Annotated in this window: 55 protein-coding genes (1 of these 55 only partly in view); 26 read left to right on the plus strand and 29 right to left on the minus strand. The window is 58.0% G+C overall.

The window, feature by feature from the left end; all coding sequences use genetic code 11:
- The first annotated feature begins 132 nt into the window (after nt 1–132).
- The gene (locus DW58_RS11120; RefSeq protein WP_029592915.1) at nt 133–477 is read left to right on the plus strand and encodes a FlxA-like family protein; all 345 of its coding nucleotides are present in this window, start codon (nt 133–135) and stop codon (nt 475–477) included.
- On the opposite strand, the gene DW58_RS11125 is transcribed toward DW58_RS11120, so the two are convergent.
- The 3 genes from DW58_RS11125 to zipA form a co-directional block, all read right to left on the minus strand.
- The gene (locus DW58_RS11125; protein WP_024549699.1) at nt 478–693 is read right to left on the minus strand and encodes a DUF3820 family protein; all 216 of its coding nucleotides are present in this window, start codon (nt 691–693) and stop codon (nt 478–480) included.
- Nucleotides 686–2,713 carry an NAD-dependent DNA ligase LigA gene (ligA, locus tag DW58_RS11130; RefSeq protein ID WP_029592918.1) on the minus strand — a complete coding sequence of 676 codons (2,028 nt, stop codon included), beginning with the start codon at nt 2,711–2,713 and terminating at the stop codon, nt 686–688. The genes DW58_RS11125 and ligA overlap by 8 nt, the downstream gene beginning before the upstream one ends.
- Nucleotides 2,714–2,783: 70 nt before the next feature.
- On the minus strand, nt 2,784–3,782 hold the full coding sequence (gene zipA, locus DW58_RS11135) for a cell division protein ZipA (protein ID WP_024551079.1): 999 nt from the start codon (nt 3,780–3,782) through the stop codon (nt 2,784–2,786).
- A 336-nt stretch (nt 3,783–4,118) separates the two neighbouring features.
- Between zipA and cysZ the strand changes: the two genes are divergently transcribed.
- The 5 genes from cysZ to crr all read left to right on the plus strand — a co-directional run bounded on the left by cysZ (nt 4,119) and on the right by crr (nt 8,968).
- The gene (gene cysZ / locus DW58_RS11140) at nt 4,119–4,880 is read left to right on the plus strand and encodes a sulfate transporter CysZ (RefSeq protein ID WP_024562364.1); all 762 of its coding nucleotides are present in this window, start codon (nt 4,119–4,121) and stop codon (nt 4,878–4,880) included.
- Between the two features lie 154 nt (nt 4,881–5,034).
- The gene (gene cysK / locus DW58_RS11145) at nt 5,035–6,006 is read left to right on the plus strand and encodes a cysteine synthase A (RefSeq protein ID WP_024549221.1); all 972 of its coding nucleotides are present in this window, start codon (nt 5,035–5,037) and stop codon (nt 6,004–6,006) included.
- A 385-nt stretch (nt 6,007–6,391) separates the two neighbouring features.
- Nucleotides 6,392–6,649: a phosphocarrier protein Hpr gene (ptsH, locus tag DW58_RS11150; protein ID WP_000487600.1), complete on the plus strand. Its 258-nt coding sequence runs from the start codon at nt 6,392–6,394 to the stop codon at nt 6,647–6,649.
- A 42-nt stretch (nt 6,650–6,691) separates the two neighbouring features.
- On the plus strand, nt 6,692–8,419 hold the full coding sequence (ptsI, locus tag DW58_RS11155; RefSeq protein WP_024549220.1) for a phosphoenolpyruvate-protein phosphotransferase PtsI: 1,728 nt from the start codon (nt 6,692–6,694) through the stop codon (nt 8,417–8,419).
- A gap of 45 nt (nt 8,420–8,464) precedes the next feature.
- Nucleotides 8,465–8,968, plus strand: a complete 504-nt coding sequence (crr, locus tag DW58_RS11160) for a PTS glucose transporter subunit IIA (protein ID WP_024549219.1) — start codon at nt 8,465–8,467, stop codon at nt 8,966–8,968.
- Between the two features lie 60 nt (nt 8,969–9,028).
- Here the strand turns inward: crr and cysM are convergent, their stop codons facing one another.
- The 8 genes from cysM to DW58_RS11200 form a co-directional block, all read right to left on the minus strand.
- A complete protein-coding gene (cysM, locus tag DW58_RS11165; protein WP_024549218.1) occupies nt 9,029–9,940 on the minus strand; it encodes a cysteine synthase CysM in 912 nt (303 codons plus the stop codon).
- Between the two features lie 67 nt (nt 9,941–10,007).
- Nucleotides 10,008–11,102 carry a sulfate/thiosulfate ABC transporter ATP-binding protein CysA gene (gene cysA, locus DW58_RS11170; protein WP_024549217.1) on the minus strand — a complete coding sequence of 365 codons (1,095 nt, stop codon included), beginning with the start codon at nt 11,100–11,102 and terminating at the stop codon, nt 10,008–10,010.
- Nucleotides 11,092–11,964, minus strand: coding sequence for a sulfate/thiosulfate ABC transporter permease CysW (cysW, locus tag DW58_RS11175; RefSeq protein ID WP_024549216.1), 873 nt, complete (start codon nt 11,962–11,964; stop codon nt 11,092–11,094). The genes cysA and cysW overlap by 11 nt, the downstream gene beginning before the upstream one ends.
- Nucleotides 11,964–12,797 carry a sulfate/thiosulfate ABC transporter permease CysT gene (cysT, locus tag DW58_RS11180; protein ID WP_024549215.1) on the minus strand — a complete coding sequence of 278 codons (834 nt, stop codon included), beginning with the start codon at nt 12,795–12,797 and terminating at the stop codon, nt 11,964–11,966. Before cysT ends, cysW begins: the two co-directional genes overlap by 1 nt.
- Nucleotides 12,797–13,813 (minus strand): sulfate ABC transporter substrate-binding protein, encoded by a 1,017-nt coding sequence (locus DW58_RS11185; protein WP_024549214.1) that lies wholly within the window; start codon nt 13,811–13,813, stop codon nt 12,797–12,799. Before DW58_RS11185 ends, cysT begins: the two co-directional genes overlap by 1 nt.
- A gap of 162 nt (nt 13,814–13,975) precedes the next feature.
- Nucleotides 13,976–14,875, minus strand: coding sequence for a Dyp-type peroxidase (locus DW58_RS11190; RefSeq protein WP_024549213.1), 900 nt, complete (start codon nt 14,873–14,875; stop codon nt 13,976–13,978).
- A gap of 94 nt (nt 14,876–14,969) precedes the next feature.
- Nucleotides 14,970–15,542, minus strand: a complete 573-nt coding sequence (locus tag DW58_RS11195) for an RpoE-regulated lipoprotein (RefSeq protein ID WP_024549212.1) — start codon at nt 15,540–15,542, stop codon at nt 14,970–14,972.
- 64 nt (nt 15,543–15,606) lie between these two features.
- Entirely contained in the window at nt 15,607–16,044 is a 438-nt protein-coding gene (locus DW58_RS11200; protein ID WP_024549211.1) for a DUF2919 domain-containing protein, read from the minus strand.
- Nucleotides 16,045–16,139: 95 nt separating this feature from the next.
- On the opposite strand from DW58_RS11200, the gene DW58_RS11205 reads away from it, so the two are divergent.
- Nucleotides 16,140–16,532: a YgiW/YdeI family stress tolerance OB fold protein gene (locus DW58_RS11205; protein WP_024549210.1), complete on the plus strand. Its 393-nt coding sequence runs from the start codon at nt 16,140–16,142 to the stop codon at nt 16,530–16,532.
- A gap of 51 nt (nt 16,533–16,583) precedes the next feature.
- Here DW58_RS11205 and DW58_RS11210 read toward each other — a convergent pair whose 3' ends face one another.
- Nucleotides 16,584–17,009, minus strand: a complete 426-nt coding sequence (locus tag DW58_RS11210) for a GNAT family acetyltransferase (protein ID WP_024549209.1) — start codon at nt 17,007–17,009, stop codon at nt 16,584–16,586.
- 212 nt (nt 17,010–17,221) lie between these two features.
- On the opposite strand from DW58_RS11210, the gene amiA reads away from it, so the two are divergent.
- Complete coding sequence (gene amiA / locus DW58_RS11215) at nt 17,222–18,097, plus strand: N-acetylmuramoyl-L-alanine amidase AmiA (protein ID WP_024549208.1); 876 nt, start codon at nt 17,222–17,224, stop codon at nt 18,095–18,097.
- Nucleotides 18,098–18,100: 3 nt separating this feature from the next.
- Nucleotides 18,101–19,000, plus strand: coding sequence for an oxygen-dependent coproporphyrinogen oxidase (hemF, locus tag DW58_RS11220; protein WP_024549207.1), 900 nt, complete (start codon nt 18,101–18,103; stop codon nt 18,998–19,000).
- 24 nt (nt 19,001–19,024) lie between these two features.
- Here the strand turns inward: hemF and DW58_RS11225 are convergent, their stop codons facing one another.
- Both DW58_RS11225 and maeB read right to left on the minus strand, forming a co-directional pair.
- Entirely contained in the window at nt 19,025–19,672 is a 648-nt protein-coding gene (locus tag DW58_RS11225; RefSeq protein WP_024549206.1) for a LuxR C-terminal-related transcriptional regulator, read from the minus strand.
- Nucleotides 19,673–20,213: 541 nt separating this feature from the next.
- On the minus strand, nt 20,214–22,493 hold the full coding sequence (gene maeB, locus DW58_RS11230; RefSeq protein WP_024549205.1) for an NADP-dependent oxaloacetate-decarboxylating malate dehydrogenase: 2,280 nt from the start codon (nt 22,491–22,493) through the stop codon (nt 20,214–20,216).
- Between the two features lie 292 nt (nt 22,494–22,785).
- On the opposite strand from maeB, the gene tal reads away from it, so the two are divergent.
- A complete protein-coding gene (tal, locus tag DW58_RS11235; RefSeq protein ID WP_024549204.1) occupies nt 22,786–23,736 on the plus strand; it encodes a transaldolase in 951 nt (316 codons plus the stop codon).
- Nucleotides 23,737–23,756: 20 nt separating this feature from the next.
- The gene (gene tkt / locus DW58_RS11240; RefSeq protein WP_024549203.1) at nt 23,757–25,748 is read left to right on the plus strand and encodes a transketolase; all 1,992 of its coding nucleotides are present in this window, start codon (nt 23,757–23,759) and stop codon (nt 25,746–25,748) included.
- A gap of 350 nt (nt 25,749–26,098) precedes the next feature.
- Here tkt and DW58_RS20125 read toward each other — a convergent pair whose 3' ends face one another.
- From DW58_RS20125 to nudK, 3 genes are all read right to left on the minus strand, one after another.
- Nucleotides 26,099–26,614: a DUF2778 domain-containing protein gene (locus tag DW58_RS20125; protein ID WP_071789261.1), complete on the minus strand. Its 516-nt coding sequence runs from the start codon at nt 26,612–26,614 to the stop codon at nt 26,099–26,101.
- Nucleotides 26,615–26,855: 241 nt separating this feature from the next.
- Complete coding sequence (locus tag DW58_RS11250) at nt 26,856–27,899, minus strand: DUF1176 domain-containing protein (RefSeq protein WP_024549201.1); 1,044 nt, start codon at nt 27,897–27,899, stop codon at nt 26,856–26,858.
- A 103-nt stretch (nt 27,900–28,002) separates the two neighbouring features.
- Complete coding sequence (gene nudK, locus DW58_RS11255; RefSeq protein ID WP_024549200.1) at nt 28,003–28,590, minus strand: GDP-mannose pyrophosphatase NudK; 588 nt, start codon at nt 28,588–28,590, stop codon at nt 28,003–28,005.
- A gap of 358 nt (nt 28,591–28,948) precedes the next feature.
- On the opposite strand from nudK, the gene acrD reads away from it, so the two are divergent.
- A complete protein-coding gene (gene acrD, locus DW58_RS11260) occupies nt 28,949–32,065 on the plus strand; it encodes a multidrug efflux RND transporter permease AcrD (protein ID WP_029592920.1) in 3,117 nt (1,038 codons plus the stop codon).
- A 102-nt stretch (nt 32,066–32,167) separates the two neighbouring features.
- Here the strand turns inward: acrD and ypfM are convergent, their stop codons facing one another.
- Nucleotides 32,168–32,227 carry a protein YpfM gene (gene ypfM, locus DW58_RS20930; protein WP_106877467.1) on the minus strand — a complete coding sequence of 20 codons (60 nt, stop codon included), beginning with the start codon at nt 32,225–32,227 and terminating at the stop codon, nt 32,168–32,170.
- A gap of 179 nt (nt 32,228–32,406) precedes the next feature.
- On the opposite strand from ypfM, the gene DW58_RS11265 reads away from it, so the two are divergent.
- The 4 genes from DW58_RS11265 to DW58_RS11280 all read left to right on the plus strand — a co-directional run bounded on the left by DW58_RS11265 (nt 32,407) and on the right by DW58_RS11280 (nt 34,657).
- Complete coding sequence (locus DW58_RS11265; protein ID WP_024548642.1) at nt 32,407–32,844, plus strand: GNAT family N-acetyltransferase; 438 nt, start codon at nt 32,407–32,409, stop codon at nt 32,842–32,844.
- A gap of 104 nt (nt 32,845–32,948) precedes the next feature.
- Nucleotides 32,949–33,305 carry an ArsC family reductase gene (locus tag DW58_RS11270; RefSeq protein WP_024548641.1) on the plus strand — a complete coding sequence of 119 codons (357 nt, stop codon included), beginning with the start codon at nt 32,949–32,951 and terminating at the stop codon, nt 33,303–33,305.
- Between the two features lie 4 nt (nt 33,306–33,309).
- The gene (dapE, locus tag DW58_RS11275; protein ID WP_024548640.1) at nt 33,310–34,437 is read left to right on the plus strand and encodes a succinyl-diaminopimelate desuccinylase; all 1,128 of its coding nucleotides are present in this window, start codon (nt 33,310–33,312) and stop codon (nt 34,435–34,437) included.
- Nucleotides 34,438–34,465: 28 nt separating this feature from the next.
- Complete coding sequence (locus tag DW58_RS11280; protein ID WP_024548639.1) at nt 34,466–34,657, plus strand: YpfN family protein; 192 nt, start codon at nt 34,466–34,468, stop codon at nt 34,655–34,657.
- Nucleotides 34,658–34,703: 46 nt separating this feature from the next.
- Here the strand turns inward: DW58_RS11280 and ypfH are convergent, their stop codons facing one another.
- The 6 genes from ypfH to dapA form a co-directional block, all read right to left on the minus strand.
- The gene (ypfH, locus tag DW58_RS11285) at nt 34,704–35,402 is read right to left on the minus strand and encodes an esterase (protein WP_024548638.1); all 699 of its coding nucleotides are present in this window, start codon (nt 35,400–35,402) and stop codon (nt 34,704–34,706) included.
- A 77-nt stretch (nt 35,403–35,479) separates the two neighbouring features.
- Entirely contained in the window at nt 35,480–37,480 is a 2,001-nt protein-coding gene (locus DW58_RS11290; RefSeq protein WP_024548637.1) for a tRNA(Met) cytidine acetyltransferase TmcA, read from the minus strand.
- Between the two features lie 5 nt (nt 37,481–37,485).
- Complete coding sequence (gene ypfJ, locus DW58_RS11295) at nt 37,486–38,358, minus strand: KPN_02809 family neutral zinc metallopeptidase (protein ID WP_024548636.1); 873 nt, start codon at nt 38,356–38,358, stop codon at nt 37,486–37,488.
- Between the two features lie 209 nt (nt 38,359–38,567).
- Nucleotides 38,568–39,281 (minus strand): phosphoribosylaminoimidazolesuccinocarboxamide synthase, encoded by a 714-nt coding sequence (gene purC, locus DW58_RS11300; RefSeq protein WP_024548635.1) that lies wholly within the window; start codon nt 39,279–39,281, stop codon nt 38,568–38,570.
- Between the two features lie 129 nt (nt 39,282–39,410).
- A complete protein-coding gene (gene bamC / locus DW58_RS11305) occupies nt 39,411–40,445 on the minus strand; it encodes an outer membrane protein assembly factor BamC (RefSeq protein ID WP_024548634.1) in 1,035 nt (344 codons plus the stop codon).
- A 16-nt stretch (nt 40,446–40,461) separates the two neighbouring features.
- Nucleotides 40,462–41,340, minus strand: a complete 879-nt coding sequence (gene dapA, locus DW58_RS11310) for a 4-hydroxy-tetrahydrodipicolinate synthase (RefSeq protein WP_024548633.1) — start codon at nt 41,338–41,340, stop codon at nt 40,462–40,464.
- A gap of 159 nt (nt 41,341–41,499) precedes the next feature.
- On the opposite strand from dapA, the gene DW58_RS11315 reads away from it, so the two are divergent.
- Nucleotides 41,500–42,045: a glycine cleavage system transcriptional repressor gene (locus DW58_RS11315; protein WP_029696572.1), complete on the plus strand. Its 546-nt coding sequence runs from the start codon at nt 41,500–41,502 to the stop codon at nt 42,043–42,045.
- Nucleotides 42,046–42,071: 26 nt separating this feature from the next.
- On the plus strand, nt 42,072–42,542 hold the full coding sequence (bcp, locus tag DW58_RS11320) for a thioredoxin-dependent thiol peroxidase (RefSeq protein WP_024548632.1): 471 nt from the start codon (nt 42,072–42,074) through the stop codon (nt 42,540–42,542).
- A 53-nt stretch (nt 42,543–42,595) separates the two neighbouring features.
- Here the strand turns inward: bcp and DW58_RS11325 are convergent, their stop codons facing one another.
- A complete protein-coding gene (locus tag DW58_RS11325; protein WP_024548631.1) occupies nt 42,596–43,660 on the minus strand; it encodes an AI-2E family transporter in 1,065 nt (354 codons plus the stop codon).
- 231 nt (nt 43,661–43,891) lie between these two features.
- Here DW58_RS11325 and bepA point away from each other — a divergent pair, with 231 nt between their 5' ends.
- Both bepA and arsC read left to right on the plus strand, forming a co-directional pair.
- Entirely contained in the window at nt 43,892–45,355 is a 1,464-nt protein-coding gene (gene bepA / locus DW58_RS11330; RefSeq protein WP_024548630.1) for a beta-barrel assembly-enhancing protease, read from the plus strand.
- Between the two features lie 9 nt (nt 45,356–45,364).
- Complete coding sequence (arsC, locus tag DW58_RS11335) at nt 45,365–45,721, plus strand: arsenate reductase (glutaredoxin) (protein ID WP_024548629.1); 357 nt, start codon at nt 45,365–45,367, stop codon at nt 45,719–45,721.
- 34 nt (nt 45,722–45,755) lie between these two features.
- Here arsC and DW58_RS11340 read toward each other — a convergent pair whose 3' ends face one another.
- From DW58_RS11340 to upp, 3 genes are all read right to left on the minus strand, one after another.
- Nucleotides 45,756–46,457: a DnaA inactivator Hda gene (locus DW58_RS11340; RefSeq protein ID WP_071789240.1), complete on the minus strand. Its 702-nt coding sequence runs from the start codon at nt 46,455–46,457 to the stop codon at nt 45,756–45,758.
- A 97-nt stretch (nt 46,458–46,554) separates the two neighbouring features.
- On the minus strand, nt 46,555–47,844 hold the full coding sequence (gene uraA / locus DW58_RS11345; protein WP_024548627.1) for a uracil permease: 1,290 nt from the start codon (nt 47,842–47,844) through the stop codon (nt 46,555–46,557).
- A gap of 111 nt (nt 47,845–47,955) precedes the next feature.
- Nucleotides 47,956–48,582: a uracil phosphoribosyltransferase gene (upp, locus tag DW58_RS11350; protein ID WP_024548626.1), complete on the minus strand. Its 627-nt coding sequence runs from the start codon at nt 48,580–48,582 to the stop codon at nt 47,956–47,958.
- Between the two features lie 266 nt (nt 48,583–48,848).
- On the opposite strand from upp, the gene purM reads away from it, so the two are divergent.
- From purM to ppx, 4 genes are all read left to right on the plus strand, one after another.
- A complete protein-coding gene (purM, locus tag DW58_RS11355) occupies nt 48,849–49,886 on the plus strand; it encodes a phosphoribosylformylglycinamidine cyclo-ligase (RefSeq protein WP_024548625.1) in 1,038 nt (345 codons plus the stop codon).
- Nucleotides 49,887–50,525, plus strand: coding sequence for a phosphoribosylglycinamide formyltransferase (gene purN / locus DW58_RS11360; protein WP_024548624.1), 639 nt, complete (start codon nt 49,887–49,889; stop codon nt 50,523–50,525). It begins immediately after the preceding gene.
- Between the two features lie 228 nt (nt 50,526–50,753).
- Nucleotides 50,754–52,814, plus strand: coding sequence for a polyphosphate kinase 1 (ppk1, locus tag DW58_RS11365; protein WP_024548623.1), 2,061 nt, complete (start codon nt 50,754–50,756; stop codon nt 52,812–52,814).
- Between the two features lie 2 nt (nt 52,815–52,816).
- A complete protein-coding gene (gene ppx, locus DW58_RS11370; protein WP_024548622.1) occupies nt 52,817–54,364 on the plus strand; it encodes an exopolyphosphatase in 1,548 nt (515 codons plus the stop codon).
- Between the two features lie 40 nt (nt 54,365–54,404).
- Here the strand turns inward: ppx and DW58_RS11375 are convergent, their stop codons facing one another.
- Nucleotides 54,405–56,672, minus strand: a complete 2,268-nt coding sequence (locus DW58_RS11375) for a bifunctional diguanylate cyclase/phosphodiesterase (RefSeq protein ID WP_024548621.1) — start codon at nt 56,670–56,672, stop codon at nt 54,405–54,407.
- Between the two features lie 355 nt (nt 56,673–57,027).
- Between DW58_RS11375 and DW58_RS21380 the strand changes: the two genes are divergently transcribed.
- Both DW58_RS21380 and DW58_RS11385 read left to right on the plus strand, forming a co-directional pair.
- Nucleotides 57,028–57,222, plus strand: a complete 195-nt coding sequence (locus tag DW58_RS21380; protein ID WP_029696570.1) for a YfgG family protein — start codon at nt 57,028–57,030, stop codon at nt 57,220–57,222.
- Between the two features lie 266 nt (nt 57,223–57,488).
- Nucleotides 57,489–57,540, plus strand: partial view of a histidine phosphatase family protein gene (locus DW58_RS11385; RefSeq protein ID WP_322785758.1) — the beginning only. Its footprint extends 404 nt past the window's final position; the window shows 52 of its 456 coding nt (coding positions 1–52); the start codon lies at nt 57,489–57,491; its stop codon lies off the right edge, out of view.

Consider the following 57,540-nt stretch of genomic DNA (forward strand, 5'->3'; position numbering starts at 1 on the left):
ATGTAAAAAGGCGCCCTAAAGGCGCCTTTTTGCTGTCTGCGATTCGCCACATCCTCTGCGTGACTCTCTTTACTAATCTTCTGCTCAGGTTTGCCGATAAAAGAACGAGTTATGGCAAGCAAGGAGCAGTAAATGACGACAATCACCAACAGTATCGCCGCCACCGCGCAGTCGGCTCAGGGCAGTTCCAGCGCCTCGTCCGGCAGCGACACCGCCTCGCAGATCGCTCGCGTTACGCAGCAGATTAAAACCCTGACGCAGAAAGCGAAAGATATCGCCAACGGCAGTGGAGAAGCGGAAGAGAAGCTTAAGCAGCAGGAGATGATTCAGGCGCAGATTAAGATGTTGCAGGCACAGCTGGCGCAGCTTCAGCGCAAGCAGGCCGAAGAAGCGCAGCAGAAACAGGCGCAAAACACAGTGAAAGCGGAAGGCGTTAACTCACCGTCCGCCGCGCACCAGGTCGATATTTATATCTGATCAGGGCCGTCTGAGGGGATGAACCAGATGGCTCAGCCCCTCTGTTTTGATAAGCAGCGTAATCGCCATCAGCTCGCCCAGCTGACCGACCGGGAACTGATCCTTACGCGCGAACCACAGCAGATATTCTTCGGGCAGATCAATCAGCCGTCGCCCCTGATACTTACCGAACGGCATGTTGGTATTGGCGATAGCAATCAGCTGTTCCTTATCCATGAGAGGCATCCAGCAGACGCAGCATTTCCGCCTCGTCGATAACCTCGATGCCCAGCTCCTGCGCCTTCGCAAGCTTCGACCCCGCCGCTTCGCCGGCAATCACCAGATCGGTCTTCTTCGACACGCTGCCGCTGACTTTGGCGCCCAACGCCGTCAGACGCGCTTTGGCGTCGTCCCGCGACATCAGGCTCAGCGAGCCGGTCAGCACCACCGTCTTCCCGGCAAACGGGCTGTCGATCTCTTCCGCTTTGATCACCGCCGGGGCCGGCCAGTGAATGCCCACTTCTTCCACCAGCTCGCGGATAACCTCGCGGTTGCTCTCTTCTTCGAAGAAGTTAAACACGTGGGTTGCCACTACGATGCCGACATCCGGCACCTTCTGCAGCTCGTCAATGCTGGCGTGGGTCAGCGCCTCAAGGGTGCCGAAATGCGCCGCCAGACCGGCTGCGGTCGCCTCCCCTACTTCACGGATCCCCAGCGCATACAGGAAGCGCGCAAAGGTGGTTTCTTTGGCATTTTCCAGGGCGTTAACCACGTTTTGCGCCGACTTTGGCCCCATCCGATCCAGCCCGGTCAGCTTCCCGGCGGTCAGGCGGAACAGGTCAGCCGGGGTTTCGACATACTCTTTTTCCACCAGCTGATCGATGATTTTGTCGCCCATGCCGTCGACGTCCATCGCCCGGCGCGAAACGAAGTGCTTGAGCGACTCTTTACGCTGCGCACCGCAAATAAGCCCACCGGTACAGCGGGTCACCGCTTCGCCTTCAACGCGCTCGACGTCGGAGCCGCACACCGGGCAATGTGCCGGAAACTCAACGGGACGGGTATCCTCCGGGCGTTCGGTCAGCACCACGTTAACCACCTGCGGAATGACATCCCCGGCGCGGCGAATCACCACTTTGTCGCCGATGCGCAGCCCCAGGCGCGCAATTTCATCGGCGTTATGCAGCGTGGCGTTGCTCACCAGCACGCCGGCGACCTGCACCGGCTCAAGGCGCGCTACCGGCGTGATCGCCCCGGTACGCCCAACCTGAAACTCCACGTCCCGCACGGTGGTCATCTGCTCAACCGCCGGGAATTTAAACGCCACCGCCCAGCGCGGCGCGCGCGCCACAAAGCCAAGCTGCTCCTGGAGCGCCAGCGAGTCGACTTTGATCACCACGCCGTCGATATCAAACCCGAGATGGGGCCGGTCATTTTCGACCTGATGATAGAATTCGAGCACCTCTTCCGGGGTGTTGCACAGGCGCACCCGATCGCTGACCGGCAAGCCCCAGGCTTTAAACTGCTGCAGACGTCCCATGTGGCTGCGCGGCAGCTCGCCGCCCTCAAGCAGGCCCACGCCGTAGCAGAAGAACGTCAGCGGACGTTTAGCGGTGATGCGCGGATCGAGCTGCCGCAGCGACCCCGCCGCCGCGTTACGCGGGTTGGCGAACACTTTTGCCCCGCTGCGACGCGCGGCTTCATTGATTTTCTCAAAGCCCGCCTGCGGCAGGAACACTTCGCCGCGCACTTCGAGGCGCGCCGGGATATTGTCGCCGTGCAGCTTCAGCGGCACCGCGCGGATGGTGCGCACGTTGACCGTGATATCTTCCCCGGTGGTGCCGTCCCCGCGGGTGGCGGCGCGTACCAGCACACCATTTTCATACAGCAGGCTGACCGCCAGGCCGTCGAGCTTCAGCTCGCAGCACCACACCAGCTCATCGCTATTTTTCAGGCGATCCCGCACGCGCTTGTTGAAAGCCAGAAAGCTGGCCTCGTCAAACACGTTATCGAGGGACAGCATCGGCACTTCGTGGCGCACCTGGCTGAAGGCGGTTAACGGAGCAGCCCCTACGCGCTGGGTAGGTGAATCCGGGGTGATAAGCTCAGGATGCTGCTCTTCCAGGGCTCGCAGCTCACGCAGCAAGCGATCGTACTCCGCATCGGGCACTTCCGGCGCGTCCATAACGTGATAGAGGTATTCATGATGGCGAAGCGTGGTTCGCAGCTGGGTTAGTTGTTCTTCGATTGATTTCATATCACACCATCAATGATAAAAAACCCCCGACGAGCGGGGGCTTGTTAGCAGCGTAAACAGCATGTTGCGTTTAGCCAGTCGCTTCACAGACTTCGCGGATGCGGTCCTGATACTCGCGCAGTTTTTGCGGTGTCATCATGCGGCGCTGATCGTCGAGGACCACGCCACCCACTTCATCCGCAATGTGCTGAGCCGACTGCAGCATCAGTTTGAAATTCTGCTTCTCATCGCCGTAGCACGGCACCTGCATAAAGATGGTGATACCCGGGGTGGTAAAGTCACCCATAGTTTCCGGATCGAACGAACCGGGCTTCACCATGTTGGCCAGGCTGAACAGTACCGGGCCGCTGCCGTCCGGGCTCAGATGGCGATGGAAGATATTCATTTCACCAAACTTGAAGCCGGCCTGCTGAATGCTGTTGAGCAGCACTTCACCGTTAAGCTCCGTGCCGGCATGGGCCGCCACGTTCATGATAATCACGGTTTCCGTGAGGCGCGGTCGTTCCGGCGCAGGTTCAGCAACCGGGGCTGGCGCTTCGTCTGGTGCGTGGTGAGCAGGTTTGCTCCACTGCGGCTCCGGGGCAAACATCGGCTCAGGGCGCGCAGGCTCAGCAGCGTGTTGGTGCGCAGCCGGTGCAGGCTGAACGTGCTGCTGCGGTGCGGCGGCGGGTGCAGGCTGAGCGTGCTGGACCGGCTGAGGCTGATGAACAGGCTGCTCAGGCGCAGCGGGTTCACGCGGCGGCTCCGCCGCTGGGGCTGCCGGGCGAGGCTGTGCGGACGCGTAAGGCGGCTGGTACTGATGCTGCGTGCCAGGACGCTGCGCATCTTCTCCGGCCGGTTCGTGCGCCGGGTTAACCCGACGAACGCGGACCTCACCAACGCCTTCGTCCTCGTCGTCGATATCGTCATCTTCAGCATCGTCATTGCGGCGCGCTTTCATGCGCTTCAATGGCCGATCGCGGAACATGGAGGAACGCTCCTTACGGCTGGTCCACAGACCATGCACCAGTAGGGCTATTATGGCGATCGCGCCAACAATGATTAATATCAGACGCAAATCCTGCATCATTATATTCTCTGTTGTTCTATACCCATTAGACTTACGTTGCGCCGGGCGGCAAAGCCATCGCCTCAGGTGAGTGCCTGGGAAACGAACGCAGCCAACTGAGCTGCACCTTAAAAAACCGGGGAGGATAACCCCCTGCCACCGCGGCAAACATTTCATCACTAAGAGTATTTGCGCATCTGCTTAAGTGCAAGTGCAGGCTTGATTTTCAGCCAAGAAAGATGCCTTTAAAGGCCCTTTTCGCTGTTTTTTCGACCATTTCCGAAGTAGCTATCTGACGCAGGTTGGTTAAGATAGCCGCGCAACAATCCGGCACTCAGAAAGGAGCAGCGCCAGAATATGGTTTTACACACTGCCAATGCACCCCGTAGCGGCTTTCACTATTTTGCTCAGGGCTGGAAACTGGTGACGCTACCAGGTATCCGCCGCTTCGTTATTTTACCGCTTATTCTCAACGTGCTGCTGATGGGCGGCGCCTTCTGGTGGCTCTTTACCCGGCTTGATGCCTGGATACCGGCGGTGATGAGCTATGTGCCATCATGGCTTCAGTGGCTGAGCTATCTGCTCTGGCCGGTGGCAGTGATCAGCATCGTACTGGTGTTTGGCTACTTCTTTTCTACTATTGCCAACTGGATAGCCGCCCCGTTCAACGGTCTGCTGGCCGAACAGCTGGAAGCGAGGCTGACCGGGGCGACGCCGCCGGACACCGGTATTCTGGGCATCATGAAAGATGTGCCGCGCATTATGAAACGCGAATGGCAGAAGCTGGCGTGGTACCTGCCACGTGCTGCCGTGCTGCTGCTGCTCTATTTCATTCCCGGTATTGGGCAGACTCTGGCCCCGGTGCTGTGGTTCCTGTTCAGCGCCTGGATGCTGGCGATCCAGTATTGCGATTATCCCTTCGATAACCACAAAGTGCCGTTTCGCGAGATGCGCCAGGCGCTGCGCACCCGTAAGACGCTGAACATGCAGTTCGGTACCGTGGTGAGCCTGTTCACGATGATCCCCTTCCTGAACCTGTTTATCATGCCCGTCGCGGTGTGCGGCGCCACGGCAATGTGGGTCGATACCTGGCGCGCGCGGCACGCCCAGTGGAAATAGCGTTGAAGAAGAAGTGGCATATGCCGCTTCTTATTCCATACTGATCACCATTATTTCCCTGGAGCATATAGATATGCGAATTACTTACTTCCGCACACAGCGTGAGCAGGTATGCTGGGGCAGCTCTCAAATTTCAACCAGTTAAGGACGGGCCATGAGCAAGATTTATGAAGACAACTCGTTGACTATTGGTCATACGCCGTTGGTACGACTGAACCGTATTGGCAACGGACGCATTCTGGCGAAAGTTGAATCCCGTAACCCGAGCTTTAGCGTGAAGTGCCGTATCGGCGCGAACATGATCTGGGACGCTGAGAAACGCGGCGTGCTGAAGCCGGGCGTCGAACTGGTTGAACCGACCAGCGGTAATACCGGCATTGCGCTGGCCTACGTTGCCGCGGCGCGCGGCTACAAGCTGACGCTGACCATGCCGGAAACCATGAGCATCGAACGTCGCAAACTACTCAAAGCGCTGGGTGCGAACCTGGTGCTGACCGAAGGCGCAAAAGGCATGAAGGGCGCTATTCAGAAAGCTGAAGAGATCGTGGCCAGCGACCCGGCTAAATATCTGCTGCTGCAGCAGTTCAGCAACCCGGCCAACCCGGAAATTCATGAAAAAACCACCGGTCCGGAAATCTGGGAAGACACCGATGGTCAGGTAGACGTGTTTATCTCGGGCGTGGGTACCGGCGGTACGCTGACCGGCGTCAGCCGCTACATCAAAAACACCAAGGGTAAGACCGAGCTGATTACCGTGGCGGTAGAGCCTACCGACTCGCCGGTTATCGCTCAGGCGCTGGCAGGGGAAGAGATCAAACCCGGCCCGCACAAAATTCAGGGCATCGGCGCAGGCTTTATTCCTGGCAACCTGGATCTGAAACTGATTGATAAAGTGGTCGCCATCACTAATGAAGAGGCGATCTCTACCGCGCGTCGTCTGATGGAAGAAGAAGGTATTCTGGCGGGCATCTCGTCCGGTGCGGCCGTCGCGGCGGCGCTCAAGCTCCAGGAAGATGAAGCTTTCGCAAACAAGAATATTGTGGTTATTCTACCCTCTTCCGGCGAGCGCTATCTCAGCACCGCCCTGTTTGCCGATCTGTTCACTGAGAAAGAACTGCAACAGTGATGCCAGATTGTTAAATATGGCGAAAAAAGCACCCGGAAGGGTGCTTTTTTGTGGCATACATCAAACTTTTGTATCCCCTGGCATTGCCTGGCCTCGTCGGGTCTGGTATTTAACCAGCAATTATTTTGATGCGTGAAATTAATCGTTACCGTAAAAGCGGTGGCTGAATCGATTTAAGGGTTTGGTCCCTCTTCTGCTTCGCGGCATAATATTGGGGACGAGCGAAACGCGTACCGCAAGACGCCTTGTTTTGTGTGTTTTGGTTGTTTCTTCATGCATCCTGTGTCGCGTTCTGTTACGTCGGCGCTAACAATACAGGCTAAAGTTGAACCGCCAGGCTAGACTTTAGTTCCACAACACTAAACCAATAAGTTGGGGAAATACAATGTTCCAGCAAGAAGTTACTATTACCGCTCCGAACGGTCTTCATACCCGCCCTGCTGCCCAGTTTGTTAAAGAAGCCAAAGGCTTTACTTCCGAGATCACTGTGACCTCCAACGGCAAAAGCGCCAGCGCCAAGAGCCTGTTCAAGCTGCAAACTCTGGGTCTGACTCAGGGCACCGTTGTTACCATTTCTGCAGAAGGTGAAGACGAGCAGAAAGCGGTTGAGCATCTGGTCAAACTGATGGCTGAACTCGAGTAAGTTCGCGTTCTTTTAACGATCAGTCACAAGTAAGGTAGGGTTATGATTTCAGGCATTTTAGCATCTCCGGGTATCGCATTTGGCAAAGCGCTTCTGCTTAAAGAAGATGAAATTGTCATCGACCGGAAAAAAATTTCCGCCGACAAGGTTTCTCAGGAAGTTGAACGTTTCCTGAGCGGTCGTGCCAAGGCATCCGCTCAGCTGGAAGCGATCAAAACTAAAGCCGGTGAAACGTTCGGTGAGGAAAAAGAAGCTATCTTCGAAGGGCACATCATGCTGCTTGAAGATGAAGAGCTTGAGCAGGAAATCATAGCCCTGATTAAAGATAAGCTGATGACTGCCGACGCGGCAGCCCATGAGGTTATCGAAGGCCAGGCGCACGCGCTCGAAGAGCTGGACGACGAATACCTGAAAGAACGCGCCGCTGACGTGCGTGACATCGGTAAGCGTCTGCTGCGCAACATTCTTGGCCTTGCCATTATCGATCTTAGCGCTATTCAGGATGAAGTCATCCTGGTGGCCGTTGACCTGACCCCGTCGGAAACCGCACAGCTGAACCTGAACAAGGTGCTGGGCTTTATCACCGACCTGGGCGGTCGCACCTCCCACACCTCCATCATGGCGCGCTCCCTTGAGCTGCCGGCAATTGTCGGCACCGGCAGCGTGACCTCGCAGGTGAAAAACGACGACTTCCTGATCCTCGATGCGGTGAATAACAAGGTTTACGTTAACCCAGCCAACGAGGTTATCGACGCGCTGCGCGCTACCCAGGCGCAGGTGGCGGAAGAAAAAGCAGAGCTGGCGAAGCTCAAAGATCTGCCGGCCATCACCCTCGACGGCCATCAGGTTGAAGTGTGTGCCAACATCGGTACCGTGCGTGACGTCGCCGGTGCAGAGCGCAACGGCGCTGAAGGTGTCGGCCTGTATCGTACCGAATTCCTGTTCATGGACCGCGACGCGCTGCCGACTGAAGAAGAGCAGTTCCAGGCTTACAAAGCCGTGGCCGAAGCGTGCGGCGCTCAGGCGGTTATCGTCCGCACCATGGACATCGGCGGCGATAAAGAGCTGCCGTACATGAACTTCCCGAAAGAAGAGAACCCGTTCCTTGGCTGGCGTGCGATTCGCATCTCGATGGATCGTAAAGAAATCCTGCGCGATCAGCTGCGTGCGATCCTGCGTGCCTCCGCATTCGGCAAGCTGCGCATCATGTTCCCGATGATCATCTCGGTTGAAGAAGTTCGCGCGCTGAAAAAAGAGATCGAGGTTTTCAAACAGCAGCTGCGTGACGAAGGTAAAGCCTTCGATGAAAGCATCGAAATTGGCGTGATGGTAGAAACCCCGGCGGCCGCGACTATCGCCCGTCACCTCGCCAAAGAAGTCGATTTCTTCAGTATTGGTACTAACGACCTGACGCAGTATACGCTGGCAGTTGACCGTGGTAATGATATGATTTCCCATCTTTACCAGCCGATGTCACCGTCTGTACTGAATCTTATTAAGCAAGTGATTGATGCATCTCATGCAGAAGGTAAGTGGACCGGAATGTGCGGTGAGCTTGCAGGCGATGAACGTGCTACACTTCTGTTGCTGGGGATGGGTCTGGATGAGTTCAGTATGAGCGCCATTTCTATCCCGCGCATCAAGAAGATTATTCGTAACACGAACTTCGAAGATGCGAAGGTTTTAGCAGAGCAGGCTCTTGCTCAACCGACAACGGACGAGTTAATGACGCTGGTTAACAAGTTCATTGAAGAAAAAACAATCTGCTAATCCACGAGATGCGCGGCCCAAATTACTGCTTAGGAGAGAAGGCTAATGGGGTTATTTAGTAAACTGTTCGGTGACAAAGGCAATAGCGACACCGGAACCATTGAGATCGTTGCTCCACTGTCTGGTGAAATCGTTAATATCGAAGACGTACCGGATGTCGTGTTCGCTGAAAAAATCGTTGGTGATGGCATCGCTATCAAACCGACCGGTAACAAAATGGTTGCACCGGTTGACGGCACCATCGGTAAGATTTTTGAAACCAACCACGCGTTCTCGATCGAATCTGACAGCGGCATCGAGCTGTTCGTCCACTTCGGTATCGACACCGTTGAACTGAAAGGCGAAGGCTTCAAGCGCATCGCTGAAGAAGGTCAGCGCGTGAAGAAAGGCGATCCGGTTATCGAGTTCGACCTGCCGCTGCTGGAAGAGAAAGCCAAGTCTACGCTGACGCCGGTGGTTATCTCCAACATGGACGAAATCAAAGAGCTGATTAAGCTGACCGGTAGCGTGACCGTAGGTGAAACTCCGGTTATCCGCATCAAGAAGTAAGTTCTGTTGATGACATAAAAATGGCGCCCTGAGGCGCCATTTTTTTTGCCGACGACGGGCTTAAATCCCGGCGCCCTGATTGTAGCTCTCTTCGCCAAAGACGCCGGTGGACAGATAGCGATCCCCGCGATCGCAGATAATCGCCACCACCACCGCACCCGGGTTGTCCTGCGCCACGCGCAGCGCCCCTGCTACCGCCCCGCCGGAACTGACGCCGCAAAAAATGCCTTCGCGCATCGCCAGCTCCCGCATCGTGACCTCCGCGTCGCGCTGATGAACATCCAGTACCACATCCACCAGCTCGGCATTGAAGATGCCCGGCATATACGCGGCGGGCCAGCGGCGGATCCCCGGTATGCTGCTGCCCTCCTCGGGCTGTAAACCCACGATGGTTACCGGGCTTGCCTGCTCGCGCATAAAGCGCGCCACGCCGGTGATGGTGCCGGTAGTGCCCATGCTGGAGACGAAGTGGGTAATACGTCCGTCGGTCTGCTGCCAGATTTCTGGCCCGGTGGTGGCGTAGTGCGCCCAGGGGTTATCCGGGTTGTTAAACTGATCCAGGACTTTGCCGTCGCCACGGGCCTCCATCGCCTGAGCGAGGTCGCGCGCGCCCTCCATTCCCTGCTCTTTCGACACCAGAATCAGCTCCGCGCCATAGGCACGCATCGCGGCGCGTCGCTCCTGGCTCATGTTATCGGGCATCAGCAGCTTCATGCGATAGCCTTTCATCGCCGCAATCATCGCCAGCGCAATGCCGGTGTTGCCGCTGGTGGCTTCGATCAGCACGTCCCCCGGCGCGATGTCACCGCGCGCTTCCGCGCGCTGGATCATCGACAGCGCGGCACGATCCTTCACCGAGCCGGCCGGGTTATTCCCTTCCAGCTTGACCCAAATTTCACTGCCGTTATCCGGCCCCATACGCTGCAGTTTGACCAGAGGGGTATTGCCGATGGTGTGTTCTAATGTGTTCACGGTTGTCTGTCCAGAAGCATAAAAAAAGCGGCCACGAGGCCGCTTTCACATCGTTGGCGTTAAGCTATCAGGCGGACTGCGCGAGGGCAAGACGTTCACCTTTTTCGATACGCTCATCGCCGTGGTAGAGTCGCGCCTGCTCGAGGCCGACGAACAGGCGCTCGCCGCGCTGCGGCACATAATCCTGCTGGAACACCACTGACAGCGGTTCGTCGTACCAGCCCTGGGGCTGCACCACCAGCTGGAGATAGTGCCCTTTCGGGCTCACTTCCAGCACCTGCACCGGCAGCGGCGAATCCAGGCTGGTGTGTCGGCTGACGGTCACTTCCCACGGGCGCAGGAACAGATCCACCGGCCCCTGATACGCCGGGGTGTAGCCCAGCGACCAACGGTGCGCCCCGACGTGGAACTGGCCGCCGCGCACGGTGCCCTTCAGGCGATTCACTTCGCCCAGGAACTCCAGCACGAAGCGGGTGGAGGGTTCACGCCACACCTGCTGCGGGGCGTCAGCCTGCTCAATATTCCCCTGGCTCATCACCACCACCCGGTCGGCCACTTCCATCGCCTCTTCCTGATCGTGCGTGACGAACACGCTGGTAAACTTCAGCTCGGCGTGCAGCTCACGTAGCCAGCGGCGCAGCTCTTTACGCACCTGAGCATCCAGGGCACCAAACGGCTCATCAAGCAGCAGGATCTGCGGCTCCACCGCCAGGGCACGTGCCAGCGCGACACGCTGCTTCTGGCCACCGGAGAGCTGGGCCGGGTAGCGCTCTGCCAGATGGGCCAGCTGCACCATCTCCAGCAGCTTCGTGACTTTCTGCCTGATGGTAGCCACGTTGGGGCGTTCCCGGCGTGGCAGCACCGATAACCCAAAGGCGATGTTCTCAAACACCGTCATATGGCGGAACAGGGCGTAGTGCTGGAACACAAAGCCAACCTTACGCTCGCGGGCGTGCAGGCGCCCCACGTCGGTGCCATGAAAGCGAATGCTGCCGCTGGTCTGGTGCTCCAGCCCGGCGATGATGCGCAGCAGCGTGGTTTTACCGGAGCCGGAAGGCCCGAGCAGCGCCACCATCTGACCAGAAGGAATATCCAGCGAGATATCGTTCAGCACTTTCGTGCGCCCGAAGGATTTGTTAATGGCGTCAATCTCAATGCTCATGATGTTCCTCCTGATGCAGGCGTCTTTCCTGATTGTTCAGCCGCCACTGCACCACACTCTTTAAAAACAGGGTCAGGATTGCCATCAGCGTCAGCAGCGCCGCAGCGGTAAAGGAGCCAACGGTGTTGTAATCCTGCTCCAGCAGTTCAATTTGCAGCGGCAGCGAGAGGGTCTCACCGCGGATAGACCCGGATACCACCGACACCGCGCCAAATTCGCCGATGGCGCGGGCGTTGGTAAGCACCACGCCGTACAGCAGCGCCCAGCGGATATTCGGCAGCGTAACGCGACGAAACATCTGCCAGCCCGATGCGCCCAGCAGAATGGCGGCTTCATCTTCGTTGCTGCCCTGGCTCAGCATCACCGGTACCAGCTCGCGCACCACGAACGGACAGGTGACAAAAATCGTCACCAGCACCATGCCCGGCCAGGCAAACATGATCTGCAGATCGTGTTCATCGAGCCAGCCGCCCAGCGGGCCATTGGAGCCGTAGAACAGCAGATAGACCAGCCCCGCCACCACTGGCGATACGGCAAATGGAATGTCGAGCAGGGTCAGCAGCAACTGGCGCCCCGGGAAGGTAAAGCGCGTCACCAGCCAGGCGAGCAGCGTACCGAACACCAGGTTAACCGGCACGGTAATCAGCGCGATAAGCACCGTCAGCCAGATGGCGTGCAGCATATCGGGATTGGCCAGGTTCGTGAGCGCGGGCATCAGTCCTTTGGAAAAGGCCTGAGCGAAGATGTACACCATCGGCACCACGAGAATAAACATCGACAGCAGCACGCCGGTGCCGATTAAAAACCATTTACCCCAGTTGATGCGCCCGCCGCGGGAGGCGGAATGTGAAATTGTACTCATCAGTGCCCCACTACCCGACGGCCAAACCGGCTTTGCAAGGTGTTAATGCCGAACAGCAGCAGCAGCGACGCGGCGAGGATCACCGAGGCGATGGCGCTGGCGGCGGGATAATCAAACTCCTGCAGACGCACGAAAATCATCAGCGAGGTGACCTCCGTTTTCCAGGCGATATTCCCGGCGATAAAAATCACCGCCCCGAACTCGCCCAGGCTGCGGGTAAAAGAGAGCGCCACGCCGGCCATCAGCGCCGGGGATAGCTCCGGCATCACCACTTTACGAAAGCTCTGCCAGCGCGTGGCGCCGAGGGTTTCCGCCGCCTCTTCGTATTCCGGCCCCAGCTCTTCAAGCACCGGCTGCACCGTACGCACCACGAACGGGATACTGGTGAACGCCATCGCCACCGCGATGCCAAGCCAGGTGTAGGTCACCTTGATACCAAACTGCGCCAGCCACTCGCCGTAGAAGCCGTTAACCGAGAACAGCGACGCCAGCGTCAGACCGGCGACAGCGGTGGGCAGCGCGAAGGGAAGATCCATCAGCGCATCCAGCAGCGTGCGGCCGGGAAAACGGTAGCGCGTCAGGATCCACGCCATCAGCAGCCCAAAGACGCCGTTAAAAATCGAGGCCACGCCCGCCGAGAGCAGCGTGACCTTGTAGGCCGCGACCACCTGAGGATTGGTGATCACCTCCCAGTATTGCGCCCAGCTCATCTGCGCCAGCTGCATAACCAGCGCACTGAGGGGCAGCAGCAGGATCAGACAGACGAACAGCAGGCTGGTGCCGAGGCTCAGGGTAAAGCCCGGCAGCACGCGTCTGGAAGCAACTGCAAACATTACTTACGCCCCTGACTCTGCAGCGTGTCGAACTCTCCGCCGCTGGCAAAGTGCGTTTTCATCACCTCAGGCCAGCTTCCGAACTGGTCTTCTACGCGGAACAGCGCTGTCTGCGGGAATTTGTCCTTCAGTTTTTCCATTACCTGCGGGTTATTCACCCGGTAGTAGTAGTCGGTGATGATGGTTTGCGCCTGCGGGCTGTACAGGTAGTTGAGATAGGCTTTGGCCGCTTTTTCAGTCCCGTTCGCCTTCACGTTCTTATCCACCCAGGCCACCGGGAATTCAGCAAGGATGTTTACCTTCGGCACCACCACTTCAAAACCCTGGTCTTCATACTGTTTGCGAATGTTGTTCACTTCGGATTCAAAGGTGATCAGCACATCGCCCAGGCCGCGCTCCACGAAGGTGGTGGTCGCCCCGCGTCCGCCGGTGTCGAACACCTCAACGTTTTTCACGAATTTTGTCATGTACTCGCGGGTTTTCGCCGCATCGCCGCCGTCGGCTTTATCTGCCGCGCCCCAGGCTGCAAGCCAGGTGTAGCGCGCATTGCCGGAGGTTTTTGGGTTCGGGAAAATCAGTTTTACGTCATCGCGAACCAGATCGTTCCAGTCATGGATGTTCTTTGGATTGCCCTTGCGCACCAGAAACGCCATGGTGGAGTAGAACGGTGAGCTGTGATTCGGCAGACGGGTCTGCCAGTCGGCGGCCACCAGCTTGCCGCGATCGTGCAGGATCTGGACGTCGGTCACCTGGTTATAAGTTACAACGTCTGCTTTTAAGCCCTGCAGAATCGCCAGCGCCTGCTTTGAGGAACCGGCATGGGATTGTTTTATCGTCAGTTTGTCGCCGCCGTTCTCCGCGGCCCACTGTTTTTCAAACGGCGGGTTGAGCGCGGCAAACAGCTCACGCGAAACGTCATAGGAGCTGTTGAGCAGCTCCGTTGCCTGAGCATGGCCAGCCAGAAGCAGCGACACCGCTACGGCAAAGCACTTTTTTTTCACTGACTTAACGGCCATGTTTCACCCTTACACGTGTAATGACGACAGGATGACCAGTGTATTTATAACAAGTGGCAAAGCTATAACGCTTTTATATACCGTTTAGTGATTTGCAAGCGTAAAAGGGAATAAGACGTCAGGCGGGAAGCGCCCTCCCCTGGACAGGGAGGGCGGCAGGGATCAGAGGGCGAACAGGCGGTCGAGCGCCGGCGCGAAGTAGTAGCCGCCGGTGACCGGTTTGGTGAAGCGCAGCATGGCGTCGCGCTTGCCGTCGGTGTCACCGAACATGCTGAGCAACTGCTGTTCGATGTTGTAGAGCCGCGCGCTGTAGGCGCAAAAGTAGAGCCCGTTTTTACCGCTCACCGTGCCCCACGGCAGGCTCTGGCGCACAATCTTCAGCCCCTTGCCGTTCTCTTTGAGATCGACCCGGGTGAGATGCGAGGTCACCGGACGAACATCGCCGTCGATCTCTTCATTAGCTACTTTAGTACGGCCAATCATCATCTCCTGATCCGTCACGCTCATGCGATTGAGCTGGCGCAGGTTGTGCTCCCAGCGCTGAACCAGCACGTAGCTGCCGCCTGCATCAATGCCGTCCTGGATCACCGCCACCTGACGGCGCAGCTCGTCGCCCTGCGGATTTTCGGTGCCGTCGACAAAACCGCTCAGGTCACGATCTTCCACCCAGCGAAAACCGTGGGTCTCCTCCTCGACGTTTAGCGCGTCGCCAAACGCCGCCAGCGCCGCCTGCGCCACCGAGAAATTGACGTCGTGACGCAGGGACATCACGTGGATCATCACATCGCGCTGGGTGGCCGGCGCCAGCCCCTTACCCAGCGGCGTGAAGTTTTTCAGCTCCTGCGCCCCTTCGCCGTGGCTCAGGGTGCGCCACAGGTCATGACCAAAGGCGATAACTGCCCCGAGATGGGCATCGGGATACTGCACCTGAAAGGTGGCAAGTTTATCGGCAAACGCCCGGCAACCGGCGCGCACGGCGTCAATATCGCCCTTAACGTTCGCTTCCAGCCAGATAGCGGCGCGACAATGTTCTGGCAAAATGCCACTCTGAACCTGAGACACGTTTTTCTCCTGAAGAACACATGCCACACAGCGTGGCAATCATCGCGCCATTATACCCTGGTTCACATGCCTGCCGTTGCGCTGGCGCAAAGCCTCAGCGCTGCCAGATGATGCGCTCCACGCTCCAGCGTTTCAGCACGTCGTCCGGCGGCATCAGGCCTTCCGGGCCGCTCCACGGGCCGCTGAACAGATAGTGGATGTGCTCACTGCCCGGCGCTTTACAGCTTACGCTCTTGCTCTGCGTATCGCTGGCGCTCTGACAGTTGCCGTAGGCTTTGTCATAGAGATCGGTAAACGGCGTACCGATGCTGACGCCGCTTTCGGTCGGCACGTCTTTATCAAGCACCTCAACGCGGCTCACGGTGGTATCGCCGTTCACCACCAGTGCCAGCTGGTCATCCTTCAGCGCCTCGAAATAGCGCACGATGTTGCCGTTATCGGTTTTCATCCCGCTGCGTACCCGATAATCGCTGCCCAGCGCATCGGTGATGGCGCTCTCTTCAAGCGGGGTCGTGCCTGACAGATCGCCTACGCCCTGCTCCGTCACCTCAAGGGATGAGCCGAACCAGTTCCACGGGTTTGCCGCCGACCAGGGCACGTTTGAGAGCGTGGAGCACCCTGACAGCAGCAGTGCCGTTCCGCATACCATTACACGCAGCGATTTCATTCTCTTTCCTTCTTAAACGTTTGCAGATACCGGGGTTGGAGTGCAATCCGGCCAAAAAGTGCCGTTACAGCGTCTCACCGTGAAAACACGCCCGCAGCCGCGAGCTGGTGAGGAGCCACCACAGGGCGTAGAGATCGGCTATCAGCAGCGCCAGCGTCATACCGGTAACCGCCTCCCCCTGCCACCACAGCAGCGCCTGCCAGAGTATCAGCCAAAGCTGGGTCGCCACCAGCACGCCGCGCCACGCTTTCCACAGACGCGGCCACAGGTGCCGCCTGCCGCTGAGTAAAAACGCCAGCGCCGCGGGCAGACCCACGCACAGCCCCGGCCAGAAGGCGTCGCGATCCGGATAGAACAGCGCGAGCAGCGCACTCCCCTGCTCGCGTGACGCTCCGGCAATGATAAACAGCACCCAGGTCCGCGCCTGGAGGACCAGCACGGCCCAGAACAGCATCGGCACTTTTAACCGACCGGCGTCGTCGTAATCGGATGGTAAATACACGTCAAACTCCTGGACTTATGCCGAATTGGGGCCAGAATTATCGCTGTAGTCCCGGCGCGAAGATAGTCTTTCGCCCCTCAACCAAGGAGATGGAAATGAAAAAAGCAACAATCGCACTCTTGATCGCCGCAAGCGGTCTGGTCGCTGCCCCGGCAATGGCCCAGAAAGGTGGATTTAATGGTCCTGACAGCACCACTGCGCAAAAGCAGGGGGGATTTGTAGGGCCTGACGTTGCCAGCACGACGGTAGAAGAAGCCAAAAGCATGCGCGACGATGCATGGGTGGTTCTCGAAGGGAATATCGTGCGCAAGATGGGTAAAGAGCTGTATGAATTCCGCGACGCCAGCGGCAACGTTAACGTTGAAATCGACGATCATGTCTGGAAGGGTCTGTCCGTCGGCCCGAACGACAAAGTCCGCATTGAAGGGGAAGTGGATAAAGACTGGAATTCCGTTGAAATCGACGTGAAAAAAGTCACCAAAGCCTGATATGTGCCTGGCCCGCTACCCGGCGGGCCTTATCCACACGGGCCGCACCCGCTAATACTCATCATCTTCAATCACGCGCTTGCCCAACACCAGCACATCCTGCTGCTCGTAGCCCAGCCGCTCGTACAGACCAATCACAATGTCGTTATCTTCCCGCACCTGGATGTTAATTTTGGGGCAGCCGCGGGCAATCAGCTTTTTCTCCAGCCGGCTTAACAGCGCATTGGCGATGCCGCGCCCGCGAAACTCAGGGTGCACGCCCAGGTAGTACGCCGAGCCGCGATGCCCGTCGTAGCCGCCCATCACGGTGCCGACGATCTCGCCCCCGACTTCCGCCACCAGAAACAGGCTGACGTCGTGATTGAGTTTGCGCTCAATATCCAGCTCCGGATCGTTCCATGGACGCAACAGATCGCACCGCTCCCACAGGGTGATGACTTCCTCTGAATCTTCCTGCCGGAAAATGCGTATCTCCATGGTAAACCCCACTTTTTTGCTCGTTAAACTGCGATTATGGACCGAAGCGCGCCAATATCCAATATTCTGCCAATTGAAGCCTGAAGAATGTCATAATCGTGCCGATGTTTGCACTGAAATGAAAACTAAAACTTTTCTGCTTCAAGCGTCTCGTATTGCTACTAAGATACCTGACACCTTTTATCGAACACCGATTTTGCAACCCAGGCCGCATGAGCACGATTAAATCCCTGAAAATAACGACTTCACGCCGCCAGCTGCTGTTAACTGGCCTGGCGGCCCTGACGCTAACCGGTATGAGCAAAGCGCTTGCCCGCGAACAGAGCAGCGCGCTCAACACCACGACCACACACAGCAAACCCAAAGCGAAAAAGCCCGGCGCTAAGCGCGTGGTAATGCTCGACCCCGGTCACGGCGGCATCGACACCGGCGCAATTGGTCACAACGGGTCAAAAGAGAAGCATGTGGTATTGGCCATTGCCAAAAACGTGCGCGCCCTGCTGCGCAATCACGGCATTGAAGCGAAGCTGACCCGCACCGGTGACCACTTTATTCCGCTCTACGATCGGGTTGAGATCGCCCACCAGCACGGCGCTGACCTGTTTATGTCGATTCACGCCGATGGGTTTACCAACCCGTCCGCCGCGGGCGCATCGGTGTTTGCGCTCTCCAACCGCGGGGCGAGTAGCGCCATGGCGAAATACCTCTCGGAACGTGAGAACGCCGCCGATGAGCTGGCGGGCAAGGCGGCAAAGGACAAAGACCATCTGCTCCAGCAGGTGCTGTTCGATCTGGTGCAGACCGATACCATCAAAAACAGCCTGACGCTCGGCTCGCACATTCTGCGCCAGATTAAGCCGGTACACCGCCTGCACAGTAAAGCCACCGAACAGGCGGCGTTTGTGGTGTTAAAATCCCCGTCCATTCCGTCGGTGCTGGTTGAAACCTCCTTCATCACCAATCCGGATGAGGAGCGCCTGCTCGGCACCCCGGCATTTCGGCAGAAGATTGCCCGCGCCATTGCCGATGGGGTCGTGAGTTATTTCAACTGGTTCGATAACCAGAAAGCCCATGCAAAACGTAGCTAACTTATGAAGCCTGACAGCCAACGCGTTAAATCCTTCCTGCTCGCGTTACAGGACGACATCTGCCGACAGCTCAGTGCGGTAGACGGTACGGCGTTTATTGAAGACAGCTGGCAGCGCGACGCCGGCGGCGGCGGGCGTAGCCGGGTGTTACGCGACGGCGCGGTGTTTGAACAGGCCGGGGTGAATTTCTCCCACGTCTATGGCGATGCCATGCCGGCCTCCGCCACCGCGCACCGCCCCGAGCTTGCCGGGCGCAGCTTTGAAGCGATGGGCGTGTCGCTGGTCATTCATCCGCTCAATCCTTATGTTCCTACCAGCCATGCCAACGTGCGGTTTTTTATCGCTGAAAAACCCGGCGCGGATCCGGTGTGGTGGTTTGGTGGCGGGTTCGATATGACGCCGTTTTACGGGTTCGAAGAGGATGCGGTGCACTGGCACCGTACCGCGCGGGATCTGTGCCTGCCGTTTGGCGAGGACGTCTATCCGCGCTACAAAAAGTGGTGCGATGACTACTTCTACCTGCGCCACCGTAACGAGCAGCGCGGTATCGGTGGGCTGTTCTTTGACGATCTTAACACCCCGGATTTTGAACACTGCTTCGCCTTTATGCAGGCGGTAGGCAACGGCTTTACCGAGGCGTATCTCCCGATAGTCGAACGCCGTAAAGCGCTTGCCTGGGGCGAGCGCGAGCGCGCCTTCCAGCTCTATCGCCGTGGACGCTACGTCGAGTTTAATCTGGTGTGGGATCGCGGAACGCTGTTTGGCTTACAGACTGGCGGGCGCACCGAGTCGATTTTAATGTCGATGCCGCCGCTGGTACGCTGGGAATATAACTATCAGCCGGAGGCCGATAGCCCCGAAGCGGCGTTACAGGAATTTTTAACCGTTAAAGCGTGGATATAAAAAAGCAGGGCTCACTGAGCCCTGTTATTCACCTGAATGATGCCCCACCGCGTCGTGGCTGACATTGGTAGTATCAATAATATTGCGACGCAGAAAATGCACCAGGTCCGCATTATTATCAATATTAAACTTCTCCATAATGCAGTGCTTATGGGCGCTGACCGTTTTCGCGTTGATATTCATCAGCCCGGCAATCTGCCGGTTGTTAAAGCCTTTGATGGTGAATAACGCAATTTTCTGCTGCTGCTTTGAGAGCATAACGTGGCTGCAGGTTTTGCAGTTGGGCACCACCCATTCGCAGTTGCCGGTGACGTTCTCATTCCACGCAAACAGAATCTCGTTGCGTATTTTATTCATCGGACTGCGTTTATTCAGGTAAAGCATATTTTTCAGGCACAGCGGCGCACGTGGCTGAAGCAGCGGCGCATCGCCTTCGTAAAAGCCGACGATCAGGCTGCGCTTTTTACGGTACTGCAACAGCGAGTGGCACTGCACGTTGTCCCCCGGCCACACTTCCAGAATGATGATGTCCATAAAGCCAATGGTGTCGATATCCATCTCATCGTAAAACCGTAGCGTGCGGTCATACTTCGCTTCAAAGGCGAGAAAGAGCGCCTCCGCCAGACCACGCTTAAAAAAGTTATCCACTTCCTGAATGGTAACATTCATCATAATGCCGACCTTCCGTAGTTATTAATCACTGATATAAATGCTTTATGCGCATCCGCGCACGACCTTTGGCGCAGGCATTGAATAGCCGGGTAGCATTACGCACGGTATTATTCAGATAATTAATACGAACCCGATAATTCGCCCCGTCATGACGACGGATATATCCTGGCGAGGTGCAGTGCAGCGAGCTGGTAATACTGCAGCATTCACGAAGATAGCGCGTTATTTGATTCGGGTCGAGATGCCGTGCGGTAAATAATCATTACCAGATGTTGAAAGGCCCGTCGCCCGGTAATAAGCCATGTAATATTTTCTGCTGCCGCGCGGTGCCCGAATGACGGCTTCGGTTAATAGACGCGATACAGAATGGCTTACAACGGGGCGGCGGTTTAATTATTTGTGAACATAATCATTAAAGTAGAAATATATATTTTAAAAATAAACGCGTCGTTTGTCTGAATGGAATTTAACAGCCAATAAAAAAGCCGGGAGCGCAGTGCGCACTCCCGGCTGGTTTTGCTTCCGCCGCAGCGGATATCGCTTACAGTGGGTTAGTTTGTGACTCCACTACCGCCAGCGCCACCATATTGACGATACGACGCACGGAGGCGATCGGCGTCAGGATATGAACCGGCTTCGCCACACCCATCAGTACCGGCCCGACGGTTACCCCTTCAGAGCTGGAAACGCGCAGCAGGTTGTAGCTGATACGCGCCGCTTCCATGTTCGGCATGATGAGAATGTTGGCCGAGCCTTTCAGCGGGCTGTCCGGCATACGCTCGTTGCGGATGCTCTCCATCAGCGCCGCGTCACCGTGCATCTCCCCGTCGATCATCAGATCCGGCGCCAGTTCGCGCACCAGACGCAGGGTTTCACGCATCTTGAGGGCAGACGGCGAGCTGGATGAGCCGTAGTGAGAGTGCGACAGCAGCGCCACACGCGGTTCAATCCCGAAACGACGCACCGTTTCTGACGCCATCAGCGCGATCTCCGCCAGCTGTTCCGGCGTCGGGTCTTCATTGACGTAGGTATCGGCAATGAAGGTGTTACCGCCCGGCAGCAGCAGGGCATTCATCGCCCCGGCCGTTTTCACGCCGTCGCGATAGCCAAACAGCGGCTCCAGCACGCCGAAGTGCTCGTGATAGTCACCGATTGTCCCGCAGATCAGCGCATCGGCTTCGCCGCGGTGCACCATGATGGCGCCAATCACCGTGGTGTTGCCGATAACCGCGCGCTGGGCCTGCTCCTGGGTCACGCCGCGGCGTTTCATGATGCTGAAGTACTCGGTCCAGTACTCTTTGAAGCGCGGATCGGATTCGTTATTCACGATTTCGAAATCGACACCCGCCTTGATTTGCAGGCCGAGCTTCTGGATACGCATTTCGATGACGCTCGGACGACCAATCAGAATCGGTTTCGCCAGCCCCAGCGACACCAGCTCCTGGGTGGCATGCAGCACACGGGTGTCTTCCCCTTCCGCCAGCACCACGCGTTTCGGATCTTTGCGCGCCTGGGAGAAGATCGGCTTCATGAACAGGTTGGTTTTATAGACGAACTCGGTCAGCTTATCTTTGTAGGCTTCGAAGTCCTGAATGGGGCGGGTCGCCACGCCGGAGTCCATCGCCGCTTTTGCCACCGCCGGTGCAATCTTCACGATAAGGCGCGGGTCGAACGGTTTCGGGATCAGGTAGTCAGGACCGAAGCTCAGCTCCTGATCGTCATAGGCCGAGGCCACCACTTCGCTCTGCTCGGCAAGCGCCAGCTCGGCAATCGCATGAACCGCGGCCAGCTTCATCTCTTCGTTAATCGCCGTGGCGCCAACGTCCAGCGCGCCGCGGAAGATGAACGGGAAGCAGAGCACGTTGTTCACCTGGTTCGGGTAGTCAGAACGGCCGGTGCAGATAATGGCGTCCGGACGCACCTCTTTGGCCAGCGGCGGCAGAATTTCCGGCTCCGGGTTAGCCAGCGCGAGGATAAGCGGCGCGGTACCCATCTTTTTCACCATCTCCGGCGTCAGCACTTTCGGGCCGGAGCAGCCGAGGAAGATGTCAGCGCCTTCGATGACGTCGTCCAGCGTGCGCTTGCCGTTGTCGTCAATGGCGTAGGCCGCTTTGGTCTCGTCCATCTTCTCGTCGCGGCCTTTGAAAATCACCCCTTTGGAGTCGCAGACCACGATGTTGTGCTTCTGCATGCCCAGCGCCACCAGCAGGTTCATACAGGCAATCGCCGCGGCACCCGCACCGGACACCACCAGACGCACGTCGGTAATATTTTTCTCCACCACGCGCAGACCGTTGAGGATCGCCGCGGTGCTGATGATGGCGGTTCCGTGCTGATCGTCATGGAACACCGGAATGTTCATGCGCTCACGCAGCTTCTTCTCAATGTAGAAGCACTCCGGCGCCTTGATGTCTTCGAGGTTGATCCCGCCGAACGTCGGCTCCAGCGCGGCGACCACGTCGATAAACTTATCCGGATTGAGTTCGTCTACTTCGATGTCGAACACGTCAACACCGGCAAATTTCTTAAACAGGACCCCTTTCCCTTCCATTACCGGCTTACCGGCCAGCGCTCCGATGTTGCCGAGACCCAGTACCGCGGTGCCGTTGGAAACCACCGCCACCAGGTTACCGCGCGCCGTGTACTTATGGGCTGCCAGCGGATCGGCGGCGATCTCTAAACAGGGTGCCGCGACGCCCGGCGAGTAGGCGAGCGCCAGATCGCGCTGGGTAGCCAGCGGTTTCGTCGGGGAGACCTGGATTTTGCCGGGAGTGGGGAATTCGTGAAAGTCGAGGGCACTTTGCTTTAACTGATCGTCCATTATTTGGATCCTTTTACGTATCGTTCTGGTCAGTGAAACATCATGGTGAAGCGTATGGCGTTGATGAAGTGCCGTCTGGTATACCGTCTGCGCCGTCTGCAAACTGTGAAGGCAGCCAAACTCTCACCATTACCGCAGGGTAATGTTAGTAATTCAGATGCTCTATGTTACCAGGTCTTTAAAGCAATACCATGCCTGTCTGCTATGCTTTTTTGTTATGCACGTCATAAATTTCCCGGGAGCGTGACAGGATACGGTCCCATAAGCATTTGCTTTTCAAGGAGTATTGATGATGAATCAGCTAGAAGGCGTTAAACAGTTCACCACGGTCGTTGCCGACAGCGGCGATATTGAGTCAATCCGTAGCTACCAGCCGGAAGATGCCACCACCAACCCCTCCCTGCTGCTGAAAGCCGCCGGGCTGCCCCACTTCTCTCACCTGATCGACGATGCCATCAGCTATGGCAAGAGCAAGGGCAGCACGCAGGAGAAACAGGTCGCGCATGCCAGCGACAAACTGGCGGTGCTGGTTGGTGCGGAAATTCTGAAAAGTATCCCGGGCCGCGTCTCCACCGAAGTGGACGCCCGCCTGTCGTTCGATAAAGAGAAAAGCATCGCTAAGGCGCGACACATCGTTGAGCTCTATCAGGATCTGGGCATCGACAAGTCGCGCATCCTGATTAAGCTCGCCTCCACCTGGGAAGGCATTCGCGCCGCCGAGGAGCTGGAGAAAGAAGGCATCAAATGTAACCTGACGCTGCTGTTCTCCTTCGCCCAGGCCCGCGCCTGCGCCGAAGCCGGCGTCTACCTGATTTCACCGTTCGTGGGCCGCATCTACGACTGGTATCAGGCCCGCAAGCCGATGGACCCCTATGTCGTGGACGAAGATCCCGGTGTGAAATCAGTGCGGAACATCTATGACTACTTCAAGCAGCACCGCTACGACACCATCGTCATGGGTGCCAGCTTCCGCCGTACCGAGCAGATCCTCGCCCTCACCGGCTGTGACCGCCTGACGATCTCCCCTGACCTGCTGAAAGAGCTGCAGGCAAAAGAGGGTGAAGTGGTGCGTAAACTGGTACCGCCGTCACAGACCTTCCAGCGTCCTGAAAAGCTTACCGAGGCGGAGTTCCGCTGGGAGCACAACCAGGATCCGATGGCGGTTGAAAAACTGGCCGATGGTATCCGCCAGTTCGCCGTTGACCAGCGCAAACTCGAAGATCTGCTTGCCGCTAAACTTTAACTTTTGCCACGGAGAGAAACATGTCCCGACAAGCGCTAGCTAACGCGATCCGCGCCCTGAGTATGGACGCGGTACAAAAAGCCAAATCCGGTCACCCCGGCGCCCCGATGGGCATGGCCGATATCGCCGAGGTGCTGTGGAACGACTTCCTCAAGCACAACCCGACCAATCCGACGTGGTATGACCGCGACCGCTTTATTCTTTCCAACGGTCACGCGTCAATGCTGCTCTACAGCCTGCTGCACCTGAGCGGCTACGATCTGCCGATTGAAGAGCTGAAAAACTTCCGTCAGCTGCACTCGAAAACCCCGGGCCACCCGGAAATCGGCTACACGCCAGGGGTGGAAACCACTACCGGCCCGCTGGGCCAGGGTCTGGCCAACGCCGTGGGTCTGGCCATTGCCGAGAAAACCCTCGCGGCGCAGTTCAACCGTCCGGGCCACGATATCGTCGACCACCACACTTACGTGTTTATGGGCGACGGCTGTCTGATGGAAGGCATCTCCCATGAAGTGTGCTCCCTGGCCGGTACGCTGGGCCTGGGTAAGCTCATCGGCTTCTATGACCACAACGGCATCTCCATCGACGGCGAAACCGAGGGCTGGTTCACCGACGACACCGCGAAGCGTTTTGAAGCCTATAACTGGCACGTGGTGCACGAAATTGACGGCCACGATCCGCAAGCCCTGAAGCAGGCGATCGAAGAGGCGCAGCGCGTGACCGATAAACCGTCACTGATTATCTGCCGCACGGTGATTGGTTTTGGCTCGCCAAACAAAGCCGGTAAAGAGGAAGCGCACGGCGCGGCGCTGGGCGACGAAGAAGTGGCCCTGACCCGTAAACAGCTTGGCTGGAACTACCCGCCGTTTGAGATCCCGAAAGAGATCTATCAGGCGTGGGACGCCCGCGAGCGCGGCCAGCAGCAGGAGAGCGCGTGGAACGAGAAGTTTGCCGCCTACGAGAAGGCGCATCCGGAACTGGCGCGCGAGTTTACCCGTCGTATGAGTGGCGGTCTGCCGGAGAACTGGGAGCAGCTCACTCGCGACTACATCAAGAAACTGCAGGCCGAGCCGGCAAAAATTGCCTCGCGTAAAGCCTCGCACAACGCGCTCAACGAATACGGCCCGGTACTGCCAGAGTTCCTTGGCGGCTCTGCGGACCTGGCACCCAGCAACCTGACCATCTGGTCTGGCTCCGTCTCGCTGAAAGAAGATCCCGCCGGGAACTACATTCACTACGGGGTGCGCGAGTTCGGCATGACGGCTATCGCCAACGGTATCGCCCACCACGGCGGCTTTGTGCCCTATACCGCCACCTTCCTGATGTTCGTCGAGTATGCCCGTAACGCGGCGCGTATGGCGGCACTGATGAAGGCGCGGCAGATCATGGTCTATACCCATGACTCCATCGGTCTGGGTGAAGACGGCCCGACTCACCAGGCGGTTGAACAGCTTGCCAGCCTGCGCCTGACGCCAAACTTCAGCACCTGGCGTCCGTGTGACCAGGTTGAAACGGCGGTGGCGTGGAAAGCCGCGATTGAGCGCCACAACGGCCCGACCGCGCTTATCCTTTCGCGCCAGAACCTGGCCCAGATGGAGCGTACGCCGGAGCAGCTGGAGGCCATCGCGCGCGGCGGTTACATCCTTAAGGACAGCAACGGCAAACCGGATGCCATCCTGATCGCCACCGGCTCCGAAGTGGAAATTGCCATGCTGGCCGCCGCACAGCTCAGCGAGCAGGGGCACAATATCCGCGTGGTCTCCCTGCCCTCAACCGATGTGTTTGATGCCCAGGATGAGGCTTACCGCGAAGCGGTGCTGCCTTCAGACGTCTCGGCGCGCGTAGCGGTGGAAGCCGGCATTGCCGACTACTGGTACAAGTATGTGGGTCTGAAAGGCGCCATCGTCGGTATGACCAGTTACGGTGAGTCAGCGCCTGCCGAGAAGCTGTTCCCGTACTTCGGCTTTACCGTCGAGAATGTGGTGGAAAAAACCCGCAAGCTGCTGGGTTAAAAAACGCTGCGTTAACGATAAAGGGTTCATGCTCCGGCATGTGCCCTTTTTATTGCGTCCGATGTAGTATTATCATTCAGTCATAAATTAACAGGCGTCACCTTTAATTAATCTTCTTTCTCAAAACCGTCAAAATTATCATGCAGGCGATCAATGCGCATACCAGCGATAATAAAACATCCGAAAAGAACCATAAGTCATCGACGTTCTCCTGGGTTGAAATACCATAAAGCCATGCAGCAAAAGCTGAAGACATTTCATAGCTAATAACGCTAGAGGTATCAATGACGCTTGCAAAAAAACAAAATAAGATGACGAAGAGGACGATTTTAAAAAGAATCAGGCAAAGATTACGGACACGTTTTACCATCAGCAATTACCTCAATATAACCGTAAGCACTCAAATTGCGCATGCAGGGCACCGGCACCCGCTGCGTTCTTAACAATGCATTTCTGATTATTGCGTAGTCTGAATTATGAACAACTGTGATACACCCTTTCGAAATGGTTCCAGGATGTAGTCTGAAGCTACTACGAGGCACGCCATCAATCCAGGTGCTGTCATCAATGCCTCCGTCATCCCGGTAAAGCGAAAACCAGTCATCATGGGTAAACTGAGCATCCTTAAACGCGTCGCTATACCAGTCTTTTACACCGGGTATAATACTATGCCAGAAATCATTTTTTTTACGTTCAAGAATCCAGTATTTTCCGGGTGGGATGGGCCCTTCATCAGGCAGCGCTTTGCAACCACCGCGATTACGATAAATGCCGTTACCAGAAAAGGCTAAAAACGTTCCAACACCATAAAAAGTCAAAGGTGAGTAGTCAGCATTATTAATGATAAACTTACCTTGTAACGCCATAATATTCCCGCCTCGCCGTTCAACAGAGCGCCATATTACTCTCGAAAATTGTCAAATTACCATCTGTTCAGCAGTAATTCAGAAAACGGAAGGCTTTAAGATTTTGCCGGGCAATGTTCGTTAAATACGCAAGAGATCAGACTGACACCTATTATATTTTTCTCTGGAAAAAACATTTCCATCGTCATGGCATTTTCGCTTTATAACGCGCATAAAAAACCGGTCATTGAGACCGGTTTTTTTATTTCGTCACCCATAAGGTAGGCCAGGCATCGGGGCTGAGCCAGCTATCACAGGTCGGCTCCTCGGCGTAGCGCACCAGACGGAAGCGCTGGCCGTCGAAGCGCCAGCGCGTGGCAAAACCACAGTCGCCGATGCCGCGTCCTTTGGAGAGCGTAATCAGCTCTTTGTTTTTCTCATCGTAGCTGGCGTTCATCAGCTCCATCTCCTCGCTGCCGTTGGCGGGCGTAAACGGCAAGCGCAGGCGGATCTGACGTGAGGCAAAGGGTTTATGGCGCGACACCAGCCAGGCCAGATCGACGGTATTATAGGCGCCCGCTTCGCAGCTAATCAGCATCAGCGCTTTGTCATCGCTGAGCGCTGACACCCGCACTTCGCGGCGCTCAGGGTCAAGCGAACACTGACTGTTATTCATGCGCCAGTTGCCGTAGTCCAGCAGCGCGCTGCGCTCGTCGTTGCTGAGCGGCGTCGGCGTCGGGTTGGTGATGGTGACAGCCTTCAGCGCAGGCGCAGGGGGCACGCTGAGCGAGGGCTCGTTACCCTTTTTGATCCACGCCGTCTCATTCCCGACGCGCTTTTGCTGCGCGTCGACAAACAGCAGGGCCGCTTTCAGGCCGAGCAGAGAGATGGTGTTTTCCCCGCCGTTGAGCGAGATCGCCTGCGACTCCTGAATACGGGCCAGGAAAGCATTGATAGTGTCAGGATCGTCGGTGCGCAGGTGGTGCGGCGTGATCTGCCATTTGCCCGCGCCCAGCGCCAGCGGTTCGCCGTCGAGCAGCATCCGGTCGGCCACCGGCGGCGCGCTGTCGGCCGCGTTGTCCAGCGTGCCGAGATCGATACGCAGATTGACATCAACGTGCGCGCCCGCGCTGCGGCTCAGGGTCATCACCAGACCTTTATGATCGCCGACGTTGCGCGCTACGCAGAAATTCTGGTTGTTACAGGTCACCTGCCAGTCATCGAAACGCTTCTGCGAGGGAGCGGCCTGCGCCGCGGATACCAGAAACAGCCCCGTCAGGAGAAGCATAAAGATGCGATAGTGCATGGACGGATAAACCCCGGAAGAAGAAACAGCCTGGCGCCTATCTTCGGTTGCCGCCCCGTAGCGCTCAATCGGATTTATCGGATAGATTTATTTCGAATACAACTTAAGAACGCGCCTGGTCCATAATGCCGCGTAACTGCAGCTGTTGCAGCAAAATCACGGTCTTACCGTCGCGAATTTCTCCGCTGGCCACTTTCGCCAGCGCGTCGGTAAACGGCATCTCCAGCACATCAATATCTTCGTCTTCCACCCCGCCGCCCTGCCAGGCGAGATGAGAATCATCATATTCGGCAATGAAAAAGTGAATCAGCTCGGTTACGCCGCCGGGGGACATATAGAGCTCAAACAGTTTTTCCACCGCGCCGACTTTATAGCCGGTTTCTTCGATAGCTTCTTTGCGGGCGCAGGCCTCGGGTTCGTCGGCGTCCAGCAGCCCGGCACAGCTCTCAATCAGCATTCCGTCAGGGTTGCCGTTCACCCAGGTCGCCACCCGGAACTGGCGCGTCAGCACCACCGTCTGGCGTTCGCGGTTGTACAGCAGGATGGTCGCCCCGTTCCCGCGGTCATACACTTCACGCTTGTGGCGTACCACTTCACCATCGCTGCGGGTCAGGTCGTAGGTGATGTTGTGCAGGATGAAATAGTTGTCGGACAGGATTTTGTCTTTGATCAGGGTGATGTTACGCGGCATACCGGCTCCAGGGATGAAAAACTCCGGCGCGTATAGTACGCCGTTCCCGGCGCGTTGTCCCGACTCAGGGTGCTGATTAAATAATCGTAAAGAGGGGCGCGCGATCGGCCCGATATGCGCCAGGCTAATGGCGTCCCGCTTTTTGCGCCCGCCTGCGCTCAGCATGGTCTGGCACGCGCGCAGCGGGGCCGAACTAACGCACTGTTTTAGCTGAACAATCACTGGGGGCAGCCCGCGAACAACGGCATGATAATTTACACTATCTCCTTATTTTCTCCACGATTGGTCATCCGTTAGCGGCTACAGTGGTGGCCGCTACCCATAATAATGAAACGTTGCATCCAGAGGTCTTTCGTCGATGGCGAATTTTTTTATCGATCGCCCCATCTTTGCCTGGGTACTGGCAATTCTGCTCTGCCTCGGCGGCAGCATGGCGATATTTTCCCTGCCGGTTGAGCAATACCCGGATTTAGCCCCACCAAACGTGCGCATCTCGGCCAACTATCCCGGCGCGTCGGCGCAGACGCTGGAGAACACCGTCACTCAGGTGATTGAGCAGAACATGACCGGGCTGGACAACCTGATGTACATGTCCTCCCAGAGCAGCAGCACCGGCCAGATGACGGTCACGCTGAGCTTTGAAGCCGGCACTGACCCGGACGAAGCGGTGCAGCAGGTGCAAAACCAGCTTCAGTCGGCGATGCGTAAGCTGCCTCAGGCGGTGCAGAACCAGGGGGTCACGGTGCGTAAAACCGGTGACACCAACATCCTGACCATCGCGTTTGTGTCAACCGACGGGCGGATGGATAAGCAGGATATCGCCGACTACGTTGCCAGCAATATTCAGGACCCGCTCAGTCGCGTCAGCGGCGTGGGGGATATCGACGCCTACGGCTCCCAGTATTCGATGCGTATCTGGCTCGATCCCAACAAGCTCAACAGCTATCAGCTCACGACCCAGGACGTGACCGATGCCATCTCCTCGCAAAACGCCCAGATTGCCGTCGGCCAGCTTGGCGGAACGCCCTCGGTTGATACCCAGGCGCTGAACGCCACCATCAACGCCCAGTCGCTGCTGCAAACCCCGGCGCAGTTCCGCGATATCACGCTACGCGTCAATCAGGATGGGTCGGTGGTGACGCTGGGCGACGTCGCCCAGGTGGAGATGGGAGCAGAAAAATATGACTACCTCAGCCGCTACAACGGCAAGGCCGCATCCGGGCTGGGGGTAAAACTGGCCTCGGGCGCAAACGAAATGGCGACCGCCGATGCGGTGCTCAAACGGCTTGATGAGCTGTCGGCCTATTTCCCGCACGGGCTGGAGTACAAGGTGGCTTATGAAACCACCTCGTTTGTAAAAGCGTCCATCACGGACGTGGTGAAAACCCTGCTTGAAGCGGTGCTGCTGGTGTTCCTGGTGATGTACCTGTTTTTGCAGAATTTCCGCGCCACGCTCATTCCCACCATTGCGGTACCGGTCGTCTTGTTAGGCACTTTCGCTACCCTCTACGCCTTCGGCTACAGCATTAACACCCTGACCATGTTCGCCATGGTGCTGGCGATCGGGCTGCTGGTGGACGATGCCATTGTGGTGGTGGAGAACGTGGAGCGCATCATGAGCGAGGAAGGGCTCTCGCCGCGCGAGGCGACGCGAAAATCGATGGGTCAGATTCAGGGGGCGCTGGTCGGGATTGCCATGGTGCTGTCGGCGGTCTTCGTGCCGATGGCCTTCTTTGGCGGCACCACCGGGGCCATCTACCGCCAGTTCTCAATCACCATCGTTGCGGCGATGGTGCTGTCGGTGCTGGTGGCGATGATCCTGACGCCGGCGCTGTGCGCCACCCTGCTTAAACCGCTGCACAAAGGCGAACAGCACGGGCAGAAAGGCTTTTTTGGCGCCTTCAACCGCGTGTTTAACCGCAGCGCCGCCCGCTACGAGCGCGGGGTGGCGAACATCCTGCACCGCAGCCTGCGCTGGGTCGTGATCTACGTGCTGCTGCTCGGCGGCATGGTGTTTCTGTTCCTGCGTCTGCCGACCTCGTTTCTGCCGCAGGAGGATCGCGGCATGTTTACCACCTCGGTACAGCTCCCCAGCGGATCGACCCAGCAGCAGACGCTGAAAGTGGTGCAGCAGCTCGAAGCGTATTACTTCACCCATGAAAAAGAGAACGTCGCGTCGCTGTTTGCCACCATCGGCTCCGGCCCCGGCGGTAACGGACAGAACGTGGCGCGCATGTTTGTGCGCCTGAAAGACTGGGATGACCGCGATCCCCACACCGGCACGTCGTTTGCCATTATCGAGCGCGCCACGAAAGCGTTCAGCAAGATTAACGAAGCCCGGGTGTTCGCCAGCAGCCCGCCGGCGATAAGCGGCCTCGGCAGTTCGGCCGGGTTCGACATGGAGCTGCAGGACCACGCGGGGGCGGGGCACGATGCGCTGATGGCGGCGCGTGATCGGCTGCTGGCCCTGGCCGGTGAAAATCCCTCCCTGACCCGGGTGCGCCATAACGGCCTCGATGACAGCCCACAGCTGCAGATCGATATCGATCAGCGCAAGGCGCGTGCCCTGGGCGTCTCCATCGACGATATCAACGACACGCTGCAAACCGCCTGGGGTTCCAGCTACGTGAATGACTTTATGGATCGCGGCCGCGTGAAGAAAGTCTACGTACAGGCCGCGGCGAAATTCCGCATGCTGCCGGACGATATCACCCGCTGGTACGTGCGTAACAACCAGGGCGGGATGGTGCCGTTTTCGGCGTTCGCCACCTCGCGCTGGGAGACCGGCTCGCCGCGCCTGGAGCGCTACAATGGCTACGCCGCGCTGGAGATTGTCGGCGAAGCGGCACCGGGAGTGAGTACCGGCACCGCGATGGACGTGATGGAGCAACTGGTCAGGCAGTTGCCGGGTAACTTCGGCCTCGAGTGGACCGCGATGTCGTATCAGGAGCGGCTCTCCGGCTCGCAGGCCCCGGCGCTCTACGCCCTGTCGCTGCTGGTGGTGTTCCTCTGCCTGGCGGCGCTGTACGAGAGCTGGTCGGTACCGTTCTCGGTGATGCTGGTGGTGCCCCTTGGCGTAATCGGTGCCTTGCTGGCGACCTGGATGCGCGGCCTGGAAAACGACGTCTACTTCCAGGTGGGGCTGCTGACGGTGATTGGCTTGTCGGCGAAAAACGCCATTCTGATCGTCGAGTTTGCAAATGATGCCAACGCCCGGGGGCAGGAGCTGGTGTCCGCCACGCTGGACGCCTGCCGTCAGCGTCTGCGCCCTATCCTGATGACGTCGCTGGCGTTTGTGTTTGGCGTATTGCCGATGGCGACCAGCAGCGGCGCCGGCTCCGGCAGTCAGCATGCGGTAGGTACCGGCGTAATGGGCGGCATGATCTCGGCGACCGTGCTGGCTATCTTTTTCGTACCGCTGTTCTTTGTGCTGGTGCGCCGTCGCTTCCCGCTAAAAGAGCGTCAGCAAAGTTGAACAACAAAAAAGGCGGCTATTGATTAGCCGCCTTTTGTTCATGCGATAAATCGCACTTGTATTATTTTAAGAACATCGTGCTCTTGCTTTTCTTACTGGAAATTATTTACGAAGCATGGCTTCGATAAAATCTTTCCAGTTCCCCATTTCGTGTTCAATCATAACAACCTCTGTCTATTCTTATTAGAATTATACGAGAATATATTGTGGATGTGAAGATAATTTAACCAGCTCACTACAGAGCCATCTTGTGTTACCGGGGCTATTTTCCGTCATTTTTTATGCTATGAATGTGACAGGCAACAAGCATTTATATTAATTTTTCGCGGGTGAGGTAAAGTGTGACATTACAACTGTTAACGAAAAAAACCTGTCCAGAACCGGACTGGAAAATCCTTGCCAACCTGATCGAGCGAGGCGGATTGAACGCCCGCGATCCGCAGCTTGTGGCTCAGGCGTTCACGAACAGCACCTTCTGCTGGTATGGGTTTCATGACGGAAAACTCATCGCCACGGCCCGCGCAATCAGTGATTTAACCTGGGCAAGCTACCTTGCAGACGTGGTGGTTGACCCTGATTATCAGGGGCGCGGATATGGCGCGCAACTTATGGATGAAATTGCTCAAACCTTATTACCCTTTGGCAAAATATTTATCTATTCAGTTTGCGATAAGGTCGAATTTTATAAGCGCTATAATTTTCATCTGCTGACCACCGGTATGGTCGCGGCAAGTGACGAAAGAATAAGCGCGATGCGTCAGCAGGGTTATATTGCTTAACCTTTATTTCGCCAATACGTTATATTAAGCACCCTTTTAGTTACCCTGATTAACATTCTAAAAAACTGAACAAGAATGCGATATTGATTCAAAAGGATTCATTTATGATCGTGATGTACGGCATCAAAAACTGCGACACCATCAAGAAAGCGCGCCGCTGGCTGGATAACGCCGGGATCGCCTACCGGTTTCATGACTACCGTGTGGACGGCCTGACCCTGGAGCAGCTCAACGGATTCATTGATGCGCTGGGCTATGAGGCGCTGCTCAACACCCGCGGCACCACCTGGCGCAAGCTGGATGAGTCAACGCGCAACGGCATTAACAATGCCGCGTCTGCCGCCGCCCTGATGCTGTCGATGCCGGCAATCATCAAACGACCATTGCTCTGCGCGCCCGGGAAGCCTATGCTGCTTGGTTTCAGTGAAAACAACTATCAGCAGTATTTCAACGAGGTGTAGTGCTATGTCTTGCCCGGTCATTGAGCTGACGCAACAGCTTATTCGTCGCCCTTCCCTGAGCCCCGATGATGCAGGCTGCCAGGCGCTACTGATTGAGCGACTGCGAGCCATTGGCTTTACCGTGGAACCCATGGACTTTGGCGATACGCAGAACTTCTGGGCATGGCGCGGCCAGGGCGAAACGCTGGCGTTTGCCGGCCATACCGATGTGGTCCCGCCGGGGGATGCCAACCGCTGGATCAATCCACCGTTCGAACCCACCATCCGTGACGGCATGCTGTTTGGGCGTGGTGCAGCGGATATGAAAGGGTCGCTTGCCGCGATGGTGGTTGCCGCCGAGCGCTTCGTCGCCCAGCATCCCAACCATAAAGGCCGCCTCGCGTTTCTGATCACCTCTGATGAAGAAGCCAGCGCGCAAAACGGCACCGTTAAGGTGGTGGAGGCGCTGATGGCGCGCAATGAGCGCCTCGATTACTGCCTGGTGGGCGAACCCTCGAGCAGTGAAGTGGTCGGCGACGTGGTCAAGAACGGCCGCCGCGGCTCGCTCACCTGCAACCTCACCATTCACGGCGTACAGGGTCACGTGGCCTATCCGCACCTTGCGGATAACCCGGTGCACCGCGCCGCGCCGATGCTGGATGAGCTGGTGAACATTGAGTGGGACGAGGGGAATGCGTTCTTCCCGGCCACCAGCATGCAGATTGCCAACATCCAGGCCGGGACCGGCAGTAACAACGTCATCCCCGGCGACTTGCACGTGCAGTTCAATTTCCGTTTCAGCACCGAGCTGACCGACGCCGCTATCAAAGCACGCGTCGAAGCCCTGCTGCAGAAGCATCAGCTGCGCTATACCCTTGACTGGTGGCTGTCGGGCCAGCCCTTCCTGACCGCGCGCGGTAAGCTGGTCGATGCGGTGGTGAACGCGGTTGCGCACTATAATGAAATTAAACCGCAGCTGTTGACCACCGGCGGCACCTCGGATGGCCGCTTTATCGCGCGTATGGGGGCGCAGGTGGTGGAGCTCGGGCCGGTCAACGCGACGATTCATAAGATCAACGAGTGCGTGAACGCCGCCGATTTACAGCTGCTGGCCCGGATGTATCAACGTATCATGGAGCAGCTCGTCGCCTGACGGCTGCCCGGACAAAGAGGATAAGCGCATGGAACTGCTGGCAAAATACTGGTGGATACTGGTGATCGTATTTATGGTCGGCGTGCTGATCAACGTGATCAAAGATCTCAAACGCGTCGATCATAAAAAGTTTCTGGCTAATAAACCTGACCTGCCCCCGCATCGCGATTTCAACGATAAGTGGGATGACGAAGACGACTGGCCGAAGAAAAAGCCGTAAAAAAAAGCCCTCCTGCGAGGGCTTTTTCATGTCTGACGGCGCGCCGTTATAGCAGCTCGATAATATCATCGTCCTTCGGCGTACCGCCGCTGAGCGCCTCATCAAAGTAGTGCTTCGGCACCGTAAAGCTCAGATGCTCAATGGCACACTTCATGCTGCGCTCGTCTATCGCATGCCCCAGTTCTTCAATCACGTCCAGGGTGACATCGCCACCGGCTTGCTCCAGCGCTTCAGCGGCCGCTGCCGCGTGGGCCAGCTCAATGACGCGATCTTCCCCACCGTGAATCAGGTGAATCGTCACGGTACTGGCGATCTGCGCCGGCAGAGTGGCGAAGCGCCCGTTGAAGGCGATAATGCGCGACGCCAGACGTGGCGTGGTGTGGATGCTATCCAGCGCCATAATGGCCCCCTGGGAGAAACCAATCAGCGCCGTCGCCGCAGCGTTTAAGCCGCTTTGCTGTTGCCAGTAGCGCACCGTTTCCACAAAGCGCGGCATCACCTCTGCCACGCGCGCCGGGCGGTTGTCATCGGTCACACCCTGCACCGAAAACCATTCGCGCCCCGGCTCGTTGCCGCTCGGAAACGGGCCGCCGATGCTGACCACCAGCGCATCCGGGAAGTGCGGCGCAAACCAGCGGCCGATTTCGCCCATGGATACCGGGTTATCCCCTACCCCATGAAACAGCAGCAGCAGCTGTTTAGGGGGAACGTCCGGGCTATGTACTACAACGTGGTCATGTTTCATTGCGGCCTCCTCAGGTGCTGAATAACAGTCTACGCCGGGTAATCTGAATGACCATGCCATTTAACTGAATGAGTTAGTTAAATAAATTGTAATTCCGCCACCTGATTTTGTAGCGCGTCACTACGCGCCGCATCGAGCGTGCACAGGGCGGTGGCCGTCTCCTGACGCAGGCCTTTCAGCAGCGCTTTACGGCCCCCGGTGGCGTGCTGCTGCCCGTCGAACCAGGCCCGCAGCGTCGGGAGCGGAAGCGTACACGCCTGCAGCAGACGGTTCAGGCTACCGGTACAGGCCTCCACCGGGCGATGGGCGAAGGCGAAACCGGCCAGCTCGCGCCAGTCCGCCTCATTAAGGGTAGCCTGGTCGAGGGGAATGACCGGCAGCGGGATAGCAATCCACGGCTGGAGCCAGACGGCGTCGCGGCGCAGCCGCTGATGTTCCTGTTCAGTCAGCCGCTCCCCGGCGGCGCTCAGCGGTAGCAGCGCCATGGCGGTGTAGCAGCCGCTGCTGGCTTCCCGGTGGCTGCCGATACGCACCAGAGTGAAGCCGCACCGCTCCCAGAATCGCCACAGCTCGGGGGTGTACCCGAAGCTGACCGACAGATAGTCGAGGTGCCGCGCGGCCTCGCGCTGCGCCCAGGCCACCAGCCGGGCGCCGATGCGCTCGCGCTGGCGGGCCGGATGCACCGCAATGCGGCTGATGCGCAGCCCGCGAAGCGTGGCGGCCTCCGGGCTACCGCCGTGCGCGGCTAGCGACTGCGCCACCAGATTGCCGCGCGGACGACGAAAGCCCGCCCACACCGCCTGACTGAGCGCCGGCGGCAGGCCGCCCTCCTCCACCAGCCACAGCGCCCCAGCCGGACGCGCTCCCGCCAGCGCCTGGGCAACGTGCTGCCCCGGCGCATCCATCATGCGTCGCAGGTCGAGGGGTGAGGTACGGTAGTGCGCCCCGGAGAGCAGGCGGTAGAGCGCGCCGATCTGCGCCGGATGCGTCCGCCACGCCTCTTGGGTCAGGGCCGCTATCTGACAGTCGCCCACTGGCCGGACGCTAAAATCATCGTCATCGAACAGCAGCAGCGCGGCGATAATCCGCTCCAGCGGATCGCCGGGCGCCCAGCGTATCGGGCAGTCGAGGCGATAGGTGTGGATATCCGGCAGGCTGGCGCAAAACTTCAGCATGAAGCCGCGCCCGGTGCCTTCGTAGCCCTGAACCGTGGTCACCATCAGCACGCGAGTAAAACCGCACAGCAGTTTGCGCAGCAGCGGGCCGGGAATGGCGGCGGCCTCGTCAACGATCAGCCAGTCGCCGGTAGGTTGCGTACCCTGCGTCAGCGCGGCGGCCAGCGCATCCGGGGCGATAAACTGAAAACGCCCACCGGCATGCTGCGCCAGCACGTCGGTGGCGACCTTAGCCGGGGCGGTGACCCAGACCTCGCCCGGCCACTGGCGTGCCAGCATACCGGCCAGCGCCGACTTGCCGCGTCCGCGTGGGGCAGTGACTACCGCCACGCCGTGCTCCAGCTTCAGCAGGGCGTTCAGCACCGCCTGTTGCTGGCGGTCGGGCTGGCCGTTGGCCATCGACCAGGCTGGCGCTTCGGGCGGGCGCAAAGCAGGAAAAGGCTCTCCCTGCCGCCAGTGCAGGACATCGTTATCCTGCTGAATGCAGGTCATGACATGGTGAACAAAGTGCGGCGTGGGGATGGCCTGCTCGCGGTCGCTCCAGCGACGGCTGTCGCCGTCAGGGCGCGCAGGCCATGCCGGCCACAGTGGGGTGAGCAGCACCAGCCAGCTTCCGGCTCGCAGCGTACCGCTCAGGGCGGCCAGCGCGTCCGCGGCAAAGCCGTTGCGGGCGTCAAACACCGCGTGGGTGAACTCCCGGCCCAGCAGCGTGCGCACCGCGCCGGGGGTACAGTGCAACTCCCCTTGTGGGCGCTCACTTACCCAAAGCCAGTCGCCGGGCAGCCGCGCCGTGAGCCAGGCCAGCTGCGCATCGCCCCAGGCGTCATCGCCCTCAAGCACCAGCAGACGGCGCTGACCGGTATGGGCCAGCGCGCGCGTCATGTTTATCAGGGCATCGTCCATCGCTGTCAGAGACGGATGCCGTTTCCGAAGGTGTTACATTCCGACGGGTTGCCGCTGTCAAAGCCGCGTTTAAACCAGGTGTAGCGCTGTTCCGAGGTGCCGTGAGTGAACTTCTCCGGCATCACGCGTCCCTGGCTCTGCTTCTGTAAGCGGTCATCGCCGATGGCCTGGGCGGCGTTAAGCGCCTCTTCCAGATCGCCGGCTTCCAGCACGCCCTGCTGCTGCATGCTTTTTCCCCATACCCCGGCGAAGCAGTCCGCCTGCAGCTCCATGCTGACCGACAGCTTATTGGCCTCCACTTCCGAGGCGTTCTGCTGCAGCTGACGCACTTTCGGCTCGATGCCGAGCAGCTTCTGCACGTGGTGCCCCACTTCGTGCGCAATCACGTAGCCTTGCGCGAAGTCGCCGCCCGCGCCGAGCTGGCGTTTCATCTCGTCATAGAAGGAGAGATCGATATACACGGTGCTGTCCGCCGGGCAGTAGAACGGCCCCATGATGGACTGCCCGTTGCCGCAGCCGGTGCGCGTGCTGCCGCGGTACATCACCAGCTTCGGCTGCTGGTAGTTGCGCCCCATCTTCTCAAACTGCTGTCCCCAGCTCTCTTCGGTAGTGGCGAGAATGACCGAAGTGAATTTTGCCGCCTCGTCCTCATTGGGACTCACAGACTGCGTCACGCTCTGCTGGGTGGCGGGCTGCTCACCGGTGAGTAGCGAGGTCAGATCCACGCCGTAATAGCCTGCGACGACCACGACCACCAGCAGTATGATGCCGCCCTTACCGCGGGGAAGCCGCACGCCGCGTCCGCCCCCCAGGGATGGCCCGCGTGCATTCCGTCTGTCCTCTACGTTGTCGCTTTCGCGACGACCTTGCCAACGCATAATTAACCTCTTCCTATTTGTTTTTATGTATAGATCGTAGGTGGTTAACGCCCGGATTACCATCCTGATTTAGGCTGACCGCAGGCAGCATGCCCGAACGGGCGAACGGATGCGCATCAAAAATCATCACCGGCCCAAGGGCTGACGATAAAAAACAAAAAGCCGGGTGCGGAAAGTCCGCCCCGGCTCAGATATGGCAAAGGGGATTATCAGTCGAGATTAACGCCCAGGCGACGCGCCACTTCTTCGTAGGCCTCGATCAGGCCGCCGAGGCTCTGACGGAAGCGGTCTTTATCCATTTTATCCATGGTCTGTTTGTCCCACAGGCGCGCACCGTCCGGGGAGAACTCATCGCCCAGCACCACTTCGCCGTTGAACAGGCCGAACTCGAGCTTGAAATCGACCAGAATCAGACCGGCGTCGTCGAAAAGCTTGAACAGCACGTCGTTGGCGCGGTAGGTCAGCTCCTTCATGCGCGCCAGATTCTCTTTGCTTACCCAGCCGAAGGTTTCGCAGTAGGATTCGTTGACCATCGGATCGTGCAGCGCATCGTTTTTCAGGAACATATCGAACAGCGGCGGGCTCAGCTCAATGCCCTCTTCGGTACCCAGACGCTTCACCAGCGACCCGGCGGCGCGGTTGCGGATCACGCACTCCACCGGCACCATCTCCAGCTTTTTCACCAGCGATTCGGTGTCGGACAGCAGCGCTTCCAGCTGGGTCGGGATGCCCGCTTCTTCCAGTTTGGTCATGATGAAGTGGTTGAACTTGTTGTTCACCATTCCCTTACGGTCGAACTGCTCTATGCGCGCGCCGTCTCCTGCTGACGTATCATTGCGGAATTCGAGCACCAACAGATCCGGGTTTTCCGTGCTGTATACGGTTTTCGCTTTGCCACGATACAACTCAGCTTGCTTTTGCATCTTCAATTACTCCAGGTGTGGTGACCGCTGTGCGGCCTGAACGTTAAGGCGGAACTCGGCTGATTATCGCTACGCACACGTTTGCGTATGGATAATAAAAAAAGGCCGGATGCATCCGGCCCTTCTGTGTTACTTGCTGAATGCGGCCTGGAATACGGCTACCAGGGCATCATTCTGCGACTGCGTCAAGGTGTGACCTTTCGGGTCGATAAACTGCAGGCTGCTGCGGTTATCGAGGTCGCCGACCTGAAGCTTGTAGTCGCCGGACGGCAGTTCCGGATCGCGGGCGCCCAGCGCTTCCCAGTCGCCCTCAGACAGCGGCTTATAGGTCACGGCAATATTGCCCTGCGAACGCGTGGTGTCGGTCACTTTCATGCCCACTTTACCCAGCGCGTCAGGCAGACGGTTCCAGACCACGTTGAACGGGCCGCGAACAATCAGCACCGGCAGGCCGACATCGTCAGCGCCGCTCTGCACGTCAAGCTCGGTAGAGGAACGGTTTTCCTGGGCGGCCTGCGCAGCGGCCTGGTCTTTGTCCAGCCCCGCAGCGATGACGTTCAGCAGCTGCGCGCTGTAGCGCTGTAAGGACGCCGGATCGGCGACCGGCTTGCCGGACTGCTCCAGGTTCAGCAGCTTAACCACGACCGCCTGCTGGTAGCCCTGCGGCTTCACAGAGACCTGATAACGGCCACGATACTGTTCGTCTTCATCGGCGCGGTTCCACTGGATCCAGTCGGTGGTCAGGGTCTGGCTGGCATCGTCACGCTTATCAATGGCGTAATTCTGTGCCTGCACTACCGATACCACCTGCGGCCAGAGTGAGCCCGCACGGCCGCTTTCAACCAGCAGCGTGGCGGTATCGCCGGTGAACTGGGTACGTGCGCCGGTGACCAGCGCCAGCGGCTGTGCCGGCGGACGGATATCAAGCGCCTTGCCTACCGCGCCGCTGCCGTTGGCAACGGGAATATTATAGTTACCGTTTTGTACCGGCAGGATCATCCCGGCGGGTGCATGAAGCTCCGCCAGCGGTTGCGCATCCAGATAGGATTCATCCCCGCTGACCTGACGCTTGTAGCGTGAATCGGAACTACAGGCGGCGAGCAGCATAATGAGTGATACGCTCGCGACCTTTGCTACACGCGACGTCTGAACTGAATAAGCCATCAAATCTCCCTAAACTTTACAGCAAACCGGCGTGCTTAAGCGCACTGGCAACCGCCTCACGACCTGCGTCAGTGATGGGGGTCATCGGCAGGCGCAGCGTATCGGTCGCCACAAGTCCCAGTTCCTTACAGGCCCATTTGGCCGGGATCGGATTGGGTTCGACAAACAATTTATGGTGAAGCGGCATCAGGCGGTGATTAATGATGCGGGCCTCGTTGAACTGCCCTGCGGCAGCCAGCTTGCACATTTCGGCCATGTCACGCGCCGCAACGTTAGTGGTGACGGAAATCACCCCGTGTCCGCCGAGCTGCATGAAGTCCAGCGCGCTGGCATCATCGCCGCTCAGCAGGATGAAGTCATCTTCGACCAGCTCTTTGATCTGGTGAACGCGGGTTAAGTTCCCGGTTGCTTCTTTAATACCGACAATATTTTTCACGCGCGCGAGGCGGCCTACGGTTTCAGGTAGCAGGTCGCAACCGGTACGGGACGGCACATTATACAGGATTTGCGGCAGGTCAGTATGCTCGGCAATCGCTTTGAAGTGCTGGAACAGGCCTTCCTGGGTCGGACGGTTGTAGTACGGCGTCACGGTCAGACAGCCGGCAATGCCGCTGTCGTTGAAGCGCTGCGTCAGGCTGATGGCTTCAGAGGTGGCGTTAGCGCCGGTACCGGCAATCACCGGGATGCGCCCGTCTGCCAGCTCCAGCGTCATCATCACAACGTCGCCATGCTCATCGTGGCTCAGCGTCGCCGATTCACCCGTGGTTCCTACCGAAACAATCGCCGACGTCCCGTTGGCAATATGATACTCAACCAGTTTTTTCAGGCTTGACCGGCAGACATTACCTTTGTCATCCATCGGCGTGATAAGCGCGACAATACTTCCCGTGAACATGGGCCATCCTCTGTGCAGACAATTGTGCAGACAATAATCCCAATGGTACGTTTGGTGCCCCGGTAAAAGCAAGCGACGAGGCGTTGCCGGGGCGGTTGTACCGATGATTTTTTTATGCTTTCCTTAGGATTACCTCACCGCATCACAGGAAGTTCAGGTTTGACTGCATCAGCTCAGCATTTTCTTGTCATTACCGCACTGGGCGCTGACCGTCCAGGAATCGTTAATACCATTACGCGTCACGTGAGCAGTTGCGGTTGCAATATTGAAGACAGTCGGCTGGCGATGCTCGGCGAAGAGTTCACCTTCATTATGTTGCTGTCAGGAAGCTGGAATGCGATCACCATGATTGAATCGACGCTGCCGCTGAAGGGCGCCGAACTGGAATTGCTGATCGTCATGAAGCGCACCACCGGGCAGGCGCGCCCCGTGACGCCGGAAACCGTCTGGGTACAGGTCGAGGTGCCGGACTCCCCGCATCTTATCGAGCGCTTTACCGCGCTGTTTGATGCACATAGCATGAATATTGCCGAGCTGGTGTCACGCACCAAGCCGGCTCAGGATGACGCACCGCCGCAGCTTTTTATTCAGATAACCGCTCACAGCCCGGCCTCCTCCGATGCCTCAATCATCGAGCAGGCGTTTAAAGCACTATGTACAGAACTCCACGCGCAAGGCACTATTAGCGTGGTGAACTACCCGTAGCATGATGAACAGGATGGAGTGTAGTGATGAATTCACTGAAAGCCGGTGATACCGCACCGAAATTTAGCTTGCCCGATCAGGATGGCGAACAAGTAAATTTGACCGACTTCCAGGGACAGCGCGTTCTGGTTTATTTCTATCCCAAAGCCATGACGCCGGGCTGCACCGTTCAGGCGTGCGGTCTGCGAGATAACATGGACGATCTGAAAAAAGCCGGCGTGGAAGTATTGGGCATCAGCACCGATAAACCGGAAAAGCTCTCCCGCTTCGCGGAAAAAGAGCTGCTCAACTTTACCCTGCTCTCCGATGAAGACCACAAGGTCTGCGAGCAGTTTGGCGTCTGGGGTGAAAAATCCTTCATGGGCAAAACCTATGACGGCATTCACCGCATTAGCTTCCTGATCGGTACCGACGGGGTCATTGAGAAAGTGTTTGATGACTTCAAAACCAGCAACCACCACGATATCGTGCTGGCCTGGGTGAAAGAGCACGCCTGATTTAACGCGCCTGCGCGCAGACAAAAAAGCCGACATTGCGTCGGCTTTTTTATTTACTGCTCCTCAACCGAGAGCCCATCGGGCCAGGCGTGCACCACCGCTTTTACCAGCGTGGCGAGCGGAATCGCGAAGAAGACGCCCCAGAATCCCCATAGCCCACCGAAGATCACCACCGAAAGAATAATCACCAGCGGATGCAGGTTAACCGCCTCGGAGAACAGCACCGGCACCAGCAGGTTGCCGTCGAGCGCCTGGATAATCAGGTAGACCGCCATGCAGCTCCAGAACTCAGGCCCAAGGCCAAACTGGAACAGCGCGACGCAGACAACCGGTATCGTCACCGCAAACGCGCCGATATAGGGGATCAGTACCGACAGCCCCACCAGCACGGCCAGCAGCAGCGAGTAGTTCAGCCCGAACAGCACAAAGCCAATCCAGGTGGCGATCCCGACCACGATCATCTCCAGCACTTTGCCGCGAATGTAGTTGGTGATCTGCTGGTTCATTTCGACCCATACCTGGCCCGCCAGCCCACGATTGCGCGGCAGCACGCGGCGCACGGCGTTGAGCATCTGCTCTTTATCCTTCACCAGGAAAAACACCATCAGCGGCACAAGGATCAGGTAGATTGCAAGCGTCAGCAGCCCGACCAGCGACGCCAGCGAGTATTTCACCACCGAGTCACCCATGCCCATCATCCGGGTACGCATGTTGTCGGCCATCGCATCGATAATGCCGGCATCCATTAGCGCCGGATAACGTTTCGGCAGCGTGGCGGCAAAATCAGAGAGCTTGTTAAGCATCCCAGGCATATCGCGGATAAGATTAATGCCCTGCTGCCAGGCCACCGGTGCCACCACCAGCAGCAGCATCAGCACCACGCCAACAAACAGAATCAGCACCAGCGACGCGGCAACGGTTCGCGAGCAGCCGAGGCGCTCCAGCCGCGCGGTGGGCCACTCAAGCAGGTAGGCGAGCACAATCGCCACCAGCAGCGGCGCAAGCAGGCCATGCAGGAAGAAGAGAATACAAAATCCGGCAACGAGAATAACCAGCAGCGCTATCGCTTCAGGATCACTGAACCTGCGACGATACCACTGCGTTAACATTTCAAGCATAACCCGTCCCTGATATGGTGATGGATGGCTGACTAAGGGCTGGAATTGTAGCGAAATGTCACCTAAAAGACTTCGCTTTTTCGAGGCGTCTTCAGAAATGAGCGCGGCCAGCAAATATCATTTTTATTAATCGCCGGTGAACCGCTACACTCCCAAAGCGCAAGGGCCATGCGGAACGAAACCGCCTGCGTCCGGTCAAAACGGTGATTTGATTCATACAGGATAGAGGTTATGTTCAGGCAGTTGAGAAAAACGCTGGTAGCGACCCTCATAACAACCCTGATGGCCGCCTCTGTGGCGCCCGCCTGGGCAGATACCACTGACGACCTGCCTGATATGGGCACCTCGGCGGGTAGCACGCTCTCCATCGCCCAGGAGCTGCAGATGGGCGACTACTACGTGCGCCAGCTGCGCGGCAGCGCGCCGCTGATTAACGATCCGCTGCTGGTGCAGTACGTTAACAAGCTCGGCATGCGGCTGGTCGGCCACGCCAACTCGGTGCGCACGCCGTTTCACTTTTATCTGATCAATAACGACGAGATTAACGCCTTCGCCTTCTTCGGCGGTAACGTAGTGCTGCACTCGGCGCTGTTTCGCTATGCCGATAACGAAAGCCAGCTGGCATCGGTTATGGCGCATGAAATCTCACACGTGACCCAGCGCCATCTGGCGCGCGCCATGGAAGATCAAAAACGCAACGCGCCCCTGACCTGGGTCGGCGCGCTCGGCTCCATTCTGCTGGCAATGGCCAGCCCGCAGGCCGGGATGGCGGCCCTGACCGGTACCCTCGCCGGCACCCAGCAGGGGCTCATCAGCTTCACCCAGCAGAACGAGCAGGAAGCGGACCGCATCGGCATTCAGGTGCTCCAGCGTTCGGGGTTCGACCCGCAGGCGATGCCGAGCTTCCTTGAAAAGCTGCTCGATCAGGCGCGCTACTCCAGCCGCCCACCGGAAATTTTGCTGACCCACCCGCTTCCGGAAAGCCGTCTCTCCGACGCCCGCAACCGCGCCAACCAGATGCGCTCGGTGGTGTCCCAGTCCTCAGAGGACTTCTATATGGCGAAGGTGCGTACTCTTGGCATGTATAAGTCAGGCCGTAACCAGCTGACCAGCGATCTGCTGGATGCGCTGGCCAAAGGCAACGTGCGCGAGCAGAACGCCGCGCGCTACGGACGCGCGCTGCAGGCAATGGAAGCGAAGAACTTTGCCGAAGCCAAAACCCTGCTGCAGCCGCTGCTGAGCGCCAGCCCGAACAACGCCTGGTATCTTGACCTCGCCACCGATATCGATCTCGGGCTCAATAAATCCACGGAGGCGGTCAATCGCCTGAAGAACGCGCCGGATCTGCGCAACAACCCGGTGCTGCAGCTTAACCTTGCCAACGCCTGGCTGGAGAACGGCCAGCCGGCGGAAGCGGTGAAGATCCTCAATCGCTATACCTTCGATAACAAAGATGACAGCAACGGCTGGGATCTGCTGGCCCAGGCGCAGGCCGCGCTTAATAATCGCGATCAGGAGCTGGCCGCCCGCGCTGAAGTGCTGGCCCTGACGGGGCGTCTGGACCAGGCCATCTCGCTTTTGAGCAGCGCCAGTACCCAGGTCAAAACCGGCAGCCTGCAGCAGGCGCGCTACGATGCGCGTATCGATCAGCTGCGCCAGCTCCAGCAGCGCTTCAAGCCCTATGAAAAGATGTAAGGAATCACCATGTCTGACGCCGTAACGTTCTACCACAACCCGCGCTGCTCAAAGAGCCGTGAAACGCTTGCCCTGTTACAAGACAAGGGCATCGAACCGCAGGTGGTGCTCTATCTGGAGACGCCGCCGGACGCGGCAACGCTGAAGGCGCTGCTGAAAAAGCTCGGTTTTGCCAGCGCCAGGGATCTGATGCGCACAAAAGAAGATCTCTATAAATCCCTCAATCTGGCGGATGCCTCGCTGAGCGAAGCGGTGTTGATCAACGCGATGGTAGAAAATCCGAAGCTGATTGAGCGCCCGATTGTGGTGGTGGGCGATAAGGCGCGACTTGGGCGTCCGCCTGAACAGGTGCTTGATATCCTCTGACACCAGCGCCCTCTTCGTGAGGGCGTTTGCTTATCTACAGCCCGAGGATCTCTTTGACGAAAGGAATGGTGAGCTTGCGTTTGGCGGTAATAGACGCGCGATCCAGACGATCCAGTGTCATAAACAGCGTGCGCATCTCGCGGTCGAGGCGCTTAAGCAGAAAGCGACCCACGTCTTCCGGCAGCTCAAAGCCACGCAGGCGCGAGCGCAGCTGCAATGCCTGCACTTTCTCATCGTCATTCAGCGGCTGTAGCTTGTAGATTTGCCCCCAGTCGAGGCGCGAGGCGAGGTCGGGTAGCTGAAGGTTGAGCTGGCGCGGCGGGCGATCGCCGGTAATAAGCAGGCGCGTCTGCCCCGATTCCAGAATGCGGTTGTAGAGATCGAAAATCGCCATCTCCCACGGCGCATCCCCGGCGATGCATTCGATGTTGTCGATACACACCAGCGACAGGTGCTCCATCCCCTCCAGCACTTCAGGCACGAACCAGGTGCGCTTATCCAGCGGCACATAGCCCACCGCTTCGCCGCGCTGAGAGAGCTCCGCGCAGGCCGCATGCAGCAGATGGCTGCGTCCGCCGCCTTCCCGCGACCAGAAGTAGATATAACCGCTGTGATCCTGACGCAGTACGTTCTGCAGGGCAGCAAGTAAAGAGGGATTATCACCCGGCCAGAAACTGTCGAAGGTTTCATCATCGGGTAAGAAAAGTGGCAACGAGAGCTGAGCCGGTGTGTTCAGACGTACCTCAAACGGGGCTTACAAAAATACGCAGCGAGTGTAACACAGTTTCGCTGCGCAGTTGAACCGGGTAAGGATCCTTACCCGGCTCCGTGGATCACGCGGATTTTTGCTCCTCATCCGGCGCGTCCAGCACCACCTCTTCCGGACGTAATACGCTGATGAGCTTGAAGATCAGGCTCAGGCCCACGCCGACGATGGTCGCCAGCGCCATGCCTTTCAGCTCAGCCGCGCCGATATGTACCTTCGCGCCGCTGACGCCAATGATCAAGATGACCGACGTGAGGATCAGGTTCTGAGCTTTGCTGTAGTCCACTTTGGATTCAATCAGCACGCGAATACCGGATGCGCCGATCACGCCGTACAGCAGCAGCGAAACGCCGCCCATCACCGGCACCGGGATAATCTGGATCGCCGCCGCCAGTTTGCCCACGCAGGAGAGCAGGATCGCCAGAATGGCTGCCCCGCCGATGACCCAGGTGCTGTAGACGCGGGTGATCGCCATGACGCCAATGTTCTCGCCGTAGGTGGTGTTCGGGGTAGAGCCGAAGAAACCGGAGAACATGGTGGAGAGCCCGTTGGCGAACATCGAGCGGTGCAGGCCCGGATCGCGAATCAGATCTTTTTTGACGATGTTTGCCGTCACCACCAGATGACCGACGTGCTCGGCAATTACCACCAGCGCAGCAGGCAGGATGGTAAAGATGGCGAACCACTCGAAGCGCGGGGTGTAGAAGGTGGGCAGCGCGAACCAGTGGGCTTCCGCGACCGGCGTAAAATCAACCACGCCCATGGCAAACGACAGCGCGTAGCCGGCCAGCACGCCGATCAGGATCGGGATAATCGCCAGGAAGCCGCGGAACAGCACCGAACCGAAGATTGTGACGCCCAGGGTGACCAGCGAGATGATGATGGTTTTGGTATCCGCCGGGGTGCCTTCAGCAGGCAGCAGACCCGCCATGCCCGCGGCGACGCCCGCCAGCTCAAGACCAATGACCGCCACGATCGCGCCCATTGCCGCAGGCGGGAACATCACGTCCAGCCAGCCGGTGCCCGCTTTTTTCACAATCAGCGACACCAGGCAGAACAGGAAGCCGCACATGATGAATCCGCCCAGCGCCACTTCATAGCCCAGCGGCAGCAGCAGCAGAACCGGAGAGATAAACGCAAAGCTCGACCCGAGATAGGCCGGGATTTTACCTTTACAGATAAACAGATAGAGCAGCGTCCCGACACCGTTGAACAGCAGCACGGTGGCAGGATTAATGTGAAACAGGATCGGCACCAGAACGGTGGCGCCAAACATGGCGAACAGATGCTGCAAGCTGAGCGGGATAGTTTGCAGTAGCGGCGGACGCTCGCTGACCCCGATTGCACGGCGCGTCATAGTGTGTTCCTCAGATGTTGTGTTTTTAGTTATCCCCGGCCCTGAACAGGGGACGGGGTTACGGCCCAAAAAAAAGCCGACTATCAAGTCGGCTCTTATTGTGAATAACGCTTACTTAGTACCAAAGATCTTGTCGCCGGCATCGCCGAGGCCAGGGATGATGTACCCCTGCTCGTTCAATCCCTGATCGACCGACGCGGTATAGAGCTCGACGTCCGGGTGCGCTTTTTCCAGCGCGGCGATACCTTCCGGCGCGGCAACCAGTACCAGCACTTTAATGCTGGTGCAGCCGGCTTTTTTCAGCAGGTCGATGGTCGCGATCATTGAGCCACCGGTTGCCAGCATCGGGTCAACCACCAGCGCCATGCGCTCGTCGATGTTGGAGACCAGCTTCTGGAAGTACGGCACCGGCTCGAGGGTTTCTTCGTCACGGTAGACGCCCACTACGCTGATACGCGCGCTCGGCACGTGCTCCAGCACGCCTTCCATCATGCCGAGACCGGCACGCAGAATCGGTACTACGGTAATTTTCTTGCCCTTAATCTGCTCAACCTGCACCGGGCCATTCCATCCTTCAATGGTGACTTTCTCGGTAGCCAGATCGGCCGTCGCTTCATAGGTCAGCAGGCTTCCTACTTCAGAGGCGAGTTCACGAAAACGCTTAGTGCTGACGTCGTGCTCGCGCATCAGTCCCAGCTTGTGTTTGACGAGTGGGTGTTTCACTTCCACGATCTTCATACTCATACTCCCCTAAAGGTGGCAACCACAAAAAAAATCGCGGGATTATACCGCTTTTTTGCCGCTGCGCCATATGCAGCGCCGTTGATCCCGATCAACCGGATTGAAAATGAGTATACGGAACAATAATTCTGGCCGCACGGATAAGAGGCTCGCAAACGTTTGCCTGCGCTGTTAGAATTGCCGCGTTTTCCAGGTGGCGCCCCTTCTTTGGCCTGATATGCCACCTGATTTACCACCAACCGCAACCGCGTGGGGACTTTGCAGTGACCGATAAAACCTCTCTCAGCTATAAAGATGCCGGTGTTGATATTGATGCAGGCAACGCTCTGGTCGACCGAATCAAAGGCGTCGTGAAAAAGACCCGCCGTCCGGAAGTGATGGGTGGCCTCGGCGGATTCGGCGCACTGTGCGCGCTCCCGCAAAAATATCGCGAACCGGTTCTGGTGTCCGGGACCGACGGCGTCGGCACCAAGCTGCGTCTGGCGATGGATCTTAAGCGTCACGACACTATCGGCATCGACCTGGTTGCGATGTGCGTTAACGACCTCGTGGTACAGGGCGCCGAGCCGCTGTTCTTCCTCGACTACTACGCCACCGGCAAGCTGGATGTTGATACGGCGGCCAGCGTGATCGGCGGTATCGCGGAAGGCTGTTTGCAGTCCGGCTGTGCGCTGGTAGGCGGCGAAACGGCGGAAATGCCGGGCATGTACCACGGTGAAGATTACGACGTGGCGGGCTTCTGCGTAGGCGTGGTGGAAAAGTCAGAGATTATCGACGGCAGCAAAGTGGCCGACGGCGACGTGCTGGTTGCCCTGGCTTCCAGCGGCCCGCACTCCAACGGCTACTCGCTGGTGCGTAAAATTCTTGAAGTGAGCGGCGCGGACCCGCAAGCCACCGAGCTTGACGGCAAACCGCTCGCCGATCACCTGCTGGCGCCGACCCGCATCTACGTCAAATCGATTCTGCAACTGATTGCGCAGTCTGACGTCCACGCTATCGCCCATCTGACCGGCGGCGGCTTCTGGGAAAACATCCCGCGCGTACTGCCGGACAACACCCAGGCAGTTATCGATGCGTCATCCTGGCAGTGGCCAGCGGTCTTCAACTGGCTGCAGCAGGCGGGCAACGTCAGCCAGCACGAGATGTACCGCACCTTCAACTGCGGCGTGGGCATGCTTATCGCACTGCCGGCGGACGCCGCCGATGCGGCAATCGCGCTTCTGACCGAGGCGGGCGAAACGGCGTGGAAAATCGGCGTGATTAAGGCCTCTGATGCCGACGAGCGCGTGGTCATCCAGTAAATGAATATCGTGGTGCTGATTTCCGGTAACGGAAGCAACCTGCAGGCGATTATTGATGCCTGCGAAAGCGGGAAAATCGCCGGCACGCTGCGGGCGGTGTTCAGCAACAAGGCCGATGCCTTCGGCCTGCAGCGCGCGCGTGACGCGGGCATTCCGGCGCACGCGCTCAGCGCCGGGCAGTTTGCTACCCGTGAGGCGTTTGACCGCGAGCTGATGCAGGAAATTGATGCCTACGCACCGGATCTGGTGGTGCTGGCAGGTTACATGCGCATCCTCAGTCCGGCATTTGTGGCGCACTATACGGGGCGGCTGATTAACATTCACCCCTCCCTGCTGCCGAAATACCCGGGGCTGCATACCCACCGTCAGGTGCTGGAGAACGGCGATGCCGAACACGGTACCTCAGTCCATTTCGTCACCGATGAACTCGACGGCGGGCCGGTTATCCTCCAGGCCAAAGTGCCGGTGTTTGACGGCGATGACGAAGCGGACATCACCGCCCGCGTGCAGGCGCAGGAGCATGCAATTTACCCACTGGTGGTGAGCTGGTTTGCCGACGGACGGCTGAAGATGCAGGACAACGCGGCCTGGCTCGACGGCCAGAAGCTGGCCCCGCTGGGCCACGCCAGCGACGAGTAACCTCACGCTCTGCTTCGGCAGAGCGTTTTTTTTCCTGCGCCCTGCCTGCGCGCTCACCTGCCTGATAATGAGGGCAATTTTTCACTATACGCCCGGATCCGCCCTCTCCTTTTCGGATAACTGTCATACTTATCGGGCATAGTTGGACATATGCGGGCTTAGCTCGCCATAATAGCCACGAGACGGAGTTTTCACGTCCCGCGTTTACCAACCGGAGTGTGAGTAGTAATGGGTCAGGAAAAGCTATATACCGAAAAAGAATTGAGCTGGCTGTCGTTTAACGAGCGCGTTCTGCAAGAAGCGGCGGATAAAAGCAACCCACTGATTGAGCGGATGCGGTTTCTCGGGATCTACTCCAACAACCTTGATGAGTTTTACAAGGTTCGCTTCGCCGAGCTGAAGCGCCGGATCCTGATCAGCGAAGAGCAAGGGTTAACCTCCCATTCGCGTCACCTGCTCAGTAAGATTCAGGCCAGAGTGCTGAAAGCGGATCAGGAGTTCGATACGCTGTATAACGATCTGCTGCTGGAGATGGCACGCAATCAAATCTTCCTGATCAACGAACGTCAGCTCTCACCCAACCAGCAAACCTGGCTGCGCCACTACTTCAAACACTATCTGCGCCAGCACATCACGCCGACGCTGATTAACCGCGATACGGATCTGGTGCAGTTCCTGAAGGACGATTACACCTATCTGGCGGTCGAGATCATTCGCGGCGAAGAGATTCGCTACGCGCTGCTGGAGATCCCGTCCGATAAGATGCCGCGCTTCGTCAACCTGCCGCCGGAAACCCCGCGCCGCCGCAAGCCGATGATCCTGCTGGATAATATCCTGCGCTACTGCCTCGACGAGATCTTCAAAGGCTTCTTTGATTACGACACCCTGAACGCCTACTCCATGAAGATGACCCGCGACGCGGAATACGATCTGGTGCACGAGATGGAGTCGAGCCTGCTGGAGCTGATGTCCTCCAGCCTGAAACAGCGCCTGACCGCAGAGCCGGTACGCTTTGTCTACCAGCGCGATATGCCGGATGCCATGGTGGAGATGCTGCGCGAGAAGCTGACCATCACCAACTATGACTCGATCATCCCGGGCGGTCGCTACCACAATTTTAAAGACTTCATCGGCTTCCCGAACGTCGGCAAAGCCAATCTGGTCAACAAGCCGCTGCCGCGCCTGCGCCACATCTGGTTTGATAACTTCCGCAACGGCTTTGACGCCATCCGCGAACGCGATGTGCTGCTCTACTACCCGTATCACACCTTCGAGCACGTGCTGGAGCTGCTGCGTCAGGCCTCGTTCGACCCGAGCGTGCTGGCGATCAAAATCAACATCTACCGCGTGGCGAAAGACTCGCGCATCATCGACTCGATGATCCACGCCGCCCACAACGGCAAGAAAGTCACGGTGGTGGTAGAGCTTCAGGCGCGCTTTGATGAAGAGGCCAACATTCACTGGGCGAAACGTCTGACCGAAGCGGGCGTCCACGTTATTTTCTCGGCGCCGGGCCTGAAAATTCACGCCAAGCTTTTCCTGATCTCCCGTAAAGAGGGGGATGAAGTGGTGCGCTACGCGCATATCGGTACCGGCAACTTCAACGAGAAAACCGCCCGGCTTTACACCGACTATTCGCTGCTCACCGCCGATGCGCGCATCACGAACGAAGTGCGTCGGGTGTTCAACTTTATCGAAAACCCTTACCGCCCGGTCCACTTCGACTACCTGCTGGTGTCGCCGCAAAATAGCCGCCGCCTGTTGTATGAAATGGTGGATAAAGAGATCGCAAATGCGCAAAATGGCCTGCCGTCAGGGATCACGCTGAAGCTGAATAACCTGGTGGACAAAGGGCTGGTGGACCGGCTCTATGCGGCATCAAGCTCCGGCGTACCGGTGAACCTGCTTATCCGCGGCATGTGCTCCCTGATCCCCGATCTCGAAGGCATCAGCGAAAACATCCGCGTCATCAGCATCGTTGACCGCTATCTTGAGCACGATCGGGTCTATATTTTCAAAAATGGCGGCGACGATAAGGTATACCTCTCCTCCGCCGACTGGATGACGCGCAATATCGACTACCGCATTGAAGTCGCCGTGGCGCTGCTGGACCCGCGCCTGAAACAGCGGGTGCTGGACATTATCGAACTGCTGTTCAGCGATACCGTTAAAGCGCGCTACGTCGATAAAGAGCTGAGCAATCGCTATGTACCGCGCGGCAACCGCCGCAAAGTGCGGGCACAGCTGGCGATTTACGATTACATCAAATCACTAGAGCAACCAGAATAAGTATGCCGATAAAGAATCAGGCCCCACGCCCGCAGGAATTTGCTGCGGTTGACCTTGGCTCAAACAGTTTTCATATGGTGATTGCCCGCGTGGTAGACGGCGCGATGCAAATCATTGGCCGTCTGAAACAGCGCGTCCATCTGGCTGACGGGCTGGATGAGAACAACATCCTGAGCGAGGAGGCCATGGAGCGCGGCCTGAACTGTCTGTCGCTGTTTGCCGAACGCCTGCAGGGCTTCGCCGCGGCTAACGTCTGCATCGTCGGAACGCACACGCTGCGCCAGGCGCAAAACGCCAGCGAGTTTTTGCAGCGCGCCGAGCAGGTCATCCCCTACCCGATTGAGATTATCTCCGGCAACGAAGAAGCGCGCCTGATCTTTATGGGCGTTGAACATACCCAGCCGGAGCGCGGCCGCAAGCTGGTGATCGACATCGGCGGCGGGTCTACCGAGCTGGTGATTGGCGAAGATTTTGAACCGCAGCTGGTGGAGAGCCGCCGCATGGGCTGCGTGAGCTTCGGTCAGCACTTCTTTACCGGCGGGGTCATCAGCCCTGAGCGCTTCAAGCGTGCGCGTCTGGCGGCGGTCCAGAAGCTGGAGAGCCTCGCCTGGCAGTACCGTATTCAGGGCTGGACCGTGGCGCTGGGCGCCTCGGGCACCATCAAAGCGGCCCATGAAGTGCTGCTGGAGATGGGGGAAAAAGACGGACGCATCACCCCGGAGCGCCTCGACAGGCTGGTGGAGAGCGTACTGGGCTTTAACAACTTCTCCGCCCTGAGTCTGCCAGGTCTCTCCGAGGAGCGTAAAGCGGTATTTGTGCCGGGGCTGGCGATCCTCTGCGGGGTGTTTGACGCGCTGGCCATCCGCGAGCTGCGCCTGTCGGACGGGGCGCTGCGTGAAGGCGTGCTGTACGAGATGGAAGGCCGTTTCCGCCATCAGGATATCCGTATCCGCACCGCGCAAAGCCTTGCTGACCAGTATCATATCGATCGTGACCAGGCGCACCGGGTGCTGGAGACCACCGCACAGATCTATACCCAGTGGGAAGAGCAGAATCCGAAGCTGGCGCATCCGCAGCTGGCGGCGCTGCTGAAGTGGGCGGCGATGCTGCATGAAGTGGGCTTAGGCATCAACCACAGCGGGCTGCACCGCCACTCTGCCTATATTCTGCAACACAGCGATCTGCCCGGCTTCAATCAGGAGCAGCAGATGCTGATCGCCACGCTGGTGCGCTGCCACCGCAAAGCGGTGAAGCTCGACGATCTGCCGCGCTTTACGCTGTTTAAAAAGAAACAGTTCCTGCCGCTGATCCAGCTGCTGCGTCTCGGCGTGCTGCTTAACAATCAGCGCCAGGCCACCAGCACGCCGCCGACCCTGACGCTTACGACCGATGACAACCACTGGACGCTGCGCTTCCCGCACAACTGGTTCAGCCAGAACGCGCTGGCGCTGCTCGACCTTGAGCGCGAGCAGCAGTACTGGGATGCGGTGACCGGCTGGAAGCTGAAAATCGAAGAAGAGGATGCCCGCCCTGACGATGCGGCGGCATAAATAATAAAGCGGCACCGGGTGCCGCTTTTTTTATCGCTATTTAGTCCCTCGGAAGCAGGACCGCGTTTTCCACCGCGCGCCCTTCGGCAATCTCCAGCGCCAGCAGAGTTTCCAGCGGAATCGGGTAGCCAATCAGGAACCCCTGCAGATAGTCGATGCCGAGCTTGCGCACCTCGTCGCGAATCGCTTCGGTCTCAACGTACTCCGCCACCACCTGCATTTTCTTCATGCGCGCCAGATGACAGATGGACGCCACGATCTGATAGTCCAGGCTGCTCGACAGCAGATTACGAATGAAGCTGCCGTCGATTTTCAGGATATCGGCATTCACGTTCTTCAGGCGTGCATAGCTGGCGTAACCGGTGCCGAAATCGTCGATGGCCACCCGGCATCCCATGCTTTGCAGGCGCGACAGCGTCAGGTTGGCCTGTTCCACGTTGGAGAGCGAATTGCTTTCGGTCACTTCAAATATGATCTGCCACGGCTCAACCTGATAACGCTCCAGCATCTGCCGCACTTCGCCGGGGAACATGGCGCGGCACACCGAGGCCGGCGTCAGGTTGATGGAGAACCGGCTGGCGGGCAGCGTCTGGCGATGGTCGTGCATAAAGCGCAGCGTTTTCTCAAGCACCATGCTGTCGATGCGCGACGAGAACCCAAACTCGTGGGCCACCGGTAAAAACTTATCCGGGGTAATCAGCTCGCCGTTATCGTCCAGCATGCGCAGCAGAATTTCATAGTAGTGATCCCCGCGCGCGCCCTCGATGCGCTGCGCCACCAGACGAAACTCGTCGTTATCCAGCGCCTGCTGCAGGCGGTTCATCATCTCCACTTTCATCTTCACGGCGCGCTGCACGTGGTTCACCCCGGTGCGCTGCAGGCTTTCGGGAAGAAGCGTCGCCAGCGACAGATCCGCCATGGTGCTCATCTCGCCCAGCAGCAGCGGCAGATGGCTCACCGGCGTGCGGACATAGCAGTAGCTCATGCCAACCTGCGGCTGCAGCGGCATGCCGTCCCAGACAAAGCGAAACGCCTTGATGCGCTTATCCAGCGCCTCAATACGCTCTTTATGAAACTCGGTATTCAGGCGCAGCACCATGTCGTCCCCGGACAGCTGATACACCAGCTCATCGGGATAGAGCACATCGCGCACCCAGGTCGCGAGCTGCTGCTTATAGTGGATCCCCAGCATCACGCCGTAGTTGCGCCCCAGCAGATCCAGCTCGGGCATACGCATCAGAAACAGCACCGACCAGGGCGTGCGGGAGAGATCCTGATTCAACGCCCGCAGATTCGGCAGCTGAATGATGGGATCGATATAGGCGACGCGACGCGCCCGGGTATGCAGTTCACGCTGGCGCGTGCTGACCATTGCCATAAAAATAATGATGCAGGAGAACACCGCAAAGCTTGATGAGGCGATGGCAAGCTGGACGTCGAAGCCCTGATAGTCGGAAATATAGCGTGAGAAATAGTGGGTTAATAAGATGATGACCGGCGTCCAGACCGCGGTGGTGAATATCACCCCGAAACGCATCGCGCCCCACAGCATCACCGGCAGCAGCAGCGACAGCGTGTAGTTGCTGTTAAAAATAGAACGGCTGCTCATCGGGATCAGCAGCAGCGCGATAAGCGAGGCAACAACGCTACACCAGAGCACGACTTCAAACAGGCTGACGCGCTTGTCGAACTGCTTGCGCATCTGGGAGAAGAAGCTGCGTAGATAGCGCGGATGGCGGATCACGCGGATGATGAAATAGCACAGCGGAATACCGGTCAGCCCGCCCACCAGCAGCCCCTGATAGTTAATCAGCGTGCGGATAGAGAGGGGGTCCTGCGTGGCCATGCTGGTGCGGTAATCATAGAAGCCCGCAAAGCTCGCCATCTGAAACAGCATCAGGAATACCGATGCGCTACAGAGTACCAGCCAGAAAAGGCGCTGCACGCCAACCCGTTGATTACCGTAGAGGGTCGCGAAACGGTGCGGGACAAATATACGATAACCTCCCCAGCTAATTATTATCGTGGTGAGGAAATGAATAATTGCTATGAATGTTTCTTTCGGCCCAATGCTGTGAAAATAATGAATAAGCAGCGTGAGAATAATACCCGGCAGCGCGGCCCAGCCGAAAAAAAGCATCAGGGCAATAAACAGCGCAATGGGTAAATAGTAAAGCACGGCCACGCTGCCATCCACGGCGGTATAGGTGTTGCCCATCCTTACCAGCGGCAGCAGGACCAGCGGCAGCACCAGCGGCAGGCACCACCAGTTGTCTTTATGAAGCTTGTACCAGTTAACTAAGTGCATAGACGCTCAACACAAAACCCATATGCCAGACGAGAGATCACGCTGGTGTCTGACCTTGACTCTGAGTGCTGGGAAGCAGCACGCGCCACCGTGGTATAGTAGAGAGATCGAATTATTATGTCGCTACGGCGTACGATGATACAGCTCAATGCAATCGAACTCAAAAGGCAATTAGGGCTTTGCAAACTGCATCGCACGCCCAGCGAAGCGGCATATTCATTCCCCCTTTTTGCTCCATAAAACGACGTTAAGCCGCGATGACGCTTTTTTACATGTTTAATAATTGACCTCCCCGCTTCCCTGTGACTTAATAAGGGCATCGCCCGAAAGCCGGGTAAACCATAAGGGTAATTTCGTGACACAGGCTACCGCCATGCGAAGACGACACAGATTCAACGGTCGAATGACGCGCATCGTGCTTCTCATCAGCTTCCTCCTCTTCTTCTGCCGCTTCGTGTACTCCGCAGTAGGCGCCTGGCACCACCACCAGGACAAGCTGCAAACTCAGCAAATCAGCCAGACTATCGAAACGACGCCAACCGAACGCTAGTTTTTTCCGATCATTTTCCGACGCCCCCACCGGGTGGGATCGCTTACGCCTTTCATTCTGCAAAACGCCTGTGTCCTTACCCTGTGGATGCCACAGGATGAACGTCACCATCCCGCAACGTGCCTTGTGGGCGCACGCCATCCCCCCAGATTTCAGGGATTGAATCTCAAAAAGCCTCTGCGTTATAACGCGTGCTGCAACGCGCAGCGGCTCACGCTTACCTCGCGTCTGACATTCAGAGAGTTAATCCTCGGGGAGCGAGAGCAATGGAAATTATATTGATGCGCCACGGCAAACCCGCGTTTAACGGCGCGGCGA

The organism is Siccibacter turicensis LMG 23730 (assembly GCF_000463155.2).
Classification (GTDB): Bacteria; Pseudomonadota; Gammaproteobacteria; order Enterobacterales; family Enterobacteriaceae; genus Siccibacter; species Siccibacter turicensis.

Bases quoted from the DNA above. Each gene is read 5' to 3' on its own strand.
- DW58_RS11375 (WP_024548621.1), bottom strand. From the start codon at position 56,672: ATGCACTTAGTTAACTGGTACAAGCTTCATAAAGACAACTGGTGGTGC.
- ptsI (WP_024549220.1), top strand. From the start codon at position 6,692: ATGATTTCAGGCATTTTAGCATCTCCGGGTATCGCATTTGGCAAAGCG.
- DW58_RS11210 (WP_024549209.1), bottom strand. From the start codon at position 17,009: ATGGAGATACGCATTTTCCGGCAGGAAGATTCAGAGGAAGTCATCACC.
- dapA (WP_024548633.1), bottom strand. From the start codon at position 41,340: ATGTTCACGGGAAGTATTGTCGCGCTTATCACGCCGATGGATGACAAA.
- tal (WP_024549204.1), top strand. From the start codon at position 22,786: ATGAATCAGCTAGAAGGCGTTAAACAGTTCACCACGGTCGTTGCCGAC.
- arsC (WP_024548629.1), top strand. From the start codon at position 45,365: ATGTCTGACGCCGTAACGTTCTACCACAACCCGCGCTGCTCAAAGAGC.
- ypfH (WP_024548638.1), bottom strand. From the start codon at position 35,402: ATGAAACATGACCACGTTGTAGTACATAGCCCGGACGTTCCCCCTAAA.
- DW58_RS11280 (WP_024548639.1), top strand. From the start codon at position 34,466: ATGGAACTGCTGGCAAAATACTGGTGGATACTGGTGATCGTATTTATG.
- hemF (WP_024549207.1), top strand. From the start codon at position 18,101: ATGAAGCCTGACAGCCAACGCGTTAAATCCTTCCTGCTCGCGTTACAG.
- amiA (WP_024549208.1), top strand. From the start codon at position 17,222: ATGAGCACGATTAAATCCCTGAAAATAACGACTTCACGCCGCCAGCTG.
- dapE (WP_024548640.1), top strand. From the start codon at position 33,310: ATGTCTTGCCCGGTCATTGAGCTGACGCAACAGCTTATTCGTCGCCCT.
- ypfJ (WP_024548636.1), bottom strand. From the start codon at position 38,358: ATGCGTTGGCAAGGTCGTCGCGAAAGCGACAACGTAGAGGACAGACGG.
- zipA (WP_024551079.1), bottom strand. From the start codon at position 3,782: ATGATGCAGGATTTGCGTCTGATATTAATCATTGTTGGCGCGATCGCC.
- cysZ (WP_024562364.1), top strand. From the start codon at position 4,119: ATGGTTTTACACACTGCCAATGCACCCCGTAGCGGCTTTCACTATTTT.
- uraA (WP_024548627.1), bottom strand. From the start codon at position 47,844: ATGACGCGCCGTGCAATCGGGGTCAGCGAGCGTCCGCCGCTACTGCAA.
- upp (WP_024548626.1), bottom strand. From the start codon at position 48,582: ATGAAGATCGTGGAAGTGAAACACCCACTCGTCAAACACAAGCTGGGA.
- purC (WP_024548635.1), bottom strand. From the start codon at position 39,281: ATGCAAAAGCAAGCTGAGTTGTATCGTGGCAAAGCGAAAACCGTATAC.
- DW58_RS11270 (WP_024548641.1), top strand. From the start codon at position 32,949: ATGATCGTGATGTACGGCATCAAAAACTGCGACACCATCAAGAAAGCG.
- ptsH (WP_000487600.1), top strand. From the start codon at position 6,392: ATGTTCCAGCAAGAAGTTACTATTACCGCTCCGAACGGTCTTCATACC.
- bcp (WP_024548632.1), top strand. From the start codon at position 42,072: ATGAATTCACTGAAAGCCGGTGATACCGCACCGAAATTTAGCTTGCCC.
- nudK (WP_024549200.1), bottom strand. From the start codon at position 28,590: ATGCCGCGTAACATCACCCTGATCAAAGACAAAATCCTGTCCGACAAC.
- DW58_RS11290 (WP_024548637.1), bottom strand. From the start codon at position 37,480: ATGGACGATGCCCTGATAAACATGACGCGCGCGCTGGCCCATACCGGT.
- ppx (WP_024548622.1), top strand. From the start codon at position 52,817: ATGCCGATAAAGAATCAGGCCCCACGCCCGCAGGAATTTGCTGCGGTT.
- purN (WP_024548624.1), top strand. From the start codon at position 49,887: ATGAATATCGTGGTGCTGATTTCCGGTAACGGAAGCAACCTGCAGGCG.
- bepA (WP_024548630.1), top strand. From the start codon at position 43,892: ATGTTCAGGCAGTTGAGAAAAACGCTGGTAGCGACCCTCATAACAACC.
- tkt (WP_024549203.1), top strand. From the start codon at position 23,757: ATGTCCCGACAAGCGCTAGCTAACGCGATCCGCGCCCTGAGTATGGAC.
- bamC (WP_024548634.1), bottom strand. From the start codon at position 40,445: ATGGCTTATTCAGTTCAGACGTCGCGTGTAGCAAAGGTCGCGAGCGTA.
- crr (WP_024549219.1), top strand. From the start codon at position 8,465: ATGGGGTTATTTAGTAAACTGTTCGGTGACAAAGGCAATAGCGACACC.
- cysT (WP_024549215.1), bottom strand. From the start codon at position 12,797: ATGTTTGCAGTTGCTTCCAGACGCGTGCTGCCGGGCTTTACCCTGAGC.
- DW58_RS11225 (WP_024549206.1), bottom strand. From the start codon at position 19,672: ATGATGAATGTTACCATTCAGGAAGTGGATAACTTTTTTAAGCGTGGT.
- DW58_RS11125 (WP_024549699.1), bottom strand. From the start codon at position 693: ATGGATAAGGAACAGCTGATTGCTATCGCCAATACCAACATGCCGTTC.
- DW58_RS11185 (WP_024549214.1), bottom strand. From the start codon at position 13,813: ATGGCCGTTAAGTCAGTGAAAAAAAAGTGCTTTGCCGTAGCGGTGTCG.
- cysW (WP_024549216.1), bottom strand. From the start codon at position 11,964: ATGAGTACAATTTCACATTCCGCCTCCCGCGGCGGGCGCATCAACTGG.
- cysA (WP_024549217.1), bottom strand. From the start codon at position 11,102: ATGAGCATTGAGATTGACGCCATTAACAAATCCTTCGGGCGCACGAAA.
- DW58_RS20125 (WP_071789261.1), bottom strand. From the start codon at position 26,614: ATGGCGTTACAAGGTAAGTTTATCATTAATAATGCTGACTACTCACCT.
- ligA (WP_029592918.1), bottom strand. From the start codon at position 2,713: ATGAAATCAATCGAAGAACAACTAACCCAGCTGCGAACCACGCTTCGC.
- DW58_RS11205 (WP_024549210.1), top strand. From the start codon at position 16,140: ATGAAAAAAGCAACAATCGCACTCTTGATCGCCGCAAGCGGTCTGGTC.
- cysK (WP_024549221.1), top strand. From the start codon at position 5,035: ATGAGCAAGATTTATGAAGACAACTCGTTGACTATTGGTCATACGCCG.
- DW58_RS11120 (WP_029592915.1), top strand. From the start codon at position 133: ATGACGACAATCACCAACAGTATCGCCGCCACCGCGCAGTCGGCTCAG.
- acrD (WP_029592920.1), top strand. From the start codon at position 28,949: ATGGCGAATTTTTTTATCGATCGCCCCATCTTTGCCTGGGTACTGGCA.
- DW58_RS11325 (WP_024548631.1), bottom strand. From the start codon at position 43,660: ATGCTTGAAATGTTAACGCAGTGGTATCGTCGCAGGTTCAGTGATCCT.
- DW58_RS11195 (WP_024549212.1), bottom strand. From the start codon at position 15,542: ATGAAATCGCTGCGTGTAATGGTATGCGGAACGGCACTGCTGCTGTCA.
- DW58_RS11250 (WP_024549201.1), bottom strand. From the start codon at position 27,899: ATGCACTATCGCATCTTTATGCTTCTCCTGACGGGGCTGTTTCTGGTA.
- ppk1 (WP_024548623.1), top strand. From the start codon at position 50,754: ATGGGTCAGGAAAAGCTATATACCGAAAAAGAATTGAGCTGGCTGTCG.
- maeB (WP_024549205.1), bottom strand. From the start codon at position 22,493: ATGGACGATCAGTTAAAGCAAAGTGCCCTCGACTTTCACGAATTCCCC.